Origin of the sequence: Marinobacter pelagius, assembly GCF_900114925.1 — a bacterium.
Taxonomy (GTDB): Bacteria; Pseudomonadota; Gammaproteobacteria; order Pseudomonadales; family Oleiphilaceae; genus Marinobacter; species Marinobacter pelagius.
In genome coordinates this window covers 170346-227097 of sequence record NZ_FOUR01000007.1, presented here as the reverse complement: position 1 = coordinate 227097, position 56752 = coordinate 170346, and the positions used below count along the sequence as shown (strand labels likewise).

At 61.4% G+C, this 56752-nt stretch carries 51 protein-coding genes and 2 pseudogenes (2 of these 53 only partly in view); 27 read left to right on the top strand and 26 right to left on the bottom strand.

The features are described 5' to 3' along the window. The 3 genes and pseudogenes from ftsA to lpxC all read left to right on the top strand — a co-directional run. On the top strand, positions 1–890 hold the 3' portion of the coding sequence (gene ftsA, locus BM254_RS14645; RefSeq protein ID WP_092005297.1) for a cell division protein FtsA. The gene continues 346 nt to the left of window position 1, outside the view; the window shows 890 of its 1236 coding nt (coding positions 347–1236); its start codon lies beyond the left edge, outside the window; its stop codon occupies positions 888–890. A 96-nt stretch (positions 891–986) separates the two neighbouring features. Next, positions 987–1976 (top strand): annotated as a pseudogene (gene ftsZ / locus BM254_RS14635) (cell division protein FtsZ); the annotation flags it as partial. Positions 1977–2375: 399 nt separating this feature from the next. Beyond that, positions 2376–3293 carry a UDP-3-O-acyl-N-acetylglucosamine deacetylase gene (lpxC, locus tag BM254_RS14630; RefSeq protein WP_092005289.1) on the top strand — a complete coding sequence of 306 codons (918 nt, stop codon included), beginning with the start codon at positions 2376–2378 and terminating at the stop codon, positions 3291–3293. Positions 3294–3304: 11 nt separating this feature from the next. Here lpxC and BM254_RS14625 read toward each other — a convergent pair whose 3' ends face one another. Continuing rightward, on the bottom strand, positions 3305–3751 hold the full coding sequence (locus BM254_RS14625; RefSeq protein WP_092005286.1) for a DciA family protein: 447 nt from the start codon (positions 3749–3751) through the stop codon (positions 3305–3307). Between the two features lie 231 nt (positions 3752–3982). Between BM254_RS14625 and BM254_RS14620 the strand changes: the two genes are divergently transcribed. From BM254_RS14620 to ribA, 6 genes are all read left to right on the top strand, one after another. Then, the gene (locus BM254_RS14620) at positions 3983–4918 is read left to right on the top strand and encodes a peptidoglycan DD-metalloendopeptidase family protein (protein WP_245777448.1); all 936 of its coding nucleotides are present in this window, start codon (positions 3983–3985) and stop codon (positions 4916–4918) included. A gap of 194 nt (positions 4919–5112) precedes the next feature. Further along, a complete protein-coding gene (gene secA, locus BM254_RS14615) occupies positions 5113–7854 on the top strand; it encodes a preprotein translocase subunit SecA (protein WP_092005280.1) in 2742 nt (913 codons plus the stop codon). Positions 7855–7960: 106 nt separating this feature from the next. Continuing rightward, positions 7961–9178: a bifunctional glutamate N-acetyltransferase/amino-acid acetyltransferase ArgJ gene (gene argJ / locus BM254_RS14610; protein ID WP_092005277.1), complete on the top strand. Its 1218-nt coding sequence runs from the start codon at positions 7961–7963 to the stop codon at positions 9176–9178. Between the two features lie 2 nt (positions 9179–9180). Then, positions 9181–10164, top strand: a complete 984-nt coding sequence (locus BM254_RS14605) for a Nudix family hydrolase (protein ID WP_092005274.1) — start codon at positions 9181–9183, stop codon at positions 10162–10164. A 30-nt stretch (positions 10165–10194) separates the two neighbouring features. After that, positions 10195–10728, top strand: coding sequence for a cyclic pyranopterin monophosphate synthase MoaC (moaC, locus tag BM254_RS14600; RefSeq protein WP_175497278.1), 534 nt, complete (start codon positions 10195–10197; stop codon positions 10726–10728). 133 nt (positions 10729–10861) lie between these two features. Further along, entirely contained in the window at positions 10862–11473 is a 612-nt protein-coding gene (gene ribA / locus BM254_RS14595) for a GTP cyclohydrolase II (RefSeq protein WP_092005269.1), read from the top strand. A 73-nt stretch (positions 11474–11546) separates the two neighbouring features. Here ribA and dxs read toward each other — a convergent pair whose 3' ends face one another. The 4 genes from dxs to BM254_RS14575 all read right to left on the bottom strand — a co-directional run bounded on the left by dxs (position 11547) and on the right by BM254_RS14575 (position 15532). After that, on the bottom strand, positions 11547–13478 hold the full coding sequence (gene dxs, locus BM254_RS14590; protein ID WP_092005266.1) for a 1-deoxy-D-xylulose-5-phosphate synthase: 1932 nt from the start codon (positions 13476–13478) through the stop codon (positions 11547–11549). A 76-nt stretch (positions 13479–13554) separates the two neighbouring features. Beyond that, entirely contained in the window at positions 13555–14451 is an 897-nt protein-coding gene (locus tag BM254_RS14585; RefSeq protein ID WP_092005263.1) for a polyprenyl synthetase family protein, read from the bottom strand. Beyond that, positions 14451–14705, bottom strand: a complete 255-nt coding sequence (locus BM254_RS14580; protein WP_092005260.1) for an exodeoxyribonuclease VII small subunit — start codon at positions 14703–14705, stop codon at positions 14451–14453. Before BM254_RS14580 ends, BM254_RS14585 begins: the two co-directional genes overlap by 1 nt. A gap of 53 nt (positions 14706–14758) precedes the next feature. Continuing rightward, positions 14759–15532, bottom strand: a complete 774-nt coding sequence (locus BM254_RS14575) for an NRDE family protein (RefSeq protein WP_092005258.1) — start codon at positions 15530–15532, stop codon at positions 14759–14761. A 98-nt stretch (positions 15533–15630) separates the two neighbouring features. Between BM254_RS14575 and BM254_RS14570 the strand changes: the two genes are divergently transcribed. From BM254_RS14570 to BM254_RS14555, 4 genes are all read left to right on the top strand, one after another. After that, positions 15631–16428 carry a sulfite exporter TauE/SafE family protein gene (locus BM254_RS14570; RefSeq protein WP_092005255.1) on the top strand — a complete coding sequence of 266 codons (798 nt, stop codon included), beginning with the start codon at positions 15631–15633 and terminating at the stop codon, positions 16426–16428. A 10-nt stretch (positions 16429–16438) separates the two neighbouring features. Further along, positions 16439–17227 carry a prolipoprotein diacylglyceryl transferase gene (lgt, locus tag BM254_RS14565; RefSeq protein ID WP_092005252.1) on the top strand — a complete coding sequence of 263 codons (789 nt, stop codon included), beginning with the start codon at positions 16439–16441 and terminating at the stop codon, positions 17225–17227. Then, positions 17224–18063: a thymidylate synthase gene (locus BM254_RS14560; protein WP_092005249.1), complete on the top strand. Its 840-nt coding sequence runs from the start codon at positions 17224–17226 to the stop codon at positions 18061–18063. Before lgt ends, BM254_RS14560 begins: the two co-directional genes overlap by 4 nt. A 435-nt stretch (positions 18064–18498) precedes the next feature. Then, the gene (locus BM254_RS14555; protein WP_092005246.1) at positions 18499–19011 is read left to right on the top strand and encodes a dihydrofolate reductase; all 513 of its coding nucleotides are present in this window, start codon (positions 18499–18501) and stop codon (positions 19009–19011) included. Here BM254_RS14555 and BM254_RS14550 read toward each other — a convergent pair. After that, positions 19008–20519 carry a DEAD/DEAH box helicase gene (locus BM254_RS14550; protein WP_092005243.1) on the bottom strand — a complete coding sequence of 504 codons (1512 nt, stop codon included), beginning with the start codon at positions 20517–20519 and terminating at the stop codon, positions 19008–19010. The genes BM254_RS14555 and BM254_RS14550 overlap by 4 nt on opposite strands. A 140-nt stretch (positions 20520–20659) precedes the next feature. Then, positions 20660–21130 carry an Lrp/AsnC family transcriptional regulator gene (locus tag BM254_RS14545; protein ID WP_092005240.1) on the bottom strand — a complete coding sequence of 157 codons (471 nt, stop codon included), beginning with the start codon at positions 21128–21130 and terminating at the stop codon, positions 20660–20662. 158 nt (positions 21131–21288) lie between these two features. Between BM254_RS14545 and BM254_RS14540 the strand changes: the two genes are divergently transcribed. The 3 genes from BM254_RS14540 to BM254_RS14530 are packed head-to-tail and all read left to right on the top strand — an operon-like array spanning position 21289 to position 27412. Then, a complete protein-coding gene (locus BM254_RS14540) occupies positions 21289–24807 on the top strand; it encodes an indolepyruvate ferredoxin oxidoreductase family protein (RefSeq protein ID WP_092005237.1) in 3519 nt (1172 codons plus the stop codon). Continuing rightward, a complete protein-coding gene (locus BM254_RS14535) occupies positions 24800–25981 on the top strand; it encodes an amino acid aminotransferase (RefSeq protein WP_092005234.1) in 1182 nt (393 codons plus the stop codon). The genes BM254_RS14540 and BM254_RS14535 overlap by 8 nt, the downstream gene beginning before the upstream one ends. 48 nt (positions 25982–26029) lie before the next feature. Continuing rightward, positions 26030–27412, top strand: a complete 1383-nt coding sequence (locus tag BM254_RS14530; protein WP_092005231.1) for a sodium-dependent transporter — start codon at positions 26030–26032, stop codon at positions 27410–27412. A 46-nt stretch (positions 27413–27458) separates the two neighbouring features. Here the strand turns inward: BM254_RS14530 and paaX are convergent, their stop codons facing one another. Then, positions 27459–28433, bottom strand: a complete 975-nt coding sequence (paaX, locus tag BM254_RS14525) for a phenylacetic acid degradation operon negative regulatory protein PaaX (RefSeq protein ID WP_092005229.1) — start codon at positions 28431–28433, stop codon at positions 27459–27461. A gap of 410 nt (positions 28434–28843) precedes the next feature. Between paaX and BM254_RS14520 the strand changes: the two genes are divergently transcribed. From BM254_RS14520 to BM254_RS17895, 6 genes and pseudogenes are all read left to right on the top strand, one after another. Further along, positions 28844–29998 carry an ABC transporter substrate-binding protein gene (locus BM254_RS14520; protein ID WP_092005226.1) on the top strand — a complete coding sequence of 385 codons (1155 nt, stop codon included), beginning with the start codon at positions 28844–28846 and terminating at the stop codon, positions 29996–29998. 76 nt (positions 29999–30074) lie between these two features. Then, positions 30075–30950, top strand: a complete 876-nt coding sequence (locus BM254_RS14515) for a branched-chain amino acid ABC transporter permease (protein ID WP_092005223.1) — start codon at positions 30075–30077, stop codon at positions 30948–30950. Positions 30951–30952: 2 nt separating this feature from the next. Next, on the top strand, positions 30953–31960 hold the full coding sequence (locus tag BM254_RS14510; RefSeq protein WP_092005220.1) for a branched-chain amino acid ABC transporter permease: 1008 nt from the start codon (positions 30953–30955) through the stop codon (positions 31958–31960). Further along, positions 31957–32715, top strand: coding sequence for an ABC transporter ATP-binding protein (locus BM254_RS14505; RefSeq protein ID WP_092005217.1), 759 nt, complete (start codon positions 31957–31959; stop codon positions 32713–32715). Before BM254_RS14510 ends, BM254_RS14505 begins: the two co-directional genes overlap by 4 nt. Positions 32716–32732: 17 nt before the next feature. Further along, positions 32733–33182: pseudogene (locus BM254_RS17900) on the top strand (hemerythrin domain-containing protein); the annotation flags it as partial. 210 nt (positions 33183–33392) lie between these two features. After that, positions 33393–34097, top strand: coding sequence for an ABC transporter ATP-binding protein (locus tag BM254_RS17895; protein WP_245777451.1), 705 nt, complete (start codon positions 33393–33395; stop codon positions 34095–34097). A 115-nt stretch (positions 34098–34212) separates the two neighbouring features. Here the strand turns inward: BM254_RS17895 and paaZ are convergent, their stop codons facing one another. The 12 genes from paaZ to BM254_RS17970 form a co-directional block, all read right to left on the bottom strand. Beyond that, entirely contained in the window at positions 34213–36258 is a 2046-nt protein-coding gene (gene paaZ, locus BM254_RS14495) for a phenylacetic acid degradation bifunctional protein PaaZ (protein ID WP_092005211.1), read from the bottom strand. Between the two features lie 86 nt (positions 36259–36344). Next, positions 36345–37424, bottom strand: a complete 1080-nt coding sequence (gene paaE / locus BM254_RS14490; protein ID WP_092005208.1) for a 1,2-phenylacetyl-CoA epoxidase subunit PaaE — start codon at positions 37422–37424, stop codon at positions 36345–36347. Positions 37425–37437: 13 nt separating this feature from the next. Further along, the gene (paaD, locus tag BM254_RS14485) at positions 37438–38007 is read right to left on the bottom strand and encodes a 1,2-phenylacetyl-CoA epoxidase subunit PaaD (RefSeq protein ID WP_092005206.1); all 570 of its coding nucleotides are present in this window, start codon (positions 38005–38007) and stop codon (positions 37438–37440) included. Beyond that, positions 37991–38755, bottom strand: coding sequence for a 1,2-phenylacetyl-CoA epoxidase subunit PaaC (paaC, locus tag BM254_RS14480; RefSeq protein WP_092005204.1), 765 nt, complete (start codon positions 38753–38755; stop codon positions 37991–37993). Before paaC ends, paaD begins: the two co-directional genes overlap by 17 nt. Positions 38756–38766: 11 nt before the next feature. Then, complete coding sequence (gene paaB / locus BM254_RS14475) at positions 38767–39048, bottom strand: 1,2-phenylacetyl-CoA epoxidase subunit PaaB (protein ID WP_092005201.1); 282 nt, start codon at positions 39046–39048, stop codon at positions 38767–38769. A gap of 17 nt (positions 39049–39065) precedes the next feature. Further along, a complete protein-coding gene (paaA, locus tag BM254_RS14470) occupies positions 39066–40058 on the bottom strand; it encodes a 1,2-phenylacetyl-CoA epoxidase subunit PaaA (RefSeq protein ID WP_092005198.1) in 993 nt (330 codons plus the stop codon). A gap of 295 nt (positions 40059–40353) precedes the next feature. After that, positions 40354–41661 carry a phenylacetate--CoA ligase PaaK gene (gene paaK, locus BM254_RS14465; RefSeq protein ID WP_092005195.1) on the bottom strand — a complete coding sequence of 436 codons (1308 nt, stop codon included), beginning with the start codon at positions 41659–41661 and terminating at the stop codon, positions 40354–40356. A gap of 57 nt (positions 41662–41718) precedes the next feature. Next, positions 41719–42966, bottom strand: coding sequence for a 3-oxoadipyl-CoA thiolase (gene pcaF, locus BM254_RS14460; protein WP_175497277.1), 1248 nt, complete (start codon positions 42964–42966; stop codon positions 41719–41721). Next, entirely contained in the window at positions 42963–43424 is a 462-nt protein-coding gene (paaI, locus tag BM254_RS14455) for a hydroxyphenylacetyl-CoA thioesterase PaaI (protein ID WP_092005192.1), read from the bottom strand. Before paaI ends, pcaF begins: the two co-directional genes overlap by 4 nt. Beyond that, positions 43421–44941, bottom strand: coding sequence for a 3-hydroxyacyl-CoA dehydrogenase PaaH (gene paaH, locus BM254_RS14450; protein WP_092005189.1), 1521 nt, complete (start codon positions 44939–44941; stop codon positions 43421–43423). Before paaH ends, paaI begins: the two co-directional genes overlap by 4 nt. Positions 44942–44944: 3 nt before the next feature. Continuing rightward, the gene (gene paaG / locus BM254_RS14445) at positions 44945–45736 is read right to left on the bottom strand and encodes a 2-(1,2-epoxy-1,2-dihydrophenyl)acetyl-CoA isomerase PaaG (RefSeq protein ID WP_092005186.1); all 792 of its coding nucleotides are present in this window, start codon (positions 45734–45736) and stop codon (positions 44945–44947) included. Between the two features lie 42 nt (positions 45737–45778). After that, a complete protein-coding gene (locus BM254_RS17970) occupies positions 45779–45910 on the bottom strand; it encodes a hypothetical protein (RefSeq protein WP_281248070.1) in 132 nt (43 codons plus the stop codon). Positions 45911–46307: 397 nt separating this feature from the next. Between BM254_RS17970 and BM254_RS14440 the strand changes: the two genes are divergently transcribed. Further along, positions 46308–46901, top strand: coding sequence for a phenylacetic acid degradation protein PaaY (locus BM254_RS14440; RefSeq protein WP_092005183.1), 594 nt, complete (start codon positions 46308–46310; stop codon positions 46899–46901). A 47-nt stretch (positions 46902–46948) separates the two neighbouring features. On the opposite strand, the gene BM254_RS14435 is transcribed toward BM254_RS14440, so the two are convergent. The 3 genes from BM254_RS14435 to BM254_RS14425 form a co-directional block, all read right to left on the bottom strand. Continuing rightward, on the bottom strand, positions 46949–47848 hold the full coding sequence (locus BM254_RS14435) for a haloalkane dehalogenase (protein ID WP_092005180.1): 900 nt from the start codon (positions 47846–47848) through the stop codon (positions 46949–46951). Positions 47849–47970: 122 nt separating this feature from the next. Next, positions 47971–48219: a hypothetical protein gene (locus BM254_RS14430; RefSeq protein WP_092005177.1), complete on the bottom strand. Its 249-nt coding sequence runs from the start codon at positions 48217–48219 to the stop codon at positions 47971–47973. A 77-nt stretch (positions 48220–48296) separates the two neighbouring features. Beyond that, complete coding sequence (locus tag BM254_RS14425; RefSeq protein ID WP_175497276.1) at positions 48297–48650, bottom strand: hypothetical protein; 354 nt, start codon at positions 48648–48650, stop codon at positions 48297–48299. Between the two features lie 147 nt (positions 48651–48797). On the opposite strand from BM254_RS14425, the gene BM254_RS14420 reads away from it, so the two are divergent. Beyond that, a complete protein-coding gene (locus tag BM254_RS14420) occupies positions 48798–49913 on the top strand; it encodes an AI-2E family transporter (RefSeq protein WP_092005171.1) in 1116 nt (371 codons plus the stop codon). Positions 49914–50011: 98 nt separating this feature from the next. After that, entirely contained in the window at positions 50012–50425 is a 414-nt protein-coding gene (locus BM254_RS14415) for a peptidoglycan-binding domain-containing protein (protein ID WP_092005168.1), read from the top strand. Positions 50426–50503: 78 nt separating this feature from the next. On the opposite strand, the gene ilvD is transcribed toward BM254_RS14415, so the two are convergent. Beyond that, on the bottom strand, positions 50504–52339 hold the full coding sequence (gene ilvD, locus BM254_RS14410; protein ID WP_092005165.1) for a dihydroxy-acid dehydratase: 1836 nt from the start codon (positions 52337–52339) through the stop codon (positions 50504–50506). A gap of 161 nt (positions 52340–52500) precedes the next feature. Between ilvD and BM254_RS14405 the strand changes: the two genes are divergently transcribed. Together BM254_RS14405 and BM254_RS14400 are read left to right on the top strand one after the other, a co-directional pair. Next, positions 52501–53757 (top strand): HDOD domain-containing protein, encoded by a 1257-nt coding sequence (locus BM254_RS14405; RefSeq protein ID WP_092005162.1) that lies wholly within the window; start codon positions 52501–52503, stop codon positions 53755–53757. Between the two features lie 11 nt (positions 53758–53768). Then, on the top strand, positions 53769–54347 hold the full coding sequence (locus BM254_RS14400) for an LON peptidase substrate-binding domain-containing protein (RefSeq protein WP_092005396.1): 579 nt from the start codon (positions 53769–53771) through the stop codon (positions 54345–54347). On the opposite strand, the gene BM254_RS14395 is transcribed toward BM254_RS14400, so the two are convergent. Beyond that, entirely contained in the window at positions 54304–55806 is a 1503-nt protein-coding gene (locus tag BM254_RS14395) for a bifunctional DedA family/phosphatase PAP2 family protein (protein WP_092005160.1), read from the bottom strand. The two genes, BM254_RS14400 and BM254_RS14395, sit on opposite strands and share 44 nt — an antisense overlap. Next, positions 55803–56752, bottom strand: the 3' portion of a protein-coding gene (locus BM254_RS14390; protein WP_092005157.1) for a GGDEF domain-containing protein. The gene runs 49 nt beyond the window's last position; only the last 950 of its 999 coding nucleotides appear in the window; its start codon lies beyond the right edge, outside the window — the gene reads right to left on this strand; it ends in the stop codon at positions 55803–55805. Before BM254_RS14390 ends, BM254_RS14395 begins: the two co-directional genes overlap by 4 nt.

Here is a 56752-nt window from a genome sequence, read left to right as displayed (position 1 = left end):
CCCAGGCAGTTGCCATTCCGGCAGACCAGAAGATCCTGCATATCCTGCCGCAGGAGTTCGTGATTGACAGCCAGGAGGGCATCAAGGAGCCAATGGGCATGTCCGGTGTTCGCCTGGAAGCCAAGGTGCACCTGGTGACCTGTGCGGTAAATGCTGCCCAGAACATCGAGAAATGCGTGAAGCGCTGCGGCCTGGAGGTGGACGACATCATTCTGGAACAACTGGCCTCCAGTCACGCCATCCTGACTGAAGATGAAAAAGAGCTTGGGGTCTGCGTGGTGGATCTCGGTGGCGGGACGACGGATATCGCGGTCTTTACCGGCGGCGCCATCCGCCACACCGCGGTAATCCCGATTGCCGGGGACCAGGTCACCAACGACATTGCCATGGCGCTGCGGACTCCGACCCAGAATGCCGAAGAAATCAAGATCAAGTATGCCTGCGCGCTGACCCAGCTCGCAGGCGCCGATGAAACCATCAAGGTGCCGAGCGTCGGCGATCGTGCCCCTCGTGACCTTTCACGGCAGGCACTGGCCGAAGTGGTGGAGCCCCGTTATGAGGAGCTTTTCACCCTGGTGCAGTCGGAACTGCGCCGGTCCGGATTTGAGGACCTGATTCCCGCAGGCATCGTGATAACCGGCGGTTCCTCCACCATGGAAGGCGTGGTGGAACTGGCCGAGGAGATCTTCCACATGCCGGTCCGCCTGGCTTCTCCGCAGGCGGTGTCCGGTATGACGGAGGTGGTCAACAACCCGATCTACGCCACTGGCGTCGGGTTGCTGATCCATGGCTTCCGCCAGATGGATCTCGGGCGGGCGCCCGTGCTCAAGGGGGAAGAGGCCCCCTCGCTGTTTGAGCGCATGAAAGCCTGGTTTACCGGTCACTTCTGACCGGCCAGGACGAGCAGTACACGAAGGTATCTCGAAAACATAAATCTCGAAAAAACAGCCTGGATAGGCTGTCTACAGCACGAAGGAGTAGGGGAAATGTTCGAACTCGTCGATAATGTCCAGCAAAACGCTGTCATTAAAGTCGTCGGTGTTGGTGGTGGCGGTGGTAATGCCGTACGTCACATGCTCAACAGCGACGTTGAAGGTGTGGAATTTATCTGCGCCAACACCGATGCCCAGGCGCTGACTGATCTGGATGCCCGGCAGGTAATCCAGCTTGGTGGCAACATCACCAAGGGGCTGGGTGCCGGCGCCAATCCGGAAGTAGGTCGTCAGTCTGCCCTGGAAGACCGTGACCGTATCGCAGAGGCCCTGCAGGGCGCCGATATGGTGTTCATTACCGCCGGCATGGGCGGAGGTACCGGCACCGGAGCCGCTCCGGTTGTGGCCGAGGTGGCCCGTGAGCTGGGTATCCTGACCGTGGCCGTGGTTACCAAGCCCTTCATGTTCGAGGGCGGCAAGCGCATGAGCGTGGCCGAAGAGGGCCTGAAGGAGCTCGAGGAGAGCGTTGACTCCCTGATCACCATTCCCAACGAGAAGCTGCTGGCGGTCATGGGCAAGAAGACCAGCCTGCTGGATGCCTTTGCCTCAGCCAACGATGTGCTGCTGGGTGCTGTGCAGGGCATTGCCGACCTGATCACCCGCAACGGCATGATCAACGTCGACTTCGCGGACGTGAAGACGGTGATGTCGGAGATGGGTATGGCCATGATGGGTACCGCCCGTGCCACTGGCGAGAACCGTGCCCGGGAAGCTGCGGAGGCCGCCGTGCGCAGCCCGCTGCTCGAGGACATCAACCTCCAGGGCGCCAAGGGTATCCTGGTCAATATCACTGCCGGCATGGATCTCAACCTGGGCGAATTCTCCGAGGTTGGCGACATTGTGCGTGAGTTCGCGTCCGATTCCGCGACTGTTGTGGTCGGTACCGTGATCGATCCGGAAATGACCGACGAGCTCAAGGTGACTGTTGTCGCCACCGGCCTGGGCGGTGATCGCGAAAAGCCGACGAAGGTTGTCGACAACACCCGTACCCTGGACGGCAAGACCGACTACAACCAGCTGGATCGTCCAGCGGTTCTGCGTCGTCGCGCCGTGTCCAGCGGTAACGTGGCTATCGATCAGAACAAGGAAAGCGAAGAGCAGGGCGTGGACTATCTCGATATTCCCGCATTCCTTCGCCGTCAGGCTGATTGATAATCTGTCGCAACTGTGAGCCGGTTATGAGTACGGGGATCCAATTCGGCTTTTTTGCCGAATAAGGGAACCCGACTGCCGGAAATTACGTGCGCTGAGTGCCGAGTGTTGGCTTTGTGTAAATTTGAGGCAAAGCCCTCTTGGTCAAATGGTACTCAGTCTTAATTTCTGATATTCTCCGGGCAGTTTTTTGCCTAGAATATCGCCATTTTGTGACGGAATGATGAACCGATGATCAGACAACGGACACTCAAAAACACCATCCGGGCTACCGGTGTCGGCCTGCACTCAGGAGAGAAGGTTTACCTGACCCTGAAGCCGGCTCCGGTAGACTCGGGTATCATCTTCCGCCGGACGGATCTGGACCCGATGGTCGAGATTCGCGCCTGTGCGGAAAATGTGGGTGAGACCATGCTGTCCACGACGCTGGTAAAAAACGGTGTCCGTGTGGCAACAGTAGAGCACTTGCTGTCAGCCATGGCTGGTCTCGGTATTGATAACTGCTTCGTGGAGCTCAGCGCGTCTGAAGTGCCCATCATGGACGGCTCCGCCGGACCGTTCGTGTTCCTGCTGCAGTCTGCCGGCATCGCCGAGCAGGACGCGGCCAAGCGCTTCATCCGCATCAAGCGCGAAGTTACCGTGGAAGAAGGCGACAAGAAAGCGACCTTCCTGCCCTTCGAGGGTTTCAAGGTTTCCTTCGGTATCGACTTCGACCACCCGGTGTTCAAGGGCCGTGCCCAGACCGCGACCGTGGATTTCTCCAGTACTTCCTTCGTGAAGGAAGTGTCCCGCGCCCGGACCTTCGGGTTCATGCGTGACATCGAGAAGCTGCGGGCGATGAACCTGGCGCTGGGGGGCTCTGTCGATAACGCCATCGTGGTTGACGACTACAAGATCCTGAACGAAGACGGTCTTCGTTACGATGATGAGTTCGTCAAGCACAAGGTGCTGGATGCCATTGGCGACCTGTACCTGCTCGGTAACAGCCTGATCGGTGAGTTCCGCGGTGTGAAGTCCGGTCACGACCTGAACAACAAGCTGCTCCGTAAGCTCCGGGCTGAACAGGATGCGTGGGAAGTGGTTACCTTCGATGACGAAGCGACCGCACCCATCTCCTATATGAAGCCTGTGCTGGCAGCTCAGGGTTAAGGCAGGACGCCTTAATCGCGGGCGTGGCTTGCGAGTTTTTCGAGAACCTCGCGTAAAGCTTTATCCTTCGTGTGCCCGGCCTCCTCTGCGAGGAGCCGGGCATTTTCTTTGCTCAGGGACTGTTTTTCGGCGCGCTTTGTTTCCCTGAAGCGCGGCGGTGCCACCTTCACTTTCAGTTTCCACACGTAACGGAACAGCTCCTGCTCCCGGACGCTGGCCATGATTTCATGCTGGCGGAAACGGATCTGGCTGGCCCGCGTGGCGTTGACAGCGGACAGTACCAGTTCGCCTTCCTGGCAGCTGAGAAAGCGAACGCCACTGGCGAGCTCCTCGGGGAGCGCGCTCAGGACCTGCTCTTCCGCCTGCCGGTGCAGTTCGGCCTTGGCCACAAGATCACTCAGGGCGGGGTTGCCGCCGACCTTGTCGAAGCTCATTTTCTGTTCGCTTTTCCGCTTCATTGACGCGCTTTCACTCGACGGTTCCGTTTACGATTGGTTACACTTCGGCACTGTTTGAGGGTAGTGCCCGCTTCAGACTCGTTTTACATTGTTGCAAATACCTATGTCCAGCGGGCGCTGCGATTATTCAGTACGTAGTTGTTGCCAGGGAAAGGTCAGACCCATTCGGACATCCCGGGCTGCAACACGCAGGATCAGGCTTGCGGCCCCCCGATGAAATCAGAAGACGATATGAACATTATCCTCGTAGGCAAACACCACGGGAAGTCCCGGGTTGTCGCCCTGAACGGCAAGTTCCTGGCCGCTATGCTGGTGCTGATACTTGCTTTGATCAGCGCGGCGGTCTGGGGCGGCTACCAGGCGGCAGTCAGCAAGGCCAAAGCACAGGAGCCAAAGCCGTCGGAGCTGGTGGCGCACTGGAAAAGCAAGCTGGAGGCCCAGCAACAGGAACTGGCCGCCGTTGAAGAGCAGGTCCGTGAACAGGTCGATGCCCTGACCCTGCGCCTCGGCGAACTCCAGGGCCGCATGTTGCGCCTCGACGCCCTCGGGCAGCGGTTTGTGGAATCCGGGCTGGTGGCCAGTGAAGAGTTCAACTTTGATGAGCCGCCGGCCGTCGGTGGGCCTGAAGGACCTGAGACCAGGGAATCCTTTTCCGCACCGGCACTGACCGACATGATCGAACGTATGGAGGCGCAGCTGGCCGACCGGGAGCAGCAACTGCGCCTGCTGGACAAGCTCGCTTCCCGTCAGAAGCTGGAAGAAGAAATGTATGTTGAGGGTCGGCCGATCACTTGGGGCTGGCTGTCGTCCAAGTACGGCTATCGCTCCGATCCGTTTTCCGGCAAGCGAACGTGGCATGACGGTGTCGACCTGGCAGGCAAGGATGGTAGTGACATCATTGCCGTTGCCGGAGGTGTGGTTACCTGGGCCGGCGAGCGTTATGGCTATGGCAACCTGGTGGAAATCGACCACGGTGATGGTCTGGTGACCCGCTACGGTCACTGCAAGACCGTCAAGGTCAAGACCGGGGACGTGGTCCAGAAGGGGCAGGTGGTTGCCCTGATGGGTAGTACCGGTCGGTCAACAGGTCCTCACGTGCACTTTGAGGTCCTGCAGAATGGTCGCTCCAAGGATCCCGTGAAATACATTGCCCGGGCCAATCGTTAAGTCCCGGCGGTATCTTGTTAGGATTCCCGGTTTTCCCCTCCAGTTCCCTCCGGGTGCGAATCATTCGCCCCGGAGGACAAGTCGTTGGCATTCCGACACTTTCATTCCGGCACTTGTGAGGTGCGCCTTTTGTCCTGTCGGGAAATAAGGTTAGAATGCCGGCTTCCTTCGTTTAATTAAAGAAGCAGTGGTCTATGTTCACAAAGCTTGCAACCAAGATGTTCGGCAGTAAGAATGCCAGAGAAATCAAGAGGATGCGTAAACAAGTTGCGCGCATCAACGAACTTGAAGAGCAGTTTGGCAATTTTTCCGACACCGAGTTGCAGGGCAAGACCGCTGAGTTCCGTCGCCGTGTGGAAGAGGGCGAAAGCCTCGATGCCCTGTTGCCCGAGGCCTTTGCTACGGTTCGCGAAGCCAGCCGTCGGGTCATGGGCATGCGTCACTATGACGTCCAGCTGATTGGTGGTATCACCCTGCACGAAGGCCGGATTGCCGAGATGAAGACCGGTGAGGGTAAGACCCTGGTGGCGACAGCCGCGGTTTACCTCAACTCGCTGTCCGGCAAAGGTGTGCACGTGGTCACGGTGAACGACTACCTGGCCCGCCGGGACGCTGACTGGATGGGCAAACTCTATCGCTTCCTGGGCCTGCAGGTGGGCGTGGTTGTTGCCGGCCAGGCGCCCGATGAGAAGAAAGCGGCCTACCAGGCGGACATCACCTACGGTACCAACAACGAATTCGGTTTCGACTATCTCCGCGACAACATGGCATTCAGCACCGAGGACAAGGTCCAGCGCGGGCTGAACTTCGCCATCGTCGACGAGGTGGACTCCATCCTCATCGACGAAGCCCGGACGCCGCTGATCATCTCCGGCGCCGCCGAGGACAGCTCCAAGCTCTATCAGGCCATCAATGAGCTGGTGCCGAGTCTCGAGGAGGGGGAGGTGTCCGAAGAGGGCGAGCCTTCCGGCGACTTCACCATCGATGAGAAAGCACGCCAGGTGGAGCTGACCGAGGCTGGTCATGAGAAGGTCGAAGAACTGCTGCTCAGTCGCGGCCTGCTGAATGAAGGCGAGAGCCTGTATTCCGCCTCCAACCTGAGCCTGCTGCACCATGTGCACTCGGCCTTGCGCGCCCATCACCTGTTCCAGAAGGATGTTGATTACATCGTCCAGGGTGACCAGGTGGTCATCGTTGACGAGCATACCGGCCGGACCATGCCGGGCCGTCGCTGGAGCGAGGGCCTGCACCAGGCCATCGAGGCGAAGGAAGGCGTCAGGATCCAGGCCGAGAGTCAGACCCTGGCCTCGACCACCTTCCAGAACTACTTCCGTCTGTACGAGAAGCTGGCCGGCATGACCGGTACCGCCGATACCGAAGCCTTCGAATTCCGCCAGATCTACGGCCTGGATGTGGTGGTGATCCCGCCCAACAAGCCGATCCAGCGGATTGACTACAACGACCTGGTGTACCTCACCCAGGAAGAGAAATTCCACGCCATCATCGACGAGATCAAGGACGTCACTGCCGAGGGCCGACCTATTCTCGTGGGTACCGCATCCATCGAGGCCTCCGAGCTGCTGTCGATGCTGCTGAAAAAGGCCCGGATCGACCACAAGATCCTGAACGCCAAGCAGCACGAGTCCGAGGCCATGATCGTGGCCCAGGCCGGTCGCCCGGGCGCGGTCACCATTGCCACCAACATGGCCGGCCGGGGTACCGACATCGTCCTCGGTGGTAACTGGGAATACGAAGTCGCGGCGATGGAGAATCCCACCGAGGAAGCCGTCGCCAAGATGAAGGCCGAGTGGACCGAGCGTCATAACCAGGTGCTGGAGGCCGGTGGCCTGCACATCATCGGTACCGAGCGTCACGAGTCCCGGCGGATCGACAACCAGCTGCGTGGTCGTGCCGGTCGTCAGGGGGATCCGGGGTCATCCCGTTTCTTCCTGTCCCTGGAAGACAACCTGATGCGGATCTTCGCCCCGGACCGGGTGAAGAGCCTGATGCAGGCCATGGGCATGAAGAAGGGCGAGGCCATCGAGCACCGCATGGTCACCAACGCCATCGAGAAGTCCCAGCGCAAGGTGGAAGGCCGCAACTTCGACATGCGGAAGACCCTGCTGGAATACGATGACGTGGCCAACGACCAGCGTACCGTGATCTACGACCAGCGTAACGAGGTCATGTCCTCGGACGATATCTCGGACATGATCAAGACCATCCGCGAGGACGTGGTCAGCGAGCTGATCAACGAGTACATCCCGCCCCAGAGCATGCCGGAACAGTGGGATGTAGCGGGTCTCGAGTCCCAGCTTCAGTCCGAGATGGCCATTGATCTGCCGATCCAGCAGTGGCTTAAGGAAGACAGCAAACTCTACGAGGAAAGCCTGCGCGAGAAGATCCTCAGCGAGATTGTCGCCGCTTACGAGGCGAAGGAAGCCATTGCCGGCTCCGAAGCCATGCGCAAGTTCGAGAAGCAGGTGTTCCTGCAGGTGCTCGATACCCTCTGGAAAGAGCATCTGTCCAACATGGACCATCTGCGCCGGGGTATTCACCTGCGCGGTTATGCCCAGAAGAACCCGAAGCAGGAATACAAGCGCGAGGCGTTCAACCTGTTCGAGGAAATGCTGGAGACCATGAAGCGGGATATTGCCCGCATCCTGAGTCATGTCCGGGTGCAGACTCCCGAGGAAATGGAAGAGGTGGAGCGCCGCCGCAAGGCCGAGCTCGAGAGAGAGCTGGCCCGTGCCCGCATGCGCCATGACGAGACCAGCGCCACCGCACAGAGCCAGGCGGAAGGCGAGGGCGACGGTGAGCGGCAGTCCGCGACGCCGGAAACCTTTGTCCGCCAGGAGCGCAAGGTGGGACGAAACGAGCCCTGCCCCTGCGGGTCCGGCAAGAAGTACAAACAGTGCTGCGGCAAGGTCAGCTGACCCCGGCGCACTGAACCCGGTCAAAGACCCGCAACCTGACAAGCGCAGGCTGCGGGTTTTTGCGTTTTGAAAGTTACTGATTGGATTGAGTGAGAGGAGAGGCAGGATGGCGGTAGGTCCAGGCACCTTACCCGAGTTTTTCCCGGTAGCCGGCGTCAAGTTGGGCATTGCCAGTGCGGGCATCAAGAAGCCCGGCCGGAAGGATGTGGTGGTATTCGAGCTCGCCCCCGGCAGTAGGGTCGCGGGCATCTTTACCCGTAACCAGTTCTGCGCCGCGCCGGTCACCGTAAGCCGGCAACACCTGGCCCGAACCGCGCCACGGTATCTGCTGGTGAACACCGGGAATGCCAATGCCGGTACCGGCGAGCGGGGCATGAAGGATGCCGTCGCCTGTTGCCAGGCGCTGGCGGACAACGCCGGTGTCAGCGCCGACGAGGTTTTACCGTTTTCCACCGGGGTGATCGGCGAGCCGCTGCCGGTAGAAAAGATTGTCGGGGCTTTGCCCGAGGCGCTCGCCAGTACTGCGGAGAATCGCTGGGCCGAGGCGGCCAGCGGGATCATGACCACCGATACCCGGCCCAAGGGGGCCTCCTGCCAGGTGGACCTTGGCGGCCATACCGTGACCATTTCCGGGATCAGCAAGGGTGCCGGCATGATCCGCCCGAATATGGCGACCATGCTCGGTTTCATCGCCACGGACGCCCGGATTGCGCCGGAGGTACTCCAGACCCTGGCTTCGGAACTGGGGGAGAAGTCCTTCAACCGGATTACCATCGATGGCGATACCTCTACCAACGATGCCTGCATGCTGATGGCCTCCGGCCAGTACGGCGGTCCGGAGATTACCGCCGGCAGCCCGGAGCTTGCGACATTACGGGAGGCGTTGCAGCAGGTGTACCTGGATCTGGCTCATGCCATCGTCCGTGACGGCGAGGGCGCCACCAAGTTTGTCACCATCGATGTCAGCGGGGCGGCCAGCCAGCAGGAAGCCCTGGACGTGGCTTACACCGTGGCCCATTCACCACTGGTCAAGACCGCGCTGTTTGCCTCCGACCCGAACTGGGGGCGAATCCTGGCAGCGGTTGGCCGTGCCGGTGTTCCGGACCTGGATCTCAATGCCCTGGAAATCTACCTGGGCGATGTCTGCCTGGTGCGTCAGGGCGGCCGGGCCGAGGATTACTCCGAGGAGCGAGGCCAGGCGGTAATGGACCAGGAGGAAATCACCATCGCCATCGACCTGAAGCGCGGCGATATCCGGGAGACGGTCTGGACCTGTGATTTTTCCCACGACTACGTGACCATCAACGCGGAGTACCGGACCTGAGTATGACCGCAACGCAAAGCCCGGTCCCGGAGATCCATGTGGCGGTCGGTGTCATCGTCCGGGAGGGCCGGGTGCTGATCGCCCGTCGCCCCGACCACGTGCATCAGGGCGGGTTGCTGGAGTTCCCCGGTGGTAAGGTCGAGGCGGGTGAGACGGTCCAGCAGGCCCTGGTCCGGGAAATTGCCGAGGAAACCGGCCTGAGCCTGTCCGAGACGTCCCTGGAGCCGGTCATTGGTATTCGCCACGACTACGGCGACAAGCGGGTGTTCCTGGACGTCTGGCGCACCTCTGAGGCCTCTGGAGAGCCCGAGGGCCGGGAAGGGCAACCGGTGGACTGGCTGGAACCGGAACAGCTCCGGGACCAGGATTTTCCGGTCGCCAACCGCCCGGTGATTCGTGCCCTGCGGCTTCCCGGGGTATTAGCCATTACCGGTGCGATGACCTCTGCCGATGATGGGCTGGCCAGCCTCGAGGGCGGGCTGGGGCAGCTGGAAGCCTCCGGGGCCACCTGTGTGGTGCTGCGCGCTCCCGAGCTGTCGCCGGAGGACTACGTCCGCTTCGCCAGCAAAGCGGTGGCCTTATGCACAGGGCAGGGACTGACGCCGATCCTGCATGGCAGCCCGGAAATATTTGATGCAGTGCCGGGTGCCGGCGGTCTGCACCTGCCCTGGAGCGAGGCGCAGGCCCTGGCCAGCCGTCCGGTTCCCGAGTCGGTGTGGCTGGGCGTATCCTGCCACGATGCAGATCAGCTCGCCCATGCCGCAGCCCTGGGGGCCGATTACGCCACCCTGGGCCCGGTGCAACCGACCAGGAGTCATCCGGGGTGTCCGGCCATGGGCTGGGAGCAATTCGAAGCCCTGGTGGCGCAAGCGGTCATTCCCGTGTATGCCCTGGGTGGGGTTGGTCCGGGGGAAGCAGTTGCGGCGCGCCGGCTGGGTGGCCAGGGCGTTGCCGGCATCCGCTTCTGGTGGCGGTCGGACCGGTAGATATCAAGGCTGGCTTCCGCTGTGTCTGGTATGCTGGCGAGATCTGATCAATCCATTTCCAATCATGTTTCTGGAGAAACCGTGAGCAAGCTGACCCACCTGGACGAGAAGGGCGAAGCCCGCATGGTCGATGTCACCGATAAGGACGTGACCGAACGGGAAGCCCGCGCCGAAGCCACCATCCGCATGGCGCCGGAAACCCTGAAAATGATCATCGAGGGCGAGCATCCCAAGGGCGATGTGCTGGCCGTGGCCCGGATTGCGGGCATCATGGCAGCCAAGAAAACCCATGAGCTGATTCCCCTTTGTCACAGTCTGAACCTGACCTCGGTGAAGGTTGAGCTGAATCCGGGCGAGGATGACGCCTCGGTACATATCCTGACCCGCTGCAAGCTCTCGGGCCAGACCGGGGTCGAAATGGAGGCCCTGACCGCTGCCAGCGTGGCGGCGCTCACGCTGTATGACATGTGCAAGGCGGTGGATCGGGGCATGGTCGTGGACAACGTGCGCTTGCTCGAGAAGAAGGGCGGGCGCAGCGGCCACTGGGTTGCCGGGCAGGCCTGATCCGGCCCGCGGCAGGGAGCGTACTATCCGGTAACGATTCACCACCGGAGAGTCCACTGTGCCAAGACTACGCCAAGCCGGCGGCCACGTGATAGAATGCGCGCCCCGATTGATTGAACCACGAGGAAACACTGTGGCTGTTCGTTACATCCAGACCTGCCGGTTGCCAACCCCGTTCGGGGTGTTTGACATGCACGGTTTCGAAGAGCCGGATACCGGAAAGGAGCACATCGCCCTGACCCTGGGGGACCTGGATAGTGATGAGCCGATGCTGGCCCGGACCCACTCTGAATGCCTGACAGGCGATGCCCTGTACAGCATGCGCTGTGATTGTGGCTATCAGCTTGAGGAAGCCTTGCGCAGCATTGCCCGCGAAGGGCGGGGTATCCTTATGTACCTCCGCCAGGAGGGCCGGGGGATTGGTCTGCTGAACAAGATCCGCGCCTATCATCTGCAGGACCAGGGTGCCGATACGGTCGAGGCCAACGAGCAGCTCGGTTTTGCCGCAGATTTGCGGGATTACAGCATGTGCAAGGATATGCTGGAACACCTGGGGATCAATAGCCTGCGATTGATGACGAACAACCCGCGCAAGGTCAAGGCGCTGGAGTCCTATGGCATCGAAATTGCCGAGCGGGTACCGTTGCACGTGGGGCGCAATCCGCACAACGAGAACTACCTCAACACCAAGCAGAGCAAACTGGGACACTGGCTGGAAACGCACCAGGACGACGATCCCCAGTAATCGGCCTCCCCGCACTGAATCATACGAAAAAGCCCGCGTCTCCGAACGCGGGCTTTTTCGTTGGGATCAGCGGTTACTTGACTGCTTTGAGACTGGAGCGCTGGAGCCGTTCCAGGCGTTCGGCAATGGCCGAGCGGATGCCCTCGGCGTCCAGGCCGCAGTCGCTCAACAGTTCTCCGTGCTTGCCGTGGTCGATAAAGGTATCCGGCAGCCCGAGCTGAAGCACCGGCTGGGAGACTTCGCGGTGGTTCAGGAATTCGGTGACCGCGCTGCCGGCGCCGCCGGCCACCACATTCTCTTCCAGGGTCACCAGCAGGTCATGCTGCTCGGCCAGTTCCAGTACCAGCTCCTCGTCCAGTGGTTTGACGAAGCGCATGTCGGCAACGGTGGCGCCCAGTGCCTCGGCCGCCTCCAGCGCGGGTGCGAGCAGGGTACCGAAGTTCAGGATGGCAACGCCGCTGCCTTCCCGGATTCGGCGGCCCTTGCCCAGCTCCAGCGGTTTCAGCTCGGGCTCGATCTTCGCGCCCGGCCCGGTACCGCGGGGGTAGCGAACCGCCGCCGGACCGTTGAACAGCATGCCGGTCTGCAGCATCTGCCGGGTCTCGTTCTCGTCGGACGGAGTCATCACCACCATGTTGGGGATGCAGCGCAGGTAGCTGATATCGAACGCACCGGCGTGGGTCGGACCGTCTTCGCCCACCAGACCGGCCCGGTCGATGGCAAAGAGCACATCCAGGTTCTGGATGGCCACGTCATGGATCAGCTGATCATAGCCCCTTTGCAGGAAGGTGGAGTAGATCGCCACCACCGGTTTGGCGCCGTCGCAGGCCAGGCCGGCCGCCAGGGTCACGGAGTGCTGCTCGGCAATGGCAACGTCGAAATACCGATCCGGGAAGCGCTGGGAGAAGGCCAGCAGATCCGAGCCCTCACACATGGCCGGTGTGATGCCCACCACCCGTTCGTCCTGCTCGGCGGCATCGCACAGCCACTGGCCGAAGACATTGGCGTACTTCGGTTTGGCCGGCTTGGGGGTAACCGGTTCCGGCTTACTCGGTGGCACCGGCTCGATCTTGTTGATGGCATGGTAGCCGATCGGGTCGGCCTCCGCCGGGGCAAAGCCCTTGCCCTTGGTGGTCACCACGTGCAGGAATTGCGGGCCGTCCAGCTCGCGGATGTTCTCCAGGGTCTCCACCAGCAGCGGCAGGTCATGGCCATCGATAGGGCCGATGTAATTGAACCCGAGTTCCTCGAACAGGGTGCCCGGGGCAATCATGCCCTTGAAGTGTTCCTCGGTCTTCTTGGCCAGGGCCATCAGATGCGGCGCACCCTGCAACACCTTCTTGCTACTGTCCCGGACCTGGTTGTAGGTGCGGCTGGACAGCAGTTTGGCGAAATAGTTGGACAGGCCTCCCACGTTCCGTGAGATCGACATGTCGTTGTCGTTCAGGATGACCAGCATGTTGGCATGCAGGTGGCCGGCATGGTTCAGGGCCTCGAAGGCCATGCCCGCGGTCATGGCGCCATCGCCGATGACGGCAATGCTCTTGCGGCCGGTGTTCTGCATGCGGGCGGCGATAGCCATGCCCAAAGCGGCACTGATGGAGGTACTGGAGTGGCCCACTCCGAAGGTGTCGTACTCGCTTTCGGCCCGTTTCGGGAATCCGGCCAGACCGCCCTTGCGGCGAATGCTGCCCATCTGTTCCCGGCGGCCGGTGAGGATCTTGTGGGGATAGGCCTGATGGCCCACGTCCCAGACCAGGCGGTCCTCCGGGGTGTTGAACACATAGTGGAGGGCGACAGTCAGCTCCAGTACGCCCAGCCCGGCACCAAAATGCCCGCCGGTCTGGCCGACGGACCACAGCAGGAACGCCCGCAGTTCCCGGGCCAGCTGGGTCAGCTGTTCAGCCGGCAGCTCACGGAGCTGGGCCGGTACATCAATCCGGTCCAGCAGCGGGGTGTTGGGCCGCTGTGACGGGATTTCCTTGAAAGTGTAAGTATCCTGCATCTGCTCGGGTCTTTTGGGATGATCCAGTGTTTTCAAAATAAGTTACGACAAGTGTGCGCCTTTGGGGCAGGGTGGTTCAATGGGTTCGTGCCACCACGTAATCCGCCATCGCCCGCAGAGGGTCGGCTTCGGGGCCGAACCGTTCGAGACTCGCCTTGGCGGTCTGCAGCAGTTCTGCCAGGTGCTGCCGGGCACCGTCCAGGCCCAGCAGGGCCGGGTAGGTGGGCTTGGAGCGGGCGACATCCGATCCCTGGGGTTTGCCGATCACGTCGGTGCTGCCCTCGATATCCAAAAGGTCATCCTGCACCTGGAAGGCCAGCCCCAGCACCCGGGCGTAGGTCGTTAGTGCGTCCAGCTCACTGGAATCCACCTGCTCCGCGCTCAGGGCACCCATGCGGACACTGGCCTCGATCAGGGCGCCGGTCTTGTGCCGGTGCATGGTTTCCAGCTGGGTCAGGGTCAGGGTCTTGCCCACCGATTCCAGGTCAATGGCCTGGCCGCCTACCATGCCCTGGTGGCCGGCGGCCCTGGCCAGTTCCTGAACCATGGCGAGGCGCGACTCGGTGTCCAGTCCCGAACCGTTGGCCAGCAGCCCGAATGCCAGCGCCTGCAGCGCATCGCCCGCCAGAATGGCGGTAGCCTCGTCGAAGGCAATGTGGGTGGTGGGCCGGCCCCGGCGCAGCTCATCGTCATCCATCGCCGGCAGGTCATCGTGGATCAGCGAATAGGCATGGATCAGCTCCACGGCACAGGCGGGGGCGAGGGCGCTGTTGCTGGCCTGGCCCATGGCCCGCGCTGCCGCAAGGCACAGGGCGGGACGGATCCGCTTGCCGCCGCCCAGTACGCTGTAGCGCATGGCGTCCTGAAGGCGATCTGAGGCCGCGCTCTGATCAATGCAGCGGTCCAGTTCGGCGTCGACAAGGGTGCGGCAGGACTCCAGAAAATCCACTGCCGCCTTGGTCTGTTCGGTCATCAGTCGGCGTCATCCGGCGAGAAAGGGCGGGTTTCGAGGGTGCCATCGCTGTTCTGCACCAGCTGCTCGACCCGCTGCTCGGCACTCTTCAATGCCTGCTGGCATTCCCGGGTCAGCTTCACGCCCCGCTCGAACGCGGTCAGGGACTGTTCCAGCGACAGTTCGCCCTGCTCCAGGTCGCGAACCAGCTTTTCCAGCTCATCCAGTGACTTTTCAAAGTCGGCTATGGATGTGGTGTCTTTTTCACCGGCCATCGGGCCCTCCGGTCGGGTGACAGAATTTCGCGGATTATATCAGAGCCGGCGGGCTATCGCTGCCAGTCGAAGTGACGGCAATCGCCTTTTGAGGCCAAAGGCCCCCAGCTGTGTTCGGTAACCCGGACCTGGCCATCGTTGGTGACCGTCACAATCGTGGTGGCCCGGGTGCCATAGTCCTCGCCGACAATGAACGGAGACGACAGGAAGCGCTCCGTTGCCAGACCCACGCCGGTGTCCGGCAGCAGGTGGTCAGGAGCCGGTGTCGAATCCTGGAGCAGAGTGATCAGCCGCTCATGCAGGCCGTCGGCGTCAGCACCCGCCATCGAGACCGTCTCGCCTACGGACTCCCGCAGCCGGAGCAGTTTCGGCCATGGGGTTTGCAGCAAGTGATTACTGAGGCCATACACACCCCGGTGCACACCTCGGCCCGGATGGGCGTCACGATTGCTGTAATACCAACCGCCATCGGTTCCGAGTCGGATCAGGTTAAAGCCGGCATAACGATCCGGATCGTCGGTGAGATCACCGAACAGCTCTGCCCTTGGCTCCTCCAAGGCCCGCAACGGCAACTCTCCACGAGTGGTACGGCCGGCCTCGGGGGAGCCCTCCCGGACATTGGTCACGGCGCTGATGCGGCCATCCTCTGTGACCGCCAGCCAGGTACCGCCGGACTGGAGATCACGGCCGGCCAGTACCCGCTGGCCCGAGTCGGTGGCCCACCAGTCCATGGCTGCAGTGGGGCGACGGAAAAACTCGTCCCGGTTGGCGGCGACCACCAGCGGAAAATGGCGATTCTGGCCAAGGGCAAAGGCAATGAGGCACATGGTTGGTAATCAGTCTCCGGAAGGTGAATGGCGAGCCGTGAACTTGTCCCGTGCGGTGTGTATCATACCAGCCTTGTTTCTCATGGGCGTGAGCAGCTATGACCCTGGTAACCGTATTTGCATCGTATCTGGCACTGGGCGCACTGGCAGGGACCATGGCGGGCCTGTTCGGCATCGGTGGTGGCCTTGTCATTGTGCCGGTACTCATCTTCAGCTTCGAGATCCAGGGCATCAGCCCGGAAATCAGCGCTCACCTGGCGGTAGGGACCTCCCTGGCCACCATCGTGTTCACCTCACTGTCCTCCATCCGTTCCCATCACAAGCACCGGGCCGTGCGCTGGGACATTTTCCGGCCCATGACCGTGGGGATAGTTGGCGGAGCGGTACTGGGCGCCTGGACCGCGGCCTTCATGAGTGGCGATCTGCTGCAACTGGTGATTGGCGTGTTCGTGATGCTGGTAGCGATCAAAATGATACTGGAGGTCAACCCCAAGCCCGGTCGTGATGTTCCCGGCGATGCGGGTCTGGGAGTTGCCGGTGGCATCATCGGTTGGGCCTCGGCCATTTTCGGCATCGGCGGCGGCACGCTCACCGTGCCTTATCTCAGCTGGTGTAATGTCCGTATGCAGAACACCGTGGCCACCTCCGCGGCTATTGGTCTGCCAATCGCGCTGGCCGGTGCCATTGGCAACATCTGGACGGGCTGGGGCCATGCCGAGCTTCCGGAATTCAGTCTGGGCTTCATCTACCTGCCGGCACTGATCGGGATCATCCTGACCAGTGTTTTCTTCGCCAGAATTGGTGCCAACCTGGCCCACAAGCTGAACGCCAAGGTTCTGAAACGTATTTTTGCGATGATGCTCCTGGTAGTGGGGCTCCGTTTTCTTCTGAGCTGAGAGGTAACCGATGCTGCAGCATCCCCAGTTTGACCCGGTGGCCATTTCCCTGGGCCCCGTCAAGATTCACTGGTACGGCCTGACCTACCTGGTCGGCTTTGTCGCCGGCTGGTGGCTCGGCCGTCTGCGAGCCCGCAAGCCCTGGTCGCCGGTCACCGAAGAGCAGATGGGCGATCTCCTGTTCTACCTGGCCCTGGGCGTCATCCTTGGCGGCCGTTTCGGTTATGTGCTGTTCTACAACTTCGACACCTTCCTGGCCGACCCGCTGTGGCTCCTGCGAGTCTGGGAAGGGGGCATGTCCTTCCACGGCGGCCTGCTGGGCGTGATGTTTGCCATGTGGTGGTACGGCCGCAAACTCGGCTCCGGGTTCTGGCGTCTGGCCGACTTTGTCGCACCGCTGGTGCCGGTGGGCCTGGGTGCCGGACGGATCGGCAACTTCATCAACGGCGAGCTCTGGGGCAAACCCACTGACGTGCCCTGGGGCATGGTCTTCCCCCACGCCCCGGACAGCCTGGCCCGACACCCGTCCCAGCTGTACCAGTTTGCCCTGGAAGGCGTGGCCCTGTTCGCCATCCTGTGGTGGTTCTCCGCCAAACCCCGCCCGCGCATGGCGGTCTCCGGTCTGTTCCTGGTGTGCTACGGCCTGTTCCGTTTCCTGGTGGAGTTCGTACGCCAGCCGGATCCGCAACTGGGCTACCTGGCCTTTGACTGGCTCACCATGGGGCAGGTGCTGTCCACTCCCATGATCCTCGCCGGCGCCGCCCTGATGTTCATCGCTTACCGGAGAAATGCCGAATGAAAGCCTACCTCGACCTGATGCAAGATGTCGTCGACAACGGATTCGACAAGGGTGACCGTACCGGCGTCGGCACCCGCTCGGTATTCGGACGCCAGCTGCGGTTCAACCTGCAGGAAGGCTTCCCGCTGGTGACCACCAAGAAAGTTCACCTGCGCAGCATCATCTACGAATTACTCTGGTTCCTGCGCGGTTCCACCGACAACAACTGGCTGAAAGAACGCAAGGTCTCCATCTGGAACGAATGGGCCCTGGAAGACGGCGACCTCGGCCCTATCTACGGCAAACAGTGGCGCAGCTGGCAATGCCCGGACGGCCGGGTGGTGGACCAGATCAGCGAAGTCATCAACCAGATCCGCAACAAGCCCAACTCCCGGCGCCTGATCGTCTCCGCCTGGAACCCGGCGGAACTTCCGGACGAATCCATCAGCCCCCAGGACAACGTCCGCGAGGGCCGCATGGCGCTGGCCCCGTGCCACTGCCTGTTCCAGTTCTACGTGGCCGACGGCAAGCTCTCCTGCCAGCTGTACCAGCGCAGTGCGGACCTGTTCCTGGGCGTGCCGTTCAATATCGCCTCCTATGCGCTGCTGACCCATATGATTGCCCAGCAGTGTGATCTGGATGTGGGTGAGTTCGTGCATACGTTTGGTGACTGCCACCTGTATCAGAACCACCTGACCGACGACATCGTATTCGAGCAGCTGAAGCGGGAGCCTCGTTCTTTGCCCAGGCTGGTCATTAAGCGTAAGCCTTCAAGTATCTTCGAATATGAACTTGAGGACTTCGAGTTTGAGGGGTATGAGCCTTATCCGGTGATCAAGGCGCCTATTGCGATTTGACCGGTAGTTTCGGATCGCGGTCCGGTTGGTTTGGGGGAGGCATTGCAGCGGGTGGGGCTTTCCGAAAAACGCTGTGAATACGTCCGTGTACGCTTGGCTCCGCCATCCATGGCTCCGCACATTTTCGGAAAGCCCCACCCGCTGCAATGCGTTCAAGCCAAAGCGATCGAAGATCAGTAGCGGGAATCCCATTCACCAAAAAGCATACTGCCCTGAATTTATCGACGGATCGGGATCTAGTTCAGGATAAGCTGACTGACTGCTCGGATCGCCATCGGGCGGGGATGCCTCTCCAAAAATGTGCGGAGCCATGGATGGCGGAGCCCAAGCCGCGCAAGGATGCCTTGAGGCGTTTTTTGGAGAGGCATCCCCGCCCGATGGCAGCCCCAAGGCCGAGAGCTCCGGAACCAGAACTCCCAAACTTGAGGACAAGAAATGAGAAAAGCTTTGATAGTGGCCATGTCCCAAAACCGGGTCATCGGCCGGAACAACAAGCTGCCGTGGTATCTCCCGGGGGACCTGCGTTACTTCAAGCAGGCAACCATGGGTAAACCCATCATCATGGGGCGGAAAACCTGGGATTCCATCGGCCGGCCGCTGCCGGGACGGATGAACGTGGTTATTTCCCGGAACGACAGCTGGGAAGCGCCGGCGGGCACTGTGGCGGCGAAGTCACTGCAGGAGGCATTGGTCAAAGCCGAAGCCCAGGCTGAGCTGGAAGGCGGTGATGAGGTAATGATTATCGGTGGCGGCCAGATTTACGCCGAAGCGCTGCCGCTGGTGGATCGAATGTACATCACCCAGGTGCACGCGGAAGTGGAGGGGGATGCATTCTTTCCGGAAGTGAACTGGGATGAGTGGAAAGAAATCGGACGGGAGGATTTCTCCGCGTCCGACAACAATCCCTACGACTACAGCTTCGTGGTATACCAGCGCCGCGCCGATTAACGGGCGGGGCGCTTGCTCGGCGGCTTGCCGCCCTTGCCGGCGGGCTTGCCCTTCGGGCCGCCTTTGCGGTGGCCGGGCTTACCGTCCTTCTTGAAGCCCTTGCCAGGGCCCTTGCGGAAATTCTTCTTGCCGGGAGGCGGTCCCTTGCGGTCACGGCGGGGCGCTGCGGAAATCTCCGGCAGGGCTTCCGGCGCTTCCAGGGGCAGGGCGCCGGGCTGGGCCATTTCCATCCAGCACGCCATGGCACCGGCGACCATCGCCATATCCAGGTCATTGCGCTCGGCAATCTCATCCAGCAGTGCCATCGCCTTGGACAGTTTGCCGTCCTCGGCGAACGCCAGCAGCTGGGTCTCGAACTGCTCCACCCGCATCTTCTGCAGATCGGTAGGCGAGGGCAGCTGATAGGACTCCATCGGCGAATTGGTTGCCCGCTCCAGGGTACGCAGCCAGCTGCGCTCACGCGGAGTTACCAGCAGGATGGCCTTGCCGGTGCGGCCGGCACGACCGGTACGGCCGACGCGGTGGATATACGCCTCGGTGTCGTAAGGTACGTCATAGTTGATGACGTGGGTGATCCGGGGCACATCGAGGCCGCGGGCAGCGACGTCGGTGGCAATGATGATGTCCTTCTTGCCCCGCTTCAGGTCTTCAACCGTCTGCTCACGCTGACGCTGGTTCAGGTCACCGCTCAGGGGAGCCACGGCGTGGCCACGGGCTGAGAGCTTCTCGGCCAGCATCGTGGTTTCGGCCTTGGTGCGCACGAAGATGATCGAAGCGTCGAAAGGCTCCACCTCCAGGATGCGGGTCAGGGCGTCGAGCTTGCGCTCGGCGTAGACCGGCAGCACGAACTGGGAGATACGCTCGACAGTGCGGGTCTCGCTCTCGATCCGCACTTCGGTGGCGTCTTTCAGATAAGTCTGGGCCACCTTCTTGATCTGCGGCGGCATGGTGGCCGAGAACAGGGCGCGCTGGCAGGTGTCCGGCGTCTTCGCCAGGATGGCCTCAACGTCGTCAATGAAGCCCATGCGCAGCATCTCGTCGGCTTCATCCAGGACCAGGGCCTTGAGGCTGTCCAGCTTCAGGGTGCCCTTGCGCAGATGATCCAGCATGCGGCCAGGGGTGCCGACAATAACCTGGGCACCGCGACGCAGGCCGCGGATCTGGGGGCCGAAATCCTGGCCACCATAGATCGGCAGTACGTGGAAGTTGCGGAACTTGCTGGCATAGGTGGTGAACGCCTCGGCGACCTGGATGGCCAGTTCCCGGGTCGGGGCCAGCACCAGGATCTGCGGCTCGGCGATGCTGGCGTCGATACGACTCAGCAGCGGCAGCGCGAACGCAGCGGTCTTGCCGGTACCGGTCTGGGCGACACCCAGCAGGTGGTGGCCGGCCAGCAGTGCCGGGATGGATTTTGCCTGGATCGGCGAGGGTGTTTCATAGCCAACGGCGTTGACAGCTTCAAGTACGGCTGCATCCAGCCCCAGTTCGGCAAAGGACATTTCTGACATTGATTTACTCGGAATTCGGAGGGAGGGCATTGCCGGGCAATGCGTGATTTACCGGCATTATAGTCGGTTTGCACGCTGTTTGATACGCGCAATACCCTCTTACTCGTATGCATTTCCCCTGACCCGACAACCCGGCGCCATCATGACACAGGCAGGGTCAGGGTGTTCTTGATCTCCCTCAGGGCAAAGTTGGAGTTCACCTGGGCAATGCCCTTGAGGGTGAAGATCTTCTCGTTCAGGAACCGGTCATAGCTCGCCATGTCCGGCACCACGACCCGCAACACGAAATCCGCGTTACCGGTGACGGCAAAACATTGCAGCACTTCCGGATAGCTGCTGACCTCGCGCTCTATCTCGGCGGTGCTGTCGATGGTGTGGCGCTGCAGGGACAGATTGACCAGCACGCACAGGCCCTGGCCCATGGCTTCCGGGCACAGTTTTGCAGTATAGCCGGTAATCACGCCGGCTTCTTCCAGGGCCCGGACCCGGCGCCAGCAGGCCGCCGGCGAGAGCCCCACCTGCTCGGCCAGTAACTGGTTGCTGATGCGGCCATCCTGCTGGAGGGCATCGAGGATACGGCGGTCCAGTTTGTCCAGTTCGACCTGTTTCATTTGGTAACACCTGATTTTTATCAAAGGATATTTCGATATTTTTTCATTTATCAAAGAATGTTGCACATCGGCGCCGGTCGGCTAACCAAAAAGCAAGCACCTTTTGCGTCGATCCCTCTAGAATTTTGTTCATAAAATCAACAACTGGAGGGGCGACCATGACCGCCGATACACCTCAACTCGACAACTACAAACTCGAGGATCGCTACCTGCGCGACTCCGGGCGGGTATTCCTGACCGGAACCCAGGCCCTGGTACGGATCCCCCTGATGCAGGCAGCCCTGGACCGCAAACACGGCCTGAACACCGCCGGCATGGTCAGTGGCTACCGGGGTTCTCCGCTCGGCGCCTACGACCAGGCGCTCTGGCAGGCCAAGGATCTGCTCGACCAGAATCGCATCGATTTTGTCCCCGCCATCAACGAGGACCTTGCCGCCACCATCATGCTGGGTACCCAGCAGGTGGAAACCGACGAGGACCGCCAGGTCGATGGCGTGTTTGGCCTCTGGTATGGCAAGGGGCCTGGCGTCGACCGCGCCGGCGATGCCCTCAAGCATGGCACCACCTATGGCAGCTCACCCAACGGCGGCGTGCTGGTGGTGGCCGGTGACGACCACGGCTGTGTGTCGTCCTCCATGCCGCACCAGTCCGACGTGGCGTTCATGAGTTTCTTCATGCCCACCATTAACCCGGCCAACATCGCCGAGTACCTGGAATTCGGCCTCTGGGGTTACGCCCTGTCCCGTTACAGCGGCTGCTGGGTGGGCTTCAAGGCCATTTCCGAGACCGTGGAGAGCGCCGCTTCGGTGGAGCTGCCGCCGCTGCCCGAATTCAAGATGCCGGAAGATTTCACCCCGCCGGCGGATGGTCTCCACTACCGCTGGCCGGATCTGCCCGGACCGCAGCTGGAAACCCGGATCGAGCACAAGCTGGCGGCCGTGCAGGCCTTTGCCCGTGCCAATCCCATCGACCACTGCCTGTACAACAACCCGCAGGCCCGCTTCGGTATCGTCACCACCGGCAAGGGCTACCTGGACCTGCTGGAAGCGCTGGAGCTGCTGGGCATCGATGAAGCCCGTGCCGCCGAGCTGGGGCTGGATATCTACAAGGTGGGTATGGTCTGGCCCCTGGAGCGTCACGGCATCCTGAACTTTGTCCATGGCAAGCAGGAAGTGCTGGTGATCGAGGAGAAGCGGGGCATCATCGAGAGCCAGATCAAGGAATACATGTCCGAACCGGATCGTCCCGGCGAGGTGCTGATCACCGGCAAGCAGGACGAGAGCGGCAAGCCGCTGATGCCCTACGTCGGCGAGCTCAGCCCGAAACTGGTGGCCGGCTACCTGGCGGCCCGTCTGACCCGTTTCTTTGACGTGGACTTCAGCGAACAGCTCAGGGCCATCAACGAGATGACCAGCGCCAAGGACCCGGGCGGGGTCCGGCGCCTGCCGTATTTCTGCTCCGGCTGCCCCCACAATACCTCCACCAAGGTGCCGGAGGGCAGCAAGGCCCTGGCCGGTATCGGCTGCCATTTCATGGCGTCCTGGATGGGACGGAACACCGAGTCCCTGATCCAGATGGGTGGCGAAGGGGTCAACTGGATCGGCAAGAGCCGGTACACCGGTAACCCCCACGTTTTCCAGAACCTGGGCGAGGGTACCTACTTCCACTCCGGCTCGATGGCCATTCGCCAGGCGGTAGCTGCCGGGATCAACATCACCTACAAGATCCTGTTCAACGACGCGGTGGCCATGACCGGCGGTCAGCCGGTGGACGGGCAGATCACCGTACCGATGATCGCCCAGCAGGTTGCCTCCGAAGGCGTCAAGCGGGTGGTGGTGCTCAGCGATGAACCGGAGAAGTACAAGGGGCACGAAGGGCTGTTCCCGAGTGATGTGACCTTCCATGATCGCTCCGAGCTGGACCAGGTCCAGCGGGAACTGCGCGACATTCCCGGCTGCACCGTGCTGATCTACGACCAGACCTGTGCCGCGGAGAAGCGTCGCCGTCGCAAGCGTGGCCAGTTCCCGGACCCGGCCAAGCGGGCCTACATCAACCACCACGTGTGCGAGGGCTGTGGTGACTGCTCGGTGCAGTCCAACTGCCTCTCGGTGGTGCCACGCCAGACCGAGCTGGGCCGCAAGCGCAAGATCGACCAGTCCTCCTGTAACAAGGACTTTTCCTGTGTCACCGGCTTCTGTCCGAGCTTCGTCACCATCGAGGGTGGCCAGCTGCGCAAGTCCCGGGGTGTGGATACCGGCTCGGTGCTGACCAAGCGCCTTGAGGGCCTGCCGCAACCCTCCCTGCCGGCCCTGAATGGCTCGTTCGACCTGCTGGTCGGCGGCGTTGGTGGCACCGGCGTGGTGACCGTGGGCCAGCTGATCACCATGGCGGCTCACCTGGAATCCCGGGGTGCCTCGGTGCTGGACTTCATGGGCTTCGCCCAGAAGGGCGGCACGGTGTTGAGCTATGTGCGCATGGCACCGTCCCCGGACAAGCTGCACCAGGTGCGTATCAGCAACGGCCAGGCGGATGCCGTCATTGCCTGTGACATGGTGGTGGCGTCCTCCCAGAAAGCGCTGAGCGTGCTGCGTCCGGAACATACCCGGGTGGTGGCCAACAGGGCGGAGTTGCCGACGGCGGACTATGTCCTGTACCGGGATGCGGACATGCAGGCGGACAAGCGCCTGGGTCTGATCCGCGACGCGGTGGGTGACGACCGCTTCGACGCCCTGGATGCCAACGGCATTGCCGAGAAGCTGATGGGCGACACCGTGTTCTCCAACGTGATGATGCTCGGCTTCGCCTGGCAGAAAGGCCTGCTGCCGTTGTCCGAGGCGGCCCTGATGCGGGCCATCGAGCTCAATGGTGTCGCCATCGAGCGTAACAAGGAAGCTTTCGGCTGGGGCCGGGTTGCGGCGGTCGATCCGAAAGTGATTGATGACCTGCTGAATCCCGTCAGTGAGCCGGTGGAAGTGCACCCGGAGCCGACCCTGGATCAGCTGCTCGAGACCCGCTACCAGCACCTGGTGAAGTACCAGAGCCGGCGCTGGGCCGACAGCTACCGGGATCTGGTAGCGCGGGTGCGTCAGACCGAGCAGGGCATTGATCAGCAGGACCTGCTGCTGACCCGTACGGTTGCCGAGCAGCTGTACCGGTTCATGGCCTACAAGGACGAGTACGAAGTGGCTCGCCTGTTTGCCGAGACCGATTTCATGGAGGAAGTGGAAAAAACCTTCGAGGGTGACTTCAAGGTGCATTTCCATCTGGCGCCGCCGATCCTCAATCGCGGCACCGATGCCCGTGGCCGGCCGCAGAAACGGCAGTTCGGTCCCTGGATGTTCCGGGCCTTCAAGTTGCTGGCGAAACTGCGTGGCCTGCGCGGCACCGCTCTGGATCCGTTCCGTCATTCCGCGGACCGGAAGCTGGATCGGGCCCTGCTGGCGGACTATCGCCAACTGGCGGAGCGTATCGGTCGCGAGCTGAGCGCGGACAATCACGAAACCTTCCTGCAACTGGCGGAACTGCCGGCGGACGTGCGCGGCTTCGGCCCGGTCCGGGAGCAGGCGGTGGAGGCGATCCGGGAGCGTCAACAGCAATTGCTCAAGGCGCTGGAAACCGGCCGCCCGACCCTGATTCGCACCAAACCGGCCGGCGAGAAGGAGGAATCCCATGTTTGAGGCCCTGAAACCACTGCCACAGGACCCGATTCTCCAGCTGATGCAGACTTTCCGGGAAGATCCCCGGGAGCACAAGATTGACCTGGGCATCGGCGTCTACAAGGACGATGCCGGCAATACGCCGATCATGGCCGCCGTGCACCAGGCCGAACGCCGACTGTTGGAGAGCGAGTCCACCAAGAGCTACGTCGGTCCCGCCGGCTCGCCGGGTTTCGGTCGCGCCATGGCCGACCTGGTGATGGGTGAGGGCAGCTCCCTGGTGCGGGACGGCCGGGTAGCCGTGGTCCAGACCCCGGGTGGCTGCGGAGCCCTGCGGATGGCAGCGGAATTCCTGCGCCTGTGCCGTGACAATGCCACTGTCTGGGTCAGCACCCCCACCTGGGGTAACCATCTGCCCCTCCTGGGTGGGGCCGGCCTGAACATTCGGGAATATCCCTACCTCGATCCGGCAACCCTGCAGGTAGACTTCGCCGCCATGCTGGAAAGCCTGGCGCAGGCGGAGGCCGGTGACGTGGTGCTGCTGCACGGCTGCTGCCATAACCCTTCCGGCGCGGATCTGACCTTCGAGCAGTGGCAGCAGGTGACCGACCTGGTGCTGAAAAAGGGATTGCTGCCGTTTGTGGACATGGCCTACCAGGGCCTGGGTGACGGTCTGGAGGCGGATGCCGCGGGTCTGCGCCACATGGCCGGTCGGGTGCCGGAAATGATCGTGGCGGCCTCCTGTTCCAAGAATTTTGGCCTGTACCGGGAGCGTACCGGTGCCCTGATGCTGATGGGGGCCACCGACAGCGTCACCTCCGCGGCCAACAGCCAGCTGCTCAGTGTCATCCGTTCCCATTACTCCATGCCGCCGGCCCATGGCGCGGCGATCGTGGAAACCATTCTCGGGGATGAGGCCTTGCGCGCCGACTGGCAGCTGGAGCTGGCCGGTATGTGCGATCGCATTCTCGGGTTGCGCCGGGCCTTTGCCGAAGCGCTGGCGCCGGCCGGCGATTTCGGATTCATCGCACGCCAGCGGGGCATGTTCTCGTTCCTGGGCATTTCCCCCGCGCAGGTGCGCCGGCTCCGGGAGGAGTATGGCATCTACATGCTGGAGTCGAGTCGGGTCAACGTGGCCGGGCTGAACGACCGCACCTTGCCGGTCGTCGCCGAGGCAATCCGGACCATTCTCTGATTCTGTCCGTCCGACTTTCCGACAAAAACAACTATTTCGGAGTAGTACATGACTAACCAAACACAACCGCACCAGCAGGCTTCGAACCTCTGGTCTTCGCGTCTTGCTTTTATCCTGGCTGCCGCCGGTTCTGCCGTGGGGCTGGGCAATATCTGGAAGTTCCCGTACATCACCGGCGAGCACGGTGGCGGGGCTTTCGTCCTGGTCTACCTGGTGTGTATCGCCATCATCGGTGTGCCGGTGCTGATTGCCGAGACCATGATTGGCCGCCGTGGCGGGCAAAGCCCGGTTGCCACCATGCGATCGCTGACCGACAGCGAGGGCACCGCCCGGGGCTGGCGGATTATCGGCTGGAACGGCGTGATTGCCTCCTTCCTGGTGCTGTCCTTTTACTCGGTGATCGGTGGCTGGGCCCTGGTCTATATCGGCAAGGCTGCCGCCGGTCTGTTTACCGGCGCTGACGCGGAAACCATTGGCGGCCAGTTCGGTAACCTGCTGGCCAATCCCTGGGAATTGCTGCTCTGGCACAGCGTGTTCATGGCCATCGTGGTGCTTATCGTCGGCCGCGGTATCCGCTCAGGGCTGGAGCGGGCGGTCAACACCCTGATGCCGCTGCTGTTCATCCTGCTGGTGGTGATGGTGTTCTACGCCATGAATTCCGGCAGTTTCGGCCGGGCGGTGGACTTCATGTTCGCCCCGGACTTCAGCAAGCTCACCACCAAGGGCGTGCTTGTGGCGCTGGGGCATGCCGCCTTTACCCTGAGTATCGGTATCGGTGTGCTGATGGCGTACGGCTCCTACCTGCCGAAGAAGGTCAACATTGCCCGCACCGCAATGACCATCGCCGTGCTCGACACCAGTGTTGCCCTGCTGGCGGGGCTGGCGATCTTTCCGCTGGTGTTTGCCAACGGCCTGGAACCGGGCACCGGCCCGGGGCTGATCTTCGTGACCCTGCCGCTGGCCTTCGGGCAGATGACCGGCGGTGTGCTGTTCGGCGTGATCTTTTTCGCGCTGTTGCTGGTGGCCGCGGTCACCTCCGCGATATCCATGCTGGAGCCGGTGGTGGAGTGGCTTGAGGAGCACAAGGGCATCAACCGTTTCAAGAGCGCCCTGGCTGGCGGGCTGGCAATCTGGTTCGTGGGAATCGGGACGGTGTTGTCATTCAACGTCTGGTCCGATATTCACCCGCTGGGCTTCCTGGCTTTCTTCGAAGGCAAGACCGTGTTCGATCTGCTGGACTTCCTGGTGTCGAACCTGATGATGCCCCTGGGCGGGCTGGCGATTGCCCTGTTTGCCGGCTGGGCCATGCGCCGTGAGGGTCTGATGGAAGATATCGGCCTGCGGGGCGGTGTCTACCGGAGCTTCATGGTTGTGCTGCGGTACCTGACACCGGCCGGTATTCTGGTGGTGTTCCTCTACAACCTCATCTGATCCGAAAGATGGGGCGCCCTGACGGCGCCCCGGCTCACCGAAAGGCTCACACCGGTTCGCCGACCGCTGTGAGCCTTTCTTCGTTCTCGTCGCTGGTATCCTGCAGGCCACCGAACCGGCGGTAGAACTTCTCGTTCGGTCCAGGCAGCGGGCCGGAGGCGTTCTCCAGGGTCTCGTCCAGCCACTTTTCAGCGCGCGCGTAGATGTGACGGTAGAGGTTCCGGCACAGCTGCTTGGCGCTGCGCCCTTCCCAGTCCCCGGGTAGTAACTCCTCGGGCAGCAACGGATCCCGCAGCAGGATCTTCCGGTACTCGTGGATCAGCAGGATGCGCAGCGTAAGGCACTCCGCCGGGGTCAGGTCATCTTCGTTCTGCAGTTCGCGCCAGACCGGGCGGAATTGCGACAGGAAACGCCGGTAGCGCCCGCCCAGTTCGTCCAGGTTCCAGCTTTCACGCACCTGCAACCGCAGGGCCTTGGAGCTCTTCTGCTCCATGGGCACGGTTTCCATGACGATGGTGTCTTCAAGAGCGCCCCATTCCTGCAGCAGCGGCAGCAGTTCGTTGCGGGTAAAGCGCGGGTGCTCCATTACGCCCGGCGCCATACTGCCGAAACTCAGCCATTTCAGTTCTTCCCGGACTTTCTGCTTCAGGTCGGGCGCCAGCTGGTTGAGGTAGACCAGGCACCAGCTGCCACTCCATTCCCGGGTCGAGAGGCTGTAGACATGCTGGAACGCCTGCTCGAACCGGCGAAGACCGGGGCCGGTCAGGCTGTAGTAACTGCAGCGGCCGACCTTCTCTGTCTGCAACCAGGATTCCTGCACCAGTCGGTATACCGAGGTGCGAACCAGCCGCTGACTGATGCCCATGGGTTCCACCAGCTTCATCAGACTGCCCAGCCATACGGTCCCTCCCCGGGGAACGATGGCGTCACCATAGATGGTGATGATCAGCGAGCCGGCACGAAGCGGGCGTTTCTTCTGGAAGTTGAGGACGAGCTGCTCAAGCTGGTTTTTTGCAGACATAGGCTTATTGTCGGTTATCGGTTATCAATTATCAGGAATTACAAATCTGATACGTATTATGCGGTTCCTGTGTGTCACGTAAAGCATTCACTACTCTGTCGCCTGACTGGCGCCTTGGACCATGGTCGGCTTTACTGTGAGAACCTGTCAGGTAGTCAACCAAATCGGTTGACACGGATATTATGATACAATAATGTCCATTGATATTCGTCAACGGTATCGAATTTTACCAATGATGATGATCAGGGATCTGATGGATCAGGGATGAGCACACAAATATAAAGCTGACAACGGGTCGAAGGGTGACTGAAATGACACAGAAGTCAGAGCCAGGCTCTCGATCGTTGTTTTACTTCTGAGCAATGGATGGGGGGCAAGCAAGCCCCGCACAATTCGGGAGAACAAAAACAATGCTTAAGACAATTCTGCGTCGCACGGGAAAATTTGCGGCTATCGCAGCCGCCGGTCTGGTCATGAGTGCCCAGGCTGCAGAGCCGATCAAGATCGGTTCGTTCCTGTCAGTAACCGGCCCCGCCTCCTTCCTGGGGGATCCGGAACTGAAAACTCTGGAAATGTACGTTGAGAAGATCAACGAAGAGGGTGGCGTTCTGGGACGCCAGCTGGAGCTGATCCACTACGATGACGTGGGTAATGCTTCCAACGCCCGTAACTTTGCCAGCCGCCTGATCCGTTCCGATCGTGTCGACATCATCGTCGGCGGCAGCACCACCGGTGCCACGATGGCGGCGGTGCCCCTGGTAGAGCAGGCCAAGATCCCCTTCATCTCCCTGGCAGGTGCCGTGGTGATCACGACCCCGGTCAAGGAATGGGTATTCAAGACTCCCCAGTCTGACCGCATGGCGGCCGAGCGTATCCTGACCGACATGAAGGATCGCGGCATCACCAAGATTGGTCTGATCTCCGGAACCGGCGGTTTCGGCTCCTCCGGCCGCACCCAGACTCTGGAAGTCGCCGAGAAAATGGGTATCGAAGTGTTGGCGGACGTGACCTACAGCGGTTCCGATACCGACATGACTGCCCAGCTCACCAACATCCGTAACACCGACGGTGTCGAGGCAGTGCTGAACTTCGGTTTCGGTCAGGGCCCGGCCATCGTGACCCGTAACTACGACCAGCTGGGTATGGAACTTCCGTTCTACCAGTCCCATGGTGTTGCTTCCGACAGCTTCCTGGAGCTCGCGGGTGATTCCGCAGAGGGCTTGCGCCTGCCGGCTTCTCCGCTGCTGGTGCCCGATTCCCTGCCGGATGACGACCCCCAGAAAAAGGTCGTGCAGGACTACAAGGCCGAGTATGAAGCTCGTTGGGATTCCAAGGTGTCCACCTTCGGTGCCTACGCCTATGACGGCCTGATGTTGGCAGTCCAGGCCATCGAAGCTGCCGGCTCCACCGACAAGGAAGCCGTGCGCGAAGCACTGGAGAACATCCAGGGTTATGTCGGCGTGACCGGTGTCTTCAACATGTCACCGGAAGACCACAACGGCCTCGACGCTGACTCCTTCCGCATCCTGGAAGTCCAGAACGGCGAGTGGAAGCTCATTAACTGATCTATCCATCAAGCAGTAAACCGTCTGCCCGTCCCGGTCCGGGGCGGGCAGATGCTGTCCGACCGGAACCACGGCTATGTTTGCAGAATTCCTCCAGTATCTCTTCACCGGGATCACTATCGGTGCCACTTATGCCCTGATAGCCCTCGGATTTACTCTCATTTATAACGCCAGCCACGTCATCAACTTTGCCCAGGGCGAATTCCTGATGATTGGCGGCATGGCGACTGTTTCTCTCACGGCGATGGGCGTGCCCATGGTGCTTGCCATCATCCTGGCCGTGTTGCTTGCCGGTGTACTCGGAATCCTGCTTCAGCGCTTTGCCATTGCGCCCGCGAAACAGGCGGATGTGGTCACGCTGATCATCATTACCATCGGTGCCTCCATTTTCATTCGTGGTCTTGCCCAGCTGGTCTGGGGCAAGGAATACCACGTCATGCAGAATTTCAGCAGCGACGAACCGATCCGCATCTTCGGCGCTGTGCTCAATAGCCAGAGCCTCTGGGTCCTGGGTATCGGTGCGATCCTGGTGGTCGGGCTGGTTCTGTTCTTCACGCGTACGCTGATCGGCAAGGCCATTCTCGCCACCTCCATGAACAAGGAGGCCGCGCGTCTCGTGGGTATTCGCACCCAGCTGGTTCTGATGCTGGCCTTCCTGGTATCAGCGGTGCTCGGTTCCGTGGCCGGCGTTGTGGTTGCGCCAATCACCTTCACCTCCTATGACATCGGCATCATGCTCGGCCTCAAGGGCTTTGTCGCCGCCGCCATCGGCGGGCTGGGCAGCGGTATGGGTGCCGTTGTCGGCGGCCTGTTGCTGGGTATAGTCGAGGCCATGGCTGCCGGCTATATCTCCTCTGACTACAAGGACGCCGTGGCGTTCTCCATGATTCTCATCGTGCTGTTCTTCATGCCGCGCGGTCTGTTTGGCGCCAAGGTCGTGGAGAGGGTTTAATCATGTTGAATAGATTCATGCAAATGCGGCTGCGGGACCTGATCATTCTGGCGGTTATCCTGTTCGCCCTGCCGTTGTTCCTGAACAACCCGTTCCATTATGACCTGGCCACCCAGATGGCGATCATCGCCGCCACGGTGGTGGGCCTGAACCTGCTGGTCGGGTTTGCCGGCCAGATCAGCCTTGGGCATGCCGGCTTCTTCGGCCTCGGTGCCTATTTTACCGGCATCATGACCAGCAATTATGGCTGGTCCTCGGTGCCCGCGCTGGTGGTCGGCGCGATTCTGGTGGGTATCGTGGCCTGGATTGTGGGCCGCCCGATCCTGCGACTGAAGGGGCACTACCTGTCCATGGCGACGCTGGCGGTCGGCTTCATCATCGCGATCATCCTCAACAACGAACGGGCGCTGACCGGTGGCCCGGATGGTATGCCGGTGCCGGCCTTCACCGTGTTTGGCTGGGAGCTGAGCCCGTTTGGCAGCTACAACCTGCTCGGGATGGAGCTCAATGGCAGTGAAGCCTGGTACCTGTTTGCAGCGGTGGTATTGCTGGTTGCGGTCTGGCTCGCCCAGAACCTGATTGATTCGCCCATCGGCCGGGCGCTTCGCTCGGTGCACGGGTCGGAAGTGGCCGCCCGTGTGGTGGGTGTCGATACTGCCCGTTACAAGAGTCTGGTGTTCGTGGTTTCGGCGATCTATGCCAGTGCCATGGGCAGCCTGTACGCCCATTTCCAGGGCTTCATCACGCCCGCGGTGGCCGGGTTCGATTTCTCCATCCTGTTTATCACCATGGTGGTGCTCGGCGGTATGGGATCTACCATGGGCGTTATCCTCGGTGCGGTGGTGCTCAAGCTCCTGCCCCAGGTGCTGGCGGATTTCCAGGAGCTGGAGACCGTCATGTTCGGTGCAATCCTGATGCTCACCATGATCTTCATGCCCAAGGGCCTGCTGCCCACTATCCAGACAGCTGTCGGTAAGCGGATGAAGAAAAAGGCGGGAGGTCAGGCATGAGCGCACTGATTGAAGTAAAAGGCCTGGACAAGGCATTCGGTGGCGTCCATGCGGTGGAAGGTGTGTCCTTCTCGGTGGAAGCCGGGCAGGTGTATTCGGTGATCGGCCCCAATGGTGCCGGCAAGACCACCCTGTTCAACCTGATTACAGGGCTCTATACCCCAACCAAGGGCGAGATCCGCCTCAAGGGTGAGAGTACCGCGAAACTGGAGCCGAACGAGCTGGCGGAGCGCGGTATGTGCCGTACTTTCCAGCAGATGCAGATCTGCATGAACATGTCGGCTATCGAGAACGTGATGCTGGGGCGGCACCTGCAGCTCCGCAGTAACCTGTTCACCACGCTGTTCCGGTTGCCGTCCCTGCTTCGGGATGAGAAATCCTGTCGTGAGCGGGCCGCAGAACTGATGGAGTTCGTCGGCTGTGGCGAGTACCTTGATACCGAGGCCTCGGCGATGTCCTATGGTGCCCTCAAGCGCCTGGAGATTGCCCGTGCCCTGGCGGCAGATCCCAAGGTCATCCTGCTGGATGAGCCGGCCGCCGGCCTCAACGCCGTTGAAACTGCGGCGCTGGAAAAACTGATCCGGAAGATTGCCGACCAGGGTACGACCGTCATGCTGGTAGAGCATGACATGAAGCTGGTCATGGGGATTTCCGACCGCCTGCTGGTACTGAACTACGGGCGTGTGCTGGCGGAAGGTACACCTGAAGAAATCCGCAACAATCCGGACGTCATCGCTGCCTACCTGGGCGGCTGAGCAAGGAGACATTTCAAATGAGCGAGCAACAGACCGAAATGGCGCCTGCCCAGTCCCGCAGCGAGCAGGCAGTACGCATTATTGTTCACGAGCATCAGGCGCTCTGGCGCATCCTGGACCTGCTGGACCAGCTGCTCAGTGACATGAACATCAATGAGCAGGAGCCGGATGAGCGACTGTTCACCAAGATCTTCGATTACATCGAGCACTTTTCCGAGCGAGTGCACTCGACGCCAACGGACATCGAGTTGTACAAGCGCCTGGGAGACAAGCATCCGGAATCGCTGCCGCTACTGGAGAAGTTGTCAAAAGGCTATCTGGTCGGTCACGAGAAGCTGCTGGAATTGCGAAAATTGCTGACCACGTGCATGGAAAACTGGCCGGACGGCCGGGAAGAGTTCAGTCATGCCCTGGCCCGGTTCACCGAAGCCCTGCGCAAGCACATCCGCAAGGAAGAAGGGGTGGTGATTCCCCGTGCCCGCAAGGTACTGTCCGAAGAGGACTGGGAGCAGATCATCGAAGCACGGGACATCGAAAACGATCCCCTGTTCGGCGAAAGGGTCAGGGAAGAGTTCCGGGATCTGCGCCACGAGATCATCAATTATACCCCGGAGCGCTTCGGCGGCCTTGGCCTCAAGCATGCGGAGCGGGTCAGCGCCCCCCACGCCAAGGAGGAAATGCTCGCGATCAAGGGTCTGGCCACCTCCTACGGCCAGATTGAGGTGCTGCACGACATCGATGTCCGCATCAACAGTGGTGAGATTGTGTCCCTCGTAGGCGCCAACGGGGCCGGTAAGTCCACACTGCTGATGAGCATCTCCGGCCTGCAGCCGATGGATCGTGGCAGCATGGTCTATCGGGGCAAGGACCTGGCAAAGGTCCAGGCCGACCAGCGGGTGGCCGAGGGCATCGTTCAGGTTCCGGAGGGGCGTCAGGTGTTCAAGGACCTGTCGGTGCATGACAACCTGCTGCTGGGTGCCTACACCCGTGGCCGCAGCCAGGAAGTTGAAGATGACCTGGAGCGGATGTACACCAAGTTCCCGATCTTGCGTCAGAAGCGCCACAACCTCGCCGGGGAACTCTCCGGTGGCCAGCAGCAGATGCTGGCCATGGGGCGCGCCCTGATGGCGAGGCCGAAGCTGCTGTTGCTGGACGAGCCGAGCATGGGCCTGGCGCCGCTGATCATCGAGGAGATCTTCGATATTATCAAGGAGCTGAAGGAAGAGGGCATCACCATCTTCCTGGTGGAGCAGAACGCGTCCCAGGCACTGGCACTGGCCGACCGTGGTTACGTGCTGGAAACCGGCAAGGTGGTCATCGAGGGCACCGGTCGGGAGCTGCTTAGTAATGAGAAGGTCCGGGAGGCCTACCTGGGCATGTAAAACTTCCGCCGGGCGGAAACAGAAAAGGGGACAGGCTTTTGGCCTGTCCCCTTTTTGTTTGCCTCCGACCTGCCGTTCGGGTCCAACGGTTGGCAGGCCGGATACGTCCCCGGTATTACTGGGGACGTTTGGCAACCAGTGTCAGGATGTCGTAGCTCGCAACCAGTTCGTCGTTCTGGTTGGTAACCTGGACATCCCAGACCACCACACCCTGGGGGTGTCCGTCCGGAGAGGTCCGACCCTGATCGATCTTGCGCTTGCAGGTCAGGCGCGCCCGGATAGTGTCGCCAGGAGCCACCGGCTCGATGAAGCGCAGAGTGTCCAGGCCGTAGTTCGCCAGTACCGGGCCTTCGCCAGGATAAACGAACAGGCCGGCCGCGGCGGACAGCACGAAGTAGCCGTGGGCAATGCGCTTGCCGAACTGGGAATCGCGTGCAGCAATCTCATCGAAGTGCATGTAGAAGTGATCGCCGGACAGACAGCCGAAGTTGACGATGTCCGCCTCGGTGACCGTGCGACGGTGAGTCAGCAGGGACTCGTTGATCTGCAGGTCTTCGAAATGGCGACGGAACGGATGGACGTCGGTTTCGATCAAATCGGCGCCACGTACGTATTCGCGGGTAACGGCGGCCAGCATGGTCGGAGAGCCCTGGATGGAGGTCCGCTGCAGGTAGTGATGGACTGCGCGGATACCGCCCAGCTCCTCACCGCCACCGGCGCGACCCGGGCCACCATGCTTGAGCATGGGCAGGGGCGAACCGTGGCCGGTGGATTCCTTCGCGGCTTCCGCGTCCAGCAGGTGCAGGCGGCCGTGGAACGCGGCGAGCATCGGGGCGATTCGGCCGGCAATGGCCGGATCGCGGGTGGTCAGGGTAGTGACCAGTGAGCCCCGGCCCTGGGCGCAGAGCTCCACCGCGTCCTCAATGGTGTCGTAGGGAATTACGGTCGCAACCGGACCAAACGCCTCGATATCGTGGGCACCACAGCCGTTTTCAGGGTTCCGGCACAAGAGCAGGTGCGGTTCGATAAATGCGCCCTTCTCGGTGCCTTCACCGGTTGGCTTGAAGCTGCCGTCGCCACCGACAACCAGTTCGCTGGTCTTCAGCAGTTCCTGGATGTTGGCCTTGACGTCTTCCAGCTGGTCGAGGGAGGCCAGGGCGCCCATGCGCACGCCTTCCACAGACGGATCACCCACGGTGACCTTCGACAGCCGTTCTTTGAGCTTCTCACAGACCGCGTCGACACGGTCTTTCGGCACCAGGACCCGGCGGATAGCGGTACACTTCTGACCGGCCTTGGCGGTCATTTCACGACCGACCTCTCTCACGAATACATCAAAGTCCTCGTGCTCGGGGGTCACATCCGGAGCCAGGATCGCACTGTTCAGCGAGTCGGCTTCGGCGTTGAACGGAATCGAGCGGTTGATGATGTTCGGATGGTTGCGAAGCTTGCGCGCTGTTGCCGCAGAGCCGGTGAAGGTGACCACATCCTGTTCTTCCAGGTGATCGAACAGGTCGCCGGTGCTGCCGATGATCAGCTGCAGGGCGCCCTCAGGCAGGGCACCGGATTCCTGCATCAGACGAACGGCCAGTTCGGTGACGTAACAGGTGGAGGTGGCCGGCTTCACGATGCATGGCATACCTGCCAGGAACGTGGGCGCGAACTTCTCCAGCATTCCCCACACCGGGAAGTTGTAGGCGTCGATGTGCAGAGCCACGCCGCCGCGGGGCACCAGGATATGGGTACCGGCGAAGTGGTTGTTCTTGCCCAGGGGCATCACCGGGCCTTCGTGTACGACGTTGCCGGACGGCAGTTCGCGGCGGCCCATGCTGGCGTAGGAGAACAGGGTGCCGAAACCGCCATCGATATCTATGCCGTTATCGCCCTTGCTGGAACCGGTGTGCATGGACAGGGCATACAGCTCTTTCTTGTGCTCCTGCAGGTACAGGGCCATGGCCTTCAGGGCCAGGGCGCGCTCCTGGAAATCCATGGCCATCAGGTTCTTGCCGCCGACCTTGCGGCCATATTCAGCGGCTTTCTTGAAGTCGATGGTGTCGTCGTGGGTATGGGCGACGACCTCGCCATTGATGGCACTGGTTAGCGCCTTGGCGGGCTTTTCACCGACCCACTGGCCGGCAATGAAACTTTTCAGGACTGACATGGGAAACTCCATTCGTTTCTGAAACACGAAGGCAAGTCCCGTGTACCCGGGACTTGCCTCGTTCGTAGCTTTGGGGTGGGCAGGGACTACATCTCGTCGTAGTCGAGAACCACCTTGTCGCTGATCGGGTAGCACTGGCAGGAGAGCACGTAGCCGGCTTCGACCTCGTAATCCTCCAGGGCAAAGTTCTGGTCCATTTCCACTTCACCTTCCACGACCTTGGCGCGGCAGGTGGAGCAAACGCCAGCCTTGCACGAGTAGGGCAGGTCTGCGCCTTCCTCATTACCGGCATCCAGGATGCTCTTGGTGTCGCGAACCAGCGGGAAGGTCAGGGAGCGGCCGTCGGCAATAACGGTCACTTCACTAATGGATTGCGGATCCACGTGGGACGGATCCCGGTCTTTCCTGGACTGGGGCACACCACCAGCCGGTGTGAACAGCTCGTAGTGAACCTTGCTCTTGTCCAGGCCGTGGCGGGTCAGCGAGTCGCGGACGGTCTCGGTCATCGCCTGGGGACCACAGATGAAGGCTGCGGTAAGTGCCTTGGCATCGATCCAGTGATCGAACAGGGCATCACACTTGTCGTGATCGATCCGGCCGTTGTACAGGTCAATGTCCTGTTCTTCCCGGGTAAAGATGTACACCAGGTTGAGGCGCGACATGTACTCGTTCTTCAGGTCCTGGAGCTCGTCCCGGAACATGGTGTTGCTGGTGGCCTTGTTGCCATAGAACAGCGTGACCTCACTCTTGGGCTCGGTCTCCAGGGTGGTCTTCACGATCGACAGGATCGGCGTGATACCACTGCCGGCTGCGACGGCCAGGTAGTTGCCTTCGCGCTCGGGGTCCAGGTCGACGGAGAAATGGCCCTGGGGCGGCATCACTTCCAGTGTCTGGCCGGGCTTGAGCTGTTCGTTGGCAAAGGTGGAGAAACGGCCGCCGGGAATCTTCTTGACCGCAATGCGCAACTCATGGTCGTTGACGCTGTTGCAGATGGAGTAGGAGCGCCGTACTTCCTCGCCGTCCAGCTTGGTTCTAACAACCAGGTGCTGGCCCTGCTTGTAGGAAAACTTGTCGGCCAGGTCTTCCGGTACGTCAAAAGACAGGGTTACCGCGTTTCTTGTTTCAGGTCTGACCTCTTTGAGGGCCAGTGAATAGAATTTGTTCATGGTCGTCTTGGCTCTAGATGCATTTGAAATAGTCGAAGGGCTCGAGACAGTCCTTGCAGCGATAGAGCGCCTTACAGGCGGTAGATCCGAACTCGCTGACCCGCTCCGTGTTGGTGCTGCCGCAATGGGGGCAGGTGATCACTTCGGATTCGCCCAGCAGGCTGCGCTTGCTGGCGCTACCCTGGGGTGGCGCGATTCCGAAAGCCCGGAGCTTCTCTCGGCCTTCGTCTGTAATCCAATCGGTGGTCCAGGCCGGGGTCAGCACCTGTTTGATCCGGGGATTGCGGAAGCCCGCAGCACGCAGGGCCTCCTCAATCAACTCCTCGATCAATTCGGTCGCAGGGCAGCCGGAGTAGGTCGGCGTGACATCGACGGAAAGTTCCTTCCCGTCCCAGTGCACGGCCCGGACAATGCCGAGCTCGACAACGCTTACTGCCGGAACTTCAGGATCCTTGACCTCGTCAAGGATGGCCCAGATGTCCGCCTCGGTCAGTTGATCGGTGCGGGCGTCTGCCGGCACGCGATCACTGGCAATCAGCTTGTCTACCGCTGACCGCGGGTCTGTATCACCATGTTGTGGCATCGGGATAGGCCCTCTGCAGAAACTGCATTTCTGCCAGAATGAAACCGAGATGTTCGGTATGTTCGCCGCGCTTGCCGCCCAGGTACATCCAGGCATCGTCCGGCTGCGGTGTCAGGGTGGCTTCCTGGAGCACTTCCTTGACCAGTCCGCGCCAGTCTTCCTTCAGCTGCTCGGGATCCGGACCGATTCCTGCTTCCGCCATCAGACGGTCGGTTTCGTCCGGCGTGATCAGCTCACCGGTGAAACGCCAGAGGATGTCTACTGCATCCTGCATACGACGGTGGCTTTCCTCGGTGCCGTCACCCAGGCGCTTGACCCACTCGGAGGAACGGCGCAGGTGGTAGGTCACCTCTTTCAGTGCCTTGGCGGCGATGGCGGCAACCCGCTCGTCGCTGGCGTTCACCAGGCTCTTCAGGGTGAAGTAGTGCCAGGCGTCGTAAAAGAACTGGCGACCCATGGTGACCGCATAATCTTCGTTCGGCTGCTCGGTCAGCAGCAAGTTGCGGTAATCGTGGGCATCGCGACGGAACGCGAGTTTGTCCGCATCCCGACCGTCATCGATCAGCTCGGCGGCATACTCGTACCAGTTCCGGGCCTGGCCGACGAGGTCCAGGGCGACGTTCATCAGCGCCATTTCCTCTTCCAGGGCCGGGGCCTTGCCGCACAGCTCACACAGGCGCTGGCCCAGGATCATGTCGGAGTCCGCCAGGCGCAGCAGGTATTCCGTGAGTGCTTCTTTCTGAGTCATGGAACCGCTCCTTACATGTGTCCGACTTCGTCGGGCAGCTTGTAGAAAGATGCGTGTCGGTAAACCTTGTCTTCCGACGGGTCGAACAGCACCTCTTTCTCATCGGAGGCAGAAGCCGTGATCGCGTCGGACGGAACCACCCAGATGCTGACGCCTTCGTTGCGGCGTGTGTACAGGTCACGGGCGTTTTCCATGGCCATTTCCGCATCGCTGGCGTGGACGCTGCCAACGTGCTTGTGGTTCAGACCGTGCTTGCTGCGTACGAAAACTTCGTAAAGGCTCCATTCAGCCATGATTCTTTCCTCCGGTATCAGGCGGCTTCAGCGCGCTGTTTTTGTTTTTTGGCGTAGGCGACAGCGGCTTCGCGAACCCAGGCGCCTTCGTCAATTGCATTCTTGCGAGTTTTGATGCGCTCGCGGTTGCAGGGACCGTTGCCCTTGAGAACGTCGTAGAACTCCTGCCAGTTGATTTCACCGAAATCATAATGGCCGGTTTCTTCATTCCACTTCAGGTCCGGGTCCGGTGCGGTGCAGCCCAGGTACTCGAGCTGGGGTACGGTCTGGTCGATGAACATCTGGCGCAGTTCGTCGTTGCTCTTGCGCTTGATCTTCCAGGCCATGGACTGCTGGGAGTTCGGGGATTCGTCGTCGTGCGGGCCGAACATCATCAGCGCCGGCCACCACAGACGGTTGATGGCGTCCTGCACCATCTGCTTCTGCTCCTCGGTGCCTTCACGCATCATGTCCAGCAGGATCTGGTAGCCCTGACGCTGGTGGAAGCTCTCTTCCTTACAGATGCGGATCATGGCCCGGGAGTAGGGGCCGTAGGAGGTACGCTGCAGGACCACCTGGTTGACGATGGCCGCGCCATCCACCAGCCAGCCCACGGCACCCATGTCCGCCCAGTTCAGGGTCGGGTAGTTGAAAATGCTGGAGTACTTGGCCTTGCCCTGGTGCAGCTTCTCGATTTCCTCATCGCGATCGGCGCCGAGGGTTTCCATGGCGCTGTACAGGTACAGGCCGTGGCCGGCCTCGTCCTGGATCTTGGCCATCAGCTGCAGCTTGCGCTTGAGGGTCGGGGCACGGGTCACCCAGTTGCCTTCCGGAAGCATGCCAACCACTTCGGAGTGGGCGTGCTGGGAAATCTGACGGACGAGGGTCTTGCGGTAGCCCTCCGGCATCCAGTTCTTCGGTTCGATCTTAACTTCGGCGTCGATCTTTTCCTGGAATGCGCGCTCTTCGGGCGACATCTCATCCAGGCTCTTGACGCGCTTGGCTCCGGTTTCAACGAGCTGGGCGTACATACAATACCTCCGGTTCGGCTTGTTGTTCTGTGAGCAAAGATGCTCGCTTCATGATTTTTCTGACTTCAATCAATATTAAATGATACTGAATAAAAATCAAGGAACGTATTTGTGTGTCATGTCAGTTTAAAAGGTTACGTAATGACTATTTAAGCGTTTGATACCTGGGCTAAAAAAAGTGATACGTAATTAAAAACTATCGAGATCTATTATGAGAGAGTTAAATTAAATCTCGATAATCCGGATGGTAAGGACCCCGGCCGGCCGTGGGGACCGGTCGGGGCGCTACCGGAATTTACTTCCGGCGGTCGATAACCCGCTTGGCCTTGCCTTCGGAGCGGGCCAGGCGGTTGGATTCCACTACTTCTACACGGGTGCTGATGCCGATGTAGGACTTGATGTGGTGCGCCAGCTCCTTGGCGGCCTTGGCGCGTACCTCGTCACCCATGCCGGCCTCCGGCTTGAGTTCGGCACGGATGTCCACGCAGTCCAGGTTGCCTTCCTTGTAGACTTCGATCTCGTAATGCGGCGCCAGCGCCTCGCACTTGAGTACCTGCTCCTCGATCTGACTCGGGAACACGTTCACACCCCGGATGATAAGCATGTCATCGCTGCGGCCGGTGATCTTGTCGATACGACGCATCGGGCGGGCCGTGCCCGGCAGCAGGCGGGTCAGGTCACGGGTGCGATAACGCAGGATCGGTAGCGCGACCTTGGTCAGGGAAGTGAAAACCAGCTCGCCATACTCGCCGTCCGGAAGCACCTCGCCGGTGTTCGGATCGATGATTTCCGGATAGAAGTGATCTTCCCAGATGGTCGGGCCGTCCTTGGTCTCGATGCATTCCATGCCCACACCCGGGCCCATGACCTCGGACAGGCCGTAGATGTCCAGGGCCTGAATGCCCAGACGCTCTTCGAGCTCTGTGCGCATGCTGTTGGTCCAGGGCTCGGCACCGAAGATGCCCAGACGCAGCGGCAGTTTGTGCGGATCAATGCCCTGGCGATCCATCTCGTCAGCGATGTTCAGCATGTAGGACGGGGTCACCATGATGATGTCCGGCTGGAAGTCTTTGATCAGCTGAACCTGCTTCTCGGTCTGGCCGCCAGACATGGGGATAACGGTACAACCCAGCCGTTCGGCACCGTAATGGGCGCCCAGGCCGCCGGTGAACAGACCGTAACCATAGGAAACGTGAACCTTGTCACCGCGGTGCCCGCCGCCTGCGCGGATGCTGCGGGCCACGATGTCGGCCCAGGTGTTGATGTCACCCTGGGTGTAGCCGACAACGGTCGGCTGGCCGGTAGTACCGCTGGATGCGTGCACCCGGACCACGTCAGACATCGGCGTGGCAAACATGCCGAACGGGTAGTTGTCGCGCAGGTCGGATTTGGTGGTGAACGGGATCTTGGCCAGATCTTCCAGGGAGTTGATGTCCATGGGCTTCAGGCCGATGTCATCAAATGCCTTCCGGTAGAACGGAACATTGGTGTAGGCATGGACCACGCTCCAGCGCAGGCGCTGAAGCTGTTCGTGACGAAGCTCGTCGATGCTGGCGGTTTCCATGCGATCGAGTTTGCCGATTTTCTGCAGAGGTAAGCTCATAATCGAATCCTGCGTGTTCTTGGGTCTTGAGTCAGCGTGTCATTGGTGATGATGGTGTTACTGGGCGCTGTCGGTGCGCTCGATGATCAAGGCGATACCCTGGCCCACGCCGATGCACATGGTGCACAGGGCGTAACGGGCTTTCTTGCCGGCCTTGTGGCGCCGCTCCAGCTCGTTCAGGGCAGTGGTCACCAGGCGTGCACCGCTCATGCCCAGGGGGTGACCCAGGGCGATGGCGCCGCCATTCGGGTTGACGTGTTCGGCGTCGTCAGGCAGACCGAGATCCCGGGTAACGGCCAGAGCCTGGGCGGCAAAGGCTTCGTTCAGCTCGATCACGTCCATGTCGGCCAGTTCCAGACCGGCGGTCTTGAGGACCTTGCGGGTGGCCGGCGCCGGTCCAAAGCCCATGATCCGCGGCTCAACGCCGGCGGTGGCCATGGCAACGATACGGGCCCGAGGCTTGAGGCCGTATTCTTTAAGGGCATCCGCGCCGGCCATCAGCAGGGCGCAGGCGCCGTCGTTGACGCCGGAGGCGTTGCCAGCGGTGACCGTGCCGTTCTCGCGGAACGGAGTCGGCAGCTTGGCCAGCTTTTCCAGGCTGGTTTCCCGCGGATGCTCATCGATATCGACCACCAGTGGATCCTGCTTGCGTCGGGGGATGGTGACCGGCGTGATCTCGTCAGCAAAGACGCCAGCGGCCTGGGCGGCAGCGGTGCGCTGCTGGCTGCGCAGGGCGAAGGCGTCCTGGTCTTCCCGGGAGATGTTGAACTGCTCGGCCACGTTCTCGGCAGTTTCGGGCATGGAGTCAATGCCGTACTGCTTTTTCAGCACCGGGTTGACGAAGCGCCAGCCGATGGTGGTGTCAAAGATCTCCGCCTTTCGGCTGAAGGGACTGTCGGCCTTACCCATCACGAACGGGGCACGGGACATGGACTCGACGCCGCCGGCAATCATCAGTCCGGTTTCACCGGTACGGATAGCGCGGGCGGCGCTGCCCACTGCATCCATGCCGGAACCACACAGACGGTTGATGGTGCTGCCCGGTACATCCACCGGCAGCCCGGCCAGCAGCAGGGACATGCGGGCTACGTCCCGGTTGTCCTCGCCGGCCTGGTTGGCGCAGCCGTAGAGCACGTCGTCCACCTTGGACCAGTCCAGGTCCGGGTGCCGCTCGACCAGGGCCTTGATCGGAACCGCACCGAGGTCATCAGCCCGGACGGGGGAAAGCGCGCCGCCGTAACGACCGATGGGGGTGCGGATGGCGTCGACGATGTAAGCGTCCAGCAGGCGGTTGTCAGTGCTCATGAATTGTCCTCCGAATTGCGGACGGTGCCGCGAACTTCATAGGAGCGGCCGCGGAACAGTGCCACGGTGCGGCCGTCCTGGTTGGTCAGGGTAATGTCGTAAATGCCGGTACGGCCGCCCCGGGAACGCTCTTCCGCGGTGGCGGTCAGCAGGTCGCCCTCTTTGGCGCCGGACATGTAGTCAATGCTGCAGCCGGAAGCCACGGTGGCCCGGTCATAGCTGTTGCAGGCAAACGCAAAGGCGGAATCCGCCAGGGTAAACAGGTAACCGCCGTGGCAGGAGCCGTGGCCCTGGATCATGTCGGGGCCGACAGTCATGGTCAGGATGGCCTTGCCGGGGGCTACGGATTCGATTTTCATGCCCAGTTTCTGGCTGGCACGGTCCCTGGCGAACATGGACTCGGCACATTCTTCCGCCAGTTTCTGTGGATCGGGTTTCTGTTGATCGATAGTGCTCATGCGTAAAACCCCTTGTTGGCAAAACAGTTCTTTCTCAGCAGCAGCGACGGCCGGTAGCGATCCTCGCCGTAGCTGTTCTGGATGTTGGTCAGCACGGTGAAGGTGCGGCCGGCCCCGAGACGGTCACTCCAGCTCAGGGGACCTTCCGGGTAATTCAGGCCGGCTTTCATGGCCAGATCGATATCGGCAACCGTGGCGACTCCGTGCAGGTGGGCATCGGCACCCTCGTTCGCCAGCATGGCGACGGTGCGCATGATCACCAGGCCCGGGCGATCGGCAATGCGGCTGACCGCAAGGCCGGCCTTCTGCAGCAGGGCGCAGGCGTCGTCGATGGCCTGCCCGGAGGCCTGATCCGCCGCCGCAATCGCCAGGCGGGAGGCCTGGGCGTAGTCGAAGGCAAGGTCGAACAGCACCAGATTGGCGCAGCCTTCCTCGGCGGCCCGCTCGGTGGCCAGACGGCCGTCAGTCAGGGCCAGTACGGCCTGGCCAAAACGCAGCTGACCGTTGCCGGCCCGCTCGATGATCTTCAGACCCGCATCACGGAGGCGATCCACCAGGGCCGACGCAGGGCCCAGGCTGCCTTCGACAATAACCACAGATTCATTGCTCTGGCGCGGAGCTTCGGTCTGCGGCTCGGGGCGTTCGGCCCCCTCCTGGTAACTATAGAAGCCCTGGCCACTCTTGCGACCAAGATGGCCCGCGGAGACCAGCTCCTGCTGAACCAGTGACGGCAGGAAACGGGTGTCCTGGTAGTAGGCGTTGAACACCGAGTTGGTCACCGCGTAGTTGACGTCATGGCCGATCAGGTCGGTGAGCTCGAAGGCGCCCATGCGGAAGTTGCCGGCCTCGCGCATCAGGGCGTCAAGGGTGGCCGGGTCCGCAGCCTGTTCCTGGACCAGACGCAGACTCTCGGCGTAGAACGGCCGGGCGACCCGGTTGACGATGAAGCCGGGAGTCGAAGTTGCATAGACCGGTTTCTTGCCCCAGTTGGCGGCGGTGTCGTACACGGTCTCGGCAACGGCCTTGTCAGTGGCCAGGCCCAGCACCACTTCCACCAGCGCCATCAGCGGAGCGGGGTTGAAGAAGTGCATGCCCACCAGGCGCCCTGGATGCTTCATGCCGGCACCCAGTGAGGTGACGGAAATGGAGGAGGTGTTGGTGGCGAGGATGGCGTCCTCGCGGCACAGTGCTTCGAGGTCTGCCAGCAGGCCACGCTTGATGTCGAGGTTCTCCACGATCGCCTCGATCACCAGCCCGCTCTCGGCCACTTCCGAGAGATCGGCCACCGGCTGGATGCGGTTGAGGAGGGCATCCAGATCCTGCTGGTCCATCTTGCCCTTGTCCACACGGCGTTGCAGCACCTTGGCAATGCCGTCGCGTCCGGCCTCGGCGGCCCCTTCACGCTGGTCATGCAGGAAGACATGGTGCCCAGCCTGGGCCGCTACCTGGGCGATGCCGGCGCCCATGGCGCCGGCGCCGATGACTGCAACCTTGGTTTGGGTATCCAGTGCCGGCATGGTTTATTTCCCCTTGAAAGACGGTGTGCGTTTTTCCATGAAGGCGGCCACGCCTTCGCGGTAGTCTTCGGTGCGACCGGCTTCCCGCTGCAGATCCCGTTCGAGGTTGATCTGCTCTTCAAAGGTGTTGTTGACGCTGGCGTGCAGCGCCTGCTTGATCAGTGCCAGGCCCTTGGTGGGCTGGGTGGCAAAGTGGCGGGCCAGTTTCATGGTTTCTTCCATTAGCTGGTCGTCGTCCACGCACTGCCAGATCATGCCCCAGTCTTCCGCCTTTTCCGCGCCGATCTTGCCGCCCAGCAGGGCCATGCCCTTGGCGCGGGCCATGCCTGCCACCCGGGGCAGGGTCCAGGTACCGCCGGAATCCGGCACCAGGCCCAGCTTGCAGAAAGCCTGTACGAAGCTGGCGGAGCGGGCGGCCAGAGTAATGTCGCAGGCCAGGGCGATGTTGGCACCGGCGCCGGCGGCTACCCCGTTCACCGCGCACAGCACGGGCATGGGCAGATCGCGCAGGCTGCGCATCATCGGGTTGTAATAGTTTTCCAGGGAAGCGCCAAGATCCGGCATCTCCTGACCCGGGGATACGCTGCGGTCAGAGAGGTCCTGGCCGGCACAGAATCCCCGGCCGGAACCGGTAATCACCAGCACCCGAACGGTCTCGTCCTTGCGAACGGTGTCGATGGCATCGCGCATGCGCTCGTGCATCTCGACATTGAAGCTGTTGAGGTTGTCCGGTCGGTTCAGGGTGAGCAGGGCGACGCCCTGATCGATTTCAAGAAGGATGCTCGGCTGGGTCATGGTGTTGTCCCGTTGTTGGTAGCAAGAAATGGTTAGAGACGCTCAGCGTCCCGTGACAGGAATGGCGAAGATCCCCCGGAGCACGCGACAGGTGTCCGGGCGGAGGTTTGCAGTGGCGGTATCGGTCATTCCCGTTACCGCTGCTGCGGGCGTGATGTGCAGGTTGTTTGGCATAAGCAATCCGGTGTGACTTTGTTTTTGTCTCAGGTGCCGGCTTCGCCGGTCAGATTCCGGGCGCTGCATGCCCTGGTTAATCTGGTCTGTCAGGGCCGAATGCGTGAATGAGTATATCTCAGAATTGATACCCGTCAAGGAGTCGTGGTATCGACTTCTGTATCACTTTGGCATTCTGGGGATAATTTGGCTGCTTATCTTGATGAAAATAAAGAAAAATAAATTTGGGTGTTGAGTTTTTTATAGCCATTTCGAAGGCAATTGATCGTTGTTAAGCCGCCCGGGGGCATGAAATTCCACACAAAAACGGATAATGTGATACGGAAAATGAATCACAACAATCGTTTTGGGTTCCATAAGGCTGCGTGCCGGTACCCCCTGCCAACAGGAGAAAGTTATGCCCGTATACAGCATTGAAGGTGTTGTCCCGGTTGTCCACCCCACCGCTTATGTTCACCCGAGCGCCGTGCTGATTGGTGACGTCTGGATCGGGCCGGACTGCTACGTCGGGCCGGCCGCCTGTTTGCGGGGTGATTTCGGGCGTGTTGTCCTCAAGGAAGGGTCCAACATCCAGGACACCTGCGTCATGCATGCCTTCCCCGGTATGGACACGGTGATCGAGAAGAATGGCCACGTCGGCCATGGGGCGATCCTGCACGGTTGCATCGTGGGAGAAGACGCCATGGTCGGGATGAACGCCGTTGTGATGGATGAGGCCCATATTGCGCCCCGTTCCATCGTCGGGGCCGGAGCCCTGGTGAAGGCCAAATTCCAGTGCGAGCCTGCGTCCCTGATTGTCGGTTCGCCCGCCAAGGTCCTGCGCACGCTCAGTGACAAGGAAGTGGATTGGAAGAAAAAGGGCACCGAGGAGTATCAGCGACTGACCCGCCGCTCACTGGCAAGCCTGGTAGAGTGTGAGCCTCTGGAGAAAGGGGAGCCGGACCGTCCCCGGGTCGATGCCGGCCAGTACCAGCCCAAGCATCAGTCCTGAAGGTCTGAGCTCCGGGAGTTTCGGAGCCCGGCAGCGAAAATGGCGGCTCAGGCCGCCATTTCCGATTTCAGGGCATCGATAATGATGCGCGCGAAGTCCTCGGGGGAGTCTTCCTGCAGGAAGTGGCCGCCGCGAAGGGTGATGTGGGGTTGGCCGTGGGCACCGGGAATCCGCCGCTGCATGTAGCGGTCTTCGCCCCGGGTAATGGGGTCACCGCTGCTGAAGCAGGTAATGAACGGTTTGCGCCATTTCTCCAGTACCTTCCAGGCCTCCCGGTTGGCCTGCCCGGCCGGATCGTCCCGGGATACCGGAACCAGTTTCGGAAAGGCGCGGGCGCCGGCCTTGTATTCGGTTGACGGGAAGGGCGCCTCGTAAGCCGCCTGTTCGGCCCTGCTCAGGGTCCGCTCGGTGCCCAGCTGGACGATGCGCCCGACCGGCAGCCAGGGGCTGTGGGTGACAAACGCTTTCCACAGGGAGAACATCGCCGGTGCCCGGGTTTCGCCGGTGGGCAGCATCCCGTTACCCACGATGATGCACCGGAACCGGTTGGGATGTTCGGCCGCCAGGCGCAGTCCCAGCAGCGATCCCCAGTTCTGGCACACCAGTGTGATGTCCCGCAGATTCAGCTTTTCGATCCAGCTACTCAACCAGGCCATGTGGCGTTCGTAGCTGTAGTCGGCCATTGCTGCCGGTTTGTCCGATTTGCCGAAGCCGATCAGATCCGGGGCCAGTGCCCGATGACCGGCTGCGGCAATGAGCGGAATCATGTGCCGGTACAGGTAGGACCAGGATGGCTCGCCATGCAGCATCAGCACGGGTGAAGCGCCGCGGGGGCCTTCATCGACGTAGTGCATCCTCAGGTTGGGCTCCACGTCGAGATAATTGGGGGAAAAAGGGTAATCCGGCAGACCCTGGAAGCGGGCTTCGTCGGTTCTCAGAATACGCATGCCATCGACTGTCCTGACTGATAGGTTGCGCAATTGCCGTTATGACAATTCTCGCAAGTCAGGATAAATCAGATGGCTGTTTCATGTGTTTGAGTTGCGTAACAGTGCGTTGCCCGTTTGCTTCAGCAGGCCAGATCGAGCAGGCGGTCCGGGTTTTCGATTTCTGCCATGGCGTCGTCACAGCAGTTCACGGCGCCGCAATCGTCCGCTGAGCACAGGGCGAGGACGCGGCACTGGATGTCCTGTTGGTTTTCACCTTCGTTGCGGAACATGCGGGCCCGGGAAAGAATGGATCGGCAATGACCGCAGAGCAGGTTGGGCACCGCGCTGCCTTCGGCAAGAATGGCGTTGTAATGGGTATGTTCAGTCATAGATATCCTCCTGATAGTTTCAGACTAGGGCCAGAATATGACAATACAGAGTCGGCCTTTCGCTGAGATTTCCATCTCTATACGGATCCTTTATCCGGATCGACCACCGGCCGCCGGTTGGAGCGTTTGTCGTCCCAGTCAAGCTCCTTGGGGTCGTACCAGCCGATGGCATCGAGCACCTTCTGGCGAGTACGCGGGGACAGGGTGGGCCAGAGTTCCTGGAAATCGTCCAGCCCCTGTTCCCGTTGCTTTTGTTGCTTGCTCTGCAGACGATTGATGATTTTGGGGAGCTGCAGAGCCTCTCCGAGCTGACCGGGTACCAGCACCTCCTGTCCCATCACCTTGCGGCGATGGGTCCTGGCTGCCAGTACACGTTGAAGTTCCGTGGCGGCATCAAGGGCAGTTTCGGTGGTAAAGGTTTCCAGTTCCAATAATGTGACTCGTTTGTCGGTTAATCCGTAACCGACCACTATAACCTGAAGCAGGCTACAGTGGCCATGTCATCGTGGTAGGCTATCGGGCCGGAGTGGCTGCACAGACCCGCGGTTACCGTTCACAGCTTTGGGAAGATCTGACCTATGTACGCAAAACTTGAAACACGGACTTTTCTGGCCTTGCTGGTCGGGGTTTCCCTGGCGTTCGTGTTTCTGATGAAGCCCTTCTTCGGCCCGATTTTCTGGGCAGTGGCGATCGCGCTGATTTTTCATCCGGTCCAGAACCTGCTGGTCCGCTGGCTCGGTGAACGGCCAAATACCAATGCCTTGATTACCCTGGTGATTTGCATGGTGATCGTGGTGATTCCGGTGCTGGTGCTGGTGACGTCACTGGTGGCCCAGGGGGTGGAGCTCTATCAGCAGATCCAGCGTGGCGAGATCCGTCCGGGGGAATACATCGATCAGGTTAACCAGTCCTTCCCGGCGATCCAGGCATTCCTGGCGCAGTTCGATATCAGCTTTACCGAGTTACGGGACCGGGCCGTCAACCTGTTCGTCGGCGGTAGCCAGTTCCTCGCCAAGCAGGCCCTGGGGATCGGCCAGAATACCTTCCAGTTCTTTATGGGCCTGGCCCTGATGGTTTACCTGGCTTTCTTCCTGTTGCGGGATGGCCACCACCTGGTCGAGCTGATCATACGGGCTCTGCCCCTGGGCGATGAGCGCGAGCGCCTGCTGTTTGCCAAGTTCGCCGAGGTGACCCGGGCCACGGTCAAGGGCAACCTGTTGATTGCCATCATTCAGGGAGCTCTCGGGGGACTGATCTTCTGGATTCTGGGAATTACCGGTGCCCTGCTATGGGGCGTGGTCATGGCCATCGTGTCGCTGTTGCCGGCAGTCGGGGCAGCCCTGGTCTGGGTGCCGGCGGCGATCTATCTGGCGGCGGTCGGGGATGTTGTCCCGGCCCTGGTCCTCACCGTATTCGGCGTGGTGGTGATCGGTCTTGCCGACAACCTCCTGCGGCCGCTCCTGGTGGGCCGTGACACCAAACTGCCGGATTACATAGTGCTGCTGTCGACCCTCGGCGGCATTGTCATGTTCGGCATCAACGGCTTTGTCATGGGCCCCCTGGTCGCGGCCCTGTTCATGGCTTTCTGGGGAATTTTCATCCGGGAATTCGGGCACGAGTCCCAGGCGGTGCTTCATCCGGACACCGGTCCCGAAGATGAGAACCACGGCAATCGCCCCGACAGCAAACTATGATAGGGTGTTCATTGTTTGCCCCAGCTTGTGGAGATAGGCACCACACAACAAGAAAAACCGATGCCGTGCAGGCGTCAGGAGTAGTACAGGTGAGAACCATGAAGAAAACGACCCGTTATCCCGGTCGCCTTCTGGCTGCAGCCGGTGTGGCGGCCATGCTGGGCCTTGCGCCCGTGGCCCAGGCAGATGATACCGTGGCACTGAAGAACGCCCTGTATGGTGCCGGTTACGACATCACCAACGTCAGTTCGGGCATGGATGACAAGACCCGTGCCGCCTTGACCAGCTTCCAGAACGATCATGGCCTCGAGGCCACCGGTGCCCTGAACGAAGAAACCCGGAAGGCGCTGGGTATGATTACCGTGCAGGTCGCTGCGGCGCCGGCGCAGAGCAGCGGATCACAGGGTGCGGAAGCATCGGCATCGAGCGCCGCGTCCGCCGAGCCCGCGAAGGAATCCGGGGAAAAGGACGCCATCGAGGAAGACGAGGACGGTGGCTGGTCGCTCTGGTAGCGCTCAGGGTTCGCCGTTCATGAAAAAAGCCCGCCAGGCATCAACCTGGCGGGCTTTTTTCTGGCTGTCCGGAAGAGCTCAGTCGAGTTTCGACAGATCCCGGACGGCGCCCTTGTCGGCACTGGTGGCCAGCAGGGCGTAGGCCTTGAGCGCCGCCGAGACCTTGCGGTCGCGCGGCAGATCCGGCTTCCAGCCCTTGGCATCCCGGGCTTCCCGGCGCCGGTCCAGCTCCTGCTGGTCGAGCTGGACATTGATGGAGCGGTTGGGAATGTCGATCAGGATGGTGTCGCCGTTCTCGATCAGGCCAATTTCCCCGCCGGCGGCGGCTTCCGGGGAGGCGTGGCCGATGGAGAGCCCCGAGGTGCCGCCGGAGAATCGACCATCCGTGAGCAGGGCGCAGTCCTTGCCGAGGCCTTTGGACTTCAGGTAGCTGGTGGGGTAGAGCATTTCCTGCATGCCGGGTCCGCCGCGGGGGCCTTCGTACCGGATGATGACCACTTCGCCTGGTTTCACTTCGTCACCAAGGATGCCGGCGACGGCCGAGTCCTGGCTCTCGAACACCCGCGCCTTGCCTTCGAACACGTAGATGCTCTCATCGACACCGGCGGTTTTCACTACGCAGCCGTTCCGGGCGATGTTGCCATAGAGCACGGCCAGTCCACCTTCGGTGGAGTAGGCGTTGTCCACGGAGCGGATGCAGCCGCTCTCCCGGTCACCGTCCAGGCTCGGCCAGCGGGTGCTCTGGCTGAAGGCTGTCTGGGTTGGAATGCCCGCCGGCCCGGCCTTGTAGAACTCCACCACTTCCGGGGTCGGGGAACGCATGATGTCCCAGGTTTCCAGGGCTTCTTTCATGGTCTTGCTGTGAACGGTGGGCAGGTCGGTGTTGATCAGCTTGCCCCGCTCCAGTTCACCCAGGATGCCCATGATGCCGCCGGCACGGTGGACGTCTTCCATGTGGTATTTCGGCGAGTTGGGCGCCACCTTGCACAGCTGGGGCACGTGGCGGGAGAGCCGGTCGATGTCGGCCATGTCGAAATTCACCCCGCCTTCCTGGGCCGCCGCCAGCAGGTGCAGGATGGTGTTGGTGGACCCGCCCATGGCGATGTCCATGGTCATGGCGTTCTCGAAAGCGGCCTGGGAGCCGATGCTGCGGGGCAGCACGCTGGCGTCGTTTTCCTCGTAGTAGCGGCGGGCATTCTCGACGATCTGGCGCCCGGCCTTGAGGAACAGCTGTTCGCGGTCAGAATGGGTGGCCAGCAGCGAGCCGTTGCCAGGCAGGGCCAGGCCAATGGCCTCGGTCAGGCAGTTCATGGAGTTGGCGGTGAACATGCCGGAGCAGGAGCCACAGGTCGGGCAGGCACTGCGCTCATACTCTTCCACCTGCTCGTCGCTGGCGTTCGGATCCGCGGCGATGACCATGGCATCCACCAGATCCAGCTTGTGCTCGGACAGCTTGGTCTTGCCGGCCTCCATGGGCCCGCCGGAAACAAAGATGGTCGGGATGTTCAGGCGCATGGCGGCCATCAGCATGCCCGGGGTGATCTTGTCGCAGTTGGAAATGCACACCAGGGCGTCGGCACAGTGGGCATTGACCATGTACTCCACCGAGTCGGCAATGATTTCCCGCGAGGGCAGGGAGTAGAGCATGCCGTCGTGGCCCATGGCGATGCCGTCGTCCACCGCTATGGTATTGAATTCCTTCGCTACACCGCCGGCAGCTTCGATTTCACGGCACACCAGCTGCCCAAGGTCTTTCAGGTGCACATGGCCGGGTACGAACTGGGTGAACGAGTTGGCAACCGCGATGATCGGTTTGCCGAAATCCTCGTTTTTCATACCGGTAGCGCGCCAGAGGGCGCGGGCACCGGCCATGTTGCGGCCGGCTGTGGATGTCCGCGAACGATACTGAGGCATGTGTTCTGGTCTCTCTCTTGGGTCCTGACAAATTCCGTAAAAAACAGAGGATACCAGATTAGGCCCGGCGCGCATGGTTGTTTTTGCCCCGGCTGGTGACTATAAACAAGACATGAACCGGAAGATTGCTGCGTTCTGCTGAGCGGAGAAGGAGTTCGTCTATGGCTGGCCGGGAACGCCTGCCTCTGGGTCGCCTGAAAAGCTTCCATCCCCTGAACCGACTGACCGCCGACCAGCTGGTCCTGCTGGTTAACCGTGCTGAGCGTCGTTGCCACAAATCGGGCGAGACCGTGATCGAGCAGGGCGTGCGGGATGGTCTGGATTTTTTCCTGATCAGCGGCGCCGTCGAGCTGCACGCCAAGGATGGTCGCAAGTCGGTCATCGAGGCGGAGACGGAAAAAGCGCTCAATCCCATTGCGCGTCTGCAGCCGCGCATGTACGAGGTGGTTGCCATCAGGCCCAGTGAGTTCCTGGTGATCGAGCAGGACATACTCAACGACTTCCTGAATTCGGCCCCGGTCAGCCAGGTGGAAATGGAATCTGAGGGGGACTGGGTTGCCTCGGGCAGTGCCGAGCATCGGCTGCGGATGGAATTCAATTCGGAGCTCCGGTCCAACCATATCCGTTTGCCGAGCGTGCCGGATATGGCCTGGAAAATTCGCCGCACCGCGGCCCGGGAAGGTCTCTCGGAGAAGAAGCTGGCCATGGCGGTGACGGCCGATCCCGCCATGGCCGCCAAGCTGGTGCGGGCCTGTAACAGCCCTGTGTACCGTGGTTTGGGCGGTGTCCGCAGTGTACACGAGGCAGTCACCCGGCTCGGTATGCGCACCACTCGGCAGCTGCTGGCCGAGTTTGCCCTGAGGGATGTGTTCAGAAGCCGGCAGCTGAGCCTGCAGAGGAGAATGCTGAAGCTCACTCAGCAATCCCGGGAACTGGCTGCACTATGCTGGCTGCTGGCCGATCAGATTGAGGGGCTGGATCGTGATGAGGCGGAGCTGGCCGGACTGTTACATGATATCGGCACGGTGCCGTTACTGGTCCTGGCCGAGCATCACCCGGGCCTGTGGTCCAGTGAAGCCAGGCTGCAGTCTGGCTGCAAACAATTACGGGCAGAGTTTGGCGCCGCCCTGCTCGAGAGCTGGGGTTGCCCGCCAACCCTGGTGGAGGCGGTGCGCCATGGGGAGGATTGGCAATATGAGTGCCCTGAAAAGAGCCCGCAACTGGTGGATGTGGTGATCACTGCCCGGTTGCATTCCACGATCGGCTCAAGCCAGAATGGCGAGCCTCCAGCCCTGAACCAGGTGCCCGCGCTCGGGCGACTGGGTGGACCGGAGCCCGGTGCCTCCCGTACCCAGGAGCTTCTTGCCGAAGCCAGGGCGAGGGTAGAGCAAACGCAACTTTTGCTGTCGACTCGATGACCAAGCCAATCATGCATGTCCCCCTCTTTCCCCTGAATTCCATTGTCCTGCCCCGGGGACGTATTCCGCTTCAGCTGTTTGAGCCGCGCTACATCGATATGCTGACCCGTTGTCTCAAGGAGGACAGGGGATTCGTCGTGGTGCTGCTGAGGGATGGCGAGGAGACCGGTCCGGTTGCGCGCTTCTATGATATCGGCACCTATGTCCGGATCATCGATTTCCAGCAGCTCGAGAACGGCCTGCTGGGCATTACCGTTGAGGGCGAGACCAAGGTGTCCGTGGTCCGCAGCTGGCAGCAGGATGATGGTCTGAATGTCGGCGATGTGGAGTGTCTGCTCGAGGAGACCTGGAGCGAGGTTCCCGAGCGCTACATCGAGTTACCCTCGGTGCTGCAGGCGCTGTTCAGGCACCCGGTTATCCGTGACCTTTCCATGGAGGTGGATTACGAGGATGCCCGGGATGTGGGCTGGCGGCTGACGGAACTTCTACCCCTGGATAAACAGGAAAAACAGCGCCTGGTGGAACTTCAGGATCCCCTGGAACGGCTCAGCCGCCTGCAGGGTTTGCTGGAGGCGCTGGAAGAGGGCTGACCTGTTCCTTGACCGGTTGCCGGGAATACTCCTCTACGGCTTCGGGCCAGCGGTCCTGCAGGTAGCCGACAGTAAAAAGCCCCCAAAGCAGCAGGGCCGCGACGGTAAAGCCATCGGTGTGGATGGGCACCCGGTCAAAGCGGCTGTAGCTGGCCCGCACCAAGCCGGTGATTGCCAGCCCCAGCAGGATTCCCCCGATTATATCCGTGAACCAGTGCACCCCGAGGTACAGGCGGCTGATGGCCACCGGCAGCAGTGGTAACGAAAACAGCACGTAGGCCTGCCAGCGTTTCCGGTGTCGGGTTTCCCCGGCCACAAAACCTGCCAGCATGGTGACGAAGACGGTAATTCCGGCACTGTGGCCGCTGGGAAATGCCCCGGAAGACGGTGGCTGGAATACCTGGTCCGGGCGGGGGATGCCCAGGGTCGACTTCATCAGCCAGACCAGGACGAGGGTAAGGGCGGCGGCGAACAGTATGTGCAGCGCAGCGGCATAGTAACCCCGGAAACCCAGCACCAACACCGCCAGAAAAGACGCCGTCACCAGAACCGCAGGGTCGCCGATCAGGGTAACGGTGATCGCCGGGCCATCGAGCAGGGGTTGCCGTAGCTGGCGAAACCACTCGAGGGTCAACTGGTTGAAAGGTTCCAGTGCCCCGGTTACCGCCAGCTGGCCCCAGATCAGCAACAGTCCGGACGCAGCCACCGCCATGAGTACGGAGGCCAGGGGAAACTCTCCTTCCCGGGCCGGCCGGTCGTTGGTGTAGAGGCGCCAGAACCGGTGCGATAACTCGTACTGCCGCATCCGTTGCTCGAACCAGCGGTAGGCCCGGCCTCCTTCGCCCAGGCCCATCTGGAAGCGGATCAGGATCAGATAGACCACGAACAGGGCCGCGAGGCTGACCCCCATGACCGCATAGAAATGGGCGGGAGGGCGCAGTTCACTCTGCAGGGCGCTGCCGACGAGAAAGCCGGGCAGGATATAGACCGGAGCCCAGCCAATGGCGGAGGCAATGTTGAATCCCAGGAACCGTCGCCAGGGCATCCACAGGGCGCCGGCGATCAGGGGAATGATGGGGCGGATGGGGCCGATAAAGCGCCCGATCACCACGCTCTTGCCCCCGTGCCGGTGGAAAAAGGCTTCGCCCTTGCTGAGCAGCACCGGGTAGCGACTCAGGGGCCAGACCGAAGTGAGTCGGCCCTGCAACTGGCGCCCCAGGGCAAAACTTACGCTGTCGCCGGCAACCGCTCCCAGCCCTGCCCAGACCAGAGCCTCGGTCAGTGGCATGCCGGTTTTACCGGCAAGGGCCGCCACCGCAAACAGGATTGCAACCCCGGGAACGATAATGCCCGCGATCGCCAGGGACTCGATGAATGCGGTCAGGAACAGGGCGCCGGCCAACAGCCCGGGATTGGCTGATAGCCATGCCGTCAGCTCTGTCAGCCAGGCGGTGCTCATGCCTCGATGGTCTCTCCCGGGCTGAACCAGGCGGAATCAGCGCCACGTTTGCGGGTTTCTTCAAGCGCCTGTCTGGCGCGTTTGCGCAGTGTGTCGGTACGGGTATCGCCACTACCACGGGTCGTGCATCCGAGGCTCACCGTGGCAGTACCGAGCACGGGCCATTGGTGTTCGGCAATGTTCCGCCGGATACGCTCGGCAATCACCCGTACCCCTTCCTCGGGTGTAAACGGAAGCACCAGGAAGAATTCCGAGTCGTCCAGTGTGTACAGGGTGTCACCAGCGCGGATGACTCCGAACAGGTGCTGGGTCATATCGCGGAATACCGCCTGGATCGCGTCCTCGCCATGCAGGTCCCGGGCTTCATCCGCGTAGTCCAGGCCAAGGTGTATAACCGATAGTGGGTGGCCGGTGGCGATGGCCCGACTGATTTCTTTCTGCAGGGTTTCGTCCAGGAAGCGGGCATTATGGGCGCCGGTGACGGGATCGGTGATGGCCAGATCTTCTGCGGACTGGGCCATGTGGCCGTAATGCCAGGTGTAGAGGCCGGTTACGGTAAGCAGGATCAGGAGGCCGGTGGTAATGGTCAGGGCTTCACTGGCCGGATGCTTAAGGAACAGGGTCACCGCGAGTGGAACAAGCAGCAGTACCGACAGTCCCACCCCCTGTCGCAGTGGCAGGATGAGCAGGTTCAGGACCAGCAGGGGCATCGCCCAGTGGCTGATGCCCGGACCGTCCATGGTGATCAGTGCCGCAACCAGTCCGCTGTTCAGTCCGGACAGGATGATCAGGTGGCCCGGAGAAGCGAGTTGGTGTCGGCGGTTGATGATGGTGTAGATCAGCCCGGCGGTGGTGAGAATGGCCATGCCGGAAGCCAGGTAGAAAAGGTCGTAGAAACCGTAACGCAGGTTCTGGCCTGCCAGACTGGCGATGAATACGGTAGCCA

Coding starts and splice junctions, on each gene's coding strand:
- lpxC (WP_092005289.1), top strand. CDS start 2,376: ATGATCAGACAACGGACACTCAAAAACACCATCCGGGCTACCGGTGTC.
- BM254_RS14625 (WP_092005286.1), bottom strand. CDS start 3,751: ATGAAGCGGAAAAGCGAACAGAAAATGAGCTTCGACAAGGTCGGCGGC.
- BM254_RS14620 (WP_245777448.1), top strand. CDS start 3,983: ATGAACATTATCCTCGTAGGCAAACACCACGGGAAGTCCCGGGTTGTC.
- secA (WP_092005280.1), top strand. CDS start 5,113: ATGTTCACAAAGCTTGCAACCAAGATGTTCGGCAGTAAGAATGCCAGA.
- argJ (WP_092005277.1), top strand. CDS start 7,961: ATGGCGGTAGGTCCAGGCACCTTACCCGAGTTTTTCCCGGTAGCCGGC.
- BM254_RS14605 (WP_092005274.1), top strand. CDS start 9,181: ATGACCGCAACGCAAAGCCCGGTCCCGGAGATCCATGTGGCGGTCGGT.
- moaC (WP_175497278.1), top strand. CDS start 10,195: ATGCTGGCGAGATCTGATCAATCCATTTCCAATCATGTTTCTGGAGAA.
- dxs (WP_092005266.1), bottom strand. CDS start 13,478: ATGCAGGATACTTACACTTTCAAGGAAATCCCGTCACAGCGGCCCAAC.
- BM254_RS14585 (WP_092005263.1), bottom strand. CDS start 14,451: ATGACCGAACAGACCAAGGCGGCAGTGGATTTTCTGGAGTCCTGCCGC.
- BM254_RS14580 (WP_092005260.1), bottom strand. CDS start 14,705: ATGGCCGGTGAAAAAGACACCACATCCATAGCCGACTTTGAAAAGTCA.
- BM254_RS14575 (WP_092005258.1), bottom strand. CDS start 15,532: ATGTGCCTCATTGCCTTTGCCCTTGGCCAGAATCGCCATTTTCCGCTG.
- BM254_RS14570 (WP_092005255.1), top strand. CDS start 15,631: ATGACCCTGGTAACCGTATTTGCATCGTATCTGGCACTGGGCGCACTG.
- lgt (WP_092005252.1), top strand. CDS start 16,439: ATGCTGCAGCATCCCCAGTTTGACCCGGTGGCCATTTCCCTGGGCCCC.
- BM254_RS14560 (WP_092005249.1), top strand. CDS start 17,224: ATGAAAGCCTACCTCGACCTGATGCAAGATGTCGTCGACAACGGATTC.
- BM254_RS14555 (WP_092005246.1), top strand. CDS start 18,499: ATGAGAAAAGCTTTGATAGTGGCCATGTCCCAAAACCGGGTCATCGGC.
- BM254_RS14550 (WP_092005243.1), bottom strand. CDS start 20,519: ATGTCAGAAATGTCCTTTGCCGAACTGGGGCTGGATGCAGCCGTACTT.
- BM254_RS14545 (WP_092005240.1), bottom strand. CDS start 21,130: ATGAAACAGGTCGAACTGGACAAACTGGACCGCCGTATCCTCGATGCC.
- BM254_RS14540 (WP_092005237.1), top strand. CDS start 21,289: ATGACCGCCGATACACCTCAACTCGACAACTACAAACTCGAGGATCGC.
- BM254_RS14535 (WP_092005234.1), top strand. CDS start 24,800: ATGTTTGAGGCCCTGAAACCACTGCCACAGGACCCGATTCTCCAGCTG.
- BM254_RS14530 (WP_092005231.1), top strand. CDS start 26,030: ATGACTAACCAAACACAACCGCACCAGCAGGCTTCGAACCTCTGGTCT.
- paaX (WP_092005229.1), bottom strand. CDS start 28,433: ATGTCTGCAAAAAACCAGCTTGAGCAGCTCGTCCTCAACTTCCAGAAG.
- BM254_RS14520 (WP_092005226.1), top strand. CDS start 28,844: ATGCTTAAGACAATTCTGCGTCGCACGGGAAAATTTGCGGCTATCGCA.
- BM254_RS14515 (WP_092005223.1), top strand. CDS start 30,075: ATGTTTGCAGAATTCCTCCAGTATCTCTTCACCGGGATCACTATCGGT.
- BM254_RS14510 (WP_092005220.1), top strand. CDS start 30,953: ATGTTGAATAGATTCATGCAAATGCGGCTGCGGGACCTGATCATTCTG.
- BM254_RS14505 (WP_092005217.1), top strand. CDS start 31,957: ATGAGCGCACTGATTGAAGTAAAAGGCCTGGACAAGGCATTCGGTGGC.
- BM254_RS17895 (WP_245777451.1), top strand. CDS start 33,393: ATGCTCGCGATCAAGGGTCTGGCCACCTCCTACGGCCAGATTGAGGTG.
- paaZ (WP_092005211.1), bottom strand. CDS start 36,258: ATGTCAGTCCTGAAAAGTTTCATTGCCGGCCAGTGGGTCGGTGAAAAG.
- paaE (WP_092005208.1), bottom strand. CDS start 37,424: ATGAACAAATTCTATTCACTGGCCCTCAAAGAGGTCAGACCTGAAACA.
- paaD (WP_092005206.1), bottom strand. CDS start 38,007: ATGCCACAACATGGTGATACAGACCCGCGGTCAGCGGTAGACAAGCTG.
- paaC (WP_092005204.1), bottom strand. CDS start 38,755: ATGACTCAGAAAGAAGCACTCACGGAATACCTGCTGCGCCTGGCGGAC.
- paaB (WP_092005201.1), bottom strand. CDS start 39,048: ATGGCTGAATGGAGCCTTTACGAAGTTTTCGTACGCAGCAAGCACGGT.
- paaA (WP_092005198.1), bottom strand. CDS start 40,058: ATGTACGCCCAGCTCGTTGAAACCGGAGCCAAGCGCGTCAAGAGCCTG.
- paaK (WP_092005195.1), bottom strand. CDS start 41,661: ATGAGCTTACCTCTGCAGAAAATCGGCAAACTCGATCGCATGGAAACC.
- pcaF (WP_175497277.1), bottom strand. CDS start 42,966: ATGAGCACTGACAACCGCCTGCTGGACGCTTACATCGTCGACGCCATC.
- paaI (WP_092005192.1), bottom strand. CDS start 43,424: ATGAGCACTATCGATCAACAGAAACCCGATCCACAGAAACTGGCGGAA.
- paaH (WP_092005189.1), bottom strand. CDS start 44,941: ATGCCGGCACTGGATACCCAAACCAAGGTTGCAGTCATCGGCGCCGGC.
- paaG (WP_092005186.1), bottom strand. CDS start 45,736: ATGACCCAGCCGAGCATCCTTCTTGAAATCGATCAGGGCGTCGCCCTG.
- BM254_RS17970 (WP_281248070.1), bottom strand. CDS start 45,910: ATGCCAAACAACCTGCACATCACGCCCGCAGCAGCGGTAACGGGAATG.
- BM254_RS14440 (WP_092005183.1), top strand. CDS start 46,308: ATGCCCGTATACAGCATTGAAGGTGTTGTCCCGGTTGTCCACCCCACC.
- BM254_RS14435 (WP_092005180.1), bottom strand. CDS start 47,848: ATGCGTATTCTGAGAACCGACGAAGCCCGCTTCCAGGGTCTGCCGGAT.
- BM254_RS14430 (WP_092005177.1), bottom strand. CDS start 48,219: ATGACTGAACATACCCATTACAACGCCATTCTTGCCGAAGGCAGCGCG.
- BM254_RS14420 (WP_092005171.1), top strand. CDS start 48,798: ATGTACGCAAAACTTGAAACACGGACTTTTCTGGCCTTGCTGGTCGGG.
- BM254_RS14415 (WP_092005168.1), top strand. CDS start 50,012: ATGAAGAAAACGACCCGTTATCCCGGTCGCCTTCTGGCTGCAGCCGGT.
- ilvD (WP_092005165.1), bottom strand. CDS start 52,339: ATGCCTCAGTATCGTTCGCGGACATCCACAGCCGGCCGCAACATGGCC.
- BM254_RS14405 (WP_092005162.1), top strand. CDS start 52,501: ATGGCTGGCCGGGAACGCCTGCCTCTGGGTCGCCTGAAAAGCTTCCAT.
- BM254_RS14400 (WP_092005396.1), top strand. CDS start 53,769: ATGCATGTCCCCCTCTTTCCCCTGAATTCCATTGTCCTGCCCCGGGGA.
- BM254_RS14395 (WP_092005160.1), bottom strand. CDS start 55,806: ATGAGCACCGCCTGGCTGACAGAGCTGACGGCATGGCTATCAGCCAAT.